This is a genomic window from Streptomyces sp. NPDC041796, assembly GCF_055590785.1.
The window spans coordinates 51,534-94,241 of sequence record NZ_JBVJAH010000025.1; the positions used below are offsets into that span (position 1 = coordinate 51,534).

Below are 42,708 nucleotides of genomic sequence, written 5' to 3' on the forward strand. Positions count from 1 at the left end.
CCAACAAAAACAACCCCCCCAAACACCCCCCCCACACCCCCCCCCCCCCCGCCCCCCCCCCCCCCCCCCCCCCCCCCCCCCCCGCGGCTTTGTCGTGTGCGCCCGCCCCTCGCGGGTCGCCCGGAGGGTGAACGATTCAGCGGGTCAGCGGCGGCCGAGGGCCCTCGTCGTCGTACGCGCCCGACTGCCGGGACGTTTCGTCGCGGATGACCTCACCCTGCACGACCTTGCCGTCGGGACGGTGAATACGAGCCTGCTGAAACGCGTCGCCCAGGGAACCGTAACCGGGCACGGCCGCCCGCACACGGCGCTCCAGGGCGCTCTCGGCGTACCGCCCGGCCATGGCGCGCACCCCCGGGATCAGGAGCAGCAGGCCCGCCACGTCGGAGATCAGGCCCGGCAGCATCAGCAGGAGCCCGCCGAGCATCAAAAAGCCGTTTCCGGTGCTCGCCCGGTCCGGGCCGAGGGGGGACCCCGGCGCGGCGCCCTGTTGCTGCTGAAGGGTCTCGGTGAGCGTACGGAAGGCCCTGCGCCCCGCCCGCTTGATCACCGCGGCACCGAGCACGGCACCCCCGACGAGCAGGAGGAGCACGGTGAGTCCGCCGGCCGCCCCGGCCACTAGGGTCAGCAGCCAGATCTCGAGCACCAGCCAGGCGGCCAGGCCGAGCGGCACGAGGGTGCGGGCGCGTGAGCGCGGTGTGCGGGCGGGAGGGGGCGGTGGACCGGTCATCATGCCCCCAGTGTGCCCGGGAGCGCGCCAGGACGGCGTAAAGGGCCGCTCAGGAACGGCCGGAAGCTCCGGCTCCGCCCGCGTCGCCACCGCCGGGCGGCGGCGTGGGAACGGACGGGCGGCGGCCGAGGAGGCGGCCGGCGCGGGAACCGACACCCCAGGCGGTCACCCGCCACAGCGCCTCGACGACGATGTCCCGGCTCATCTTGGAATCACCGAGCTCCCGCTCGACGAAGGTGATGGGCACCTCGACGACGTGGTACCCGGTGGCCACCGCGCGGCGGGCCAGGTCGACCTGGAAGCAGTAGCCCTGGGAGGCGACCTCGTCGAGGCCCAGCCCCTCCAGGGTCTCCTTGCGGAAGGCGCGGAAGCCGCCGGTGACGTCCCGGATGGGCACGTCGAGCAGCAGGCGCGAGTAGGTGCTGCCACCGCGCGAGAGGAACTCGCGGGACTTGGGCCAGTTCACGACCCGGCCGCCCGGGACCCAGCGGGAGCCGAGGACGAGGTCCGCGCCCTTGAGGGCGGTCAGCAGCCGGGGCAGTTCCTCGGGCTGGTGGGAGCCGTCGGCGTCCATCTCGACGAGGACGCCGTAGTCGCGCTCGATGCCCCAGCGGAAGCCCGCCAGGTAGGCGGCTCCGAGCCCTTCCTTGCCCTTGCGGTGCAGGACGTGGACGTGATCGTCCTCGGCGGCCAGTTCGTCGGCCAGCTTGCCGGTGCCGTCGGGGCTGTTGTCGTCGGCGACCAGGACGTCGACGTCGGGCACGGCGGCGCGCACCCGGGACACGATCGGCTTGATGTTCTCGGCCTCGTTGTAGGTCGGGATGATCACCAAGGCTCTGCCGAGCGGGCCGTAGCGCCTCTGGCCACCGTCGTTCACTGCTGCCCCTTACGTCCGTACACGGATCACCACCATAGCGAGCCCCGGGCGGGACCGGTCGCGGCGGCGGTACGGAAAGCGTCCGGACCGGGCCGAACGGCACACGGACCGGTCCGGCCGGCACGGGGAAAGGATCATGGATCGGCAGGCGGGGGCAGGCGGAACGGCGTGGCGCGAGTGGGGGCCCGACGTCCTTCGGGCCGACCTGGGGCCCGCTGGCTGCGGGTCGACCGAGAGCCGTTGTCTACTGAACGTCCGGGCCCCACCCGGTTCGCACCTCCCCGAGCTCCGCGGAGCAGGGGGGACCTCCCATCGGCAAAAACCTTCCCTCGCCCCCGAGGCGCGGGCGCTGAACCTGGCTCCCAGTGGTGGTGCGCCGGTGCGGCGCACCACCCCATGACCCAGCGGCGTTCGACGACTGCGTGAAGGTCGACCGGTCGGACGTCCTGTGGTGGACCCGGCCGAACCTACCGGCCGTCGACCGCTCGCTGTCAACAGTCGTTCGACCTGCGGCGATTGACAGAAACAGCAGGTCAGAGGGGAAGATCCCCAGGTCGTGGGCGACCGGTCCGGAACGGTGACGGGGGCGCGGAATGGCCTTACGTCACTCGTTCGGTCGTACGAAGACCGTGCGTCCGGAGACGACGGTCCGCAGGCAGACCGGCAGGTCGACGCCGGGGGTGAGGTCCGGCAGGCCCGGCGTGCCGGAGCGCGGGTCGGTGGACCAGCGCGCGACCCGGTCGTCGGGCGCCTGGACGACCAGTTCCTCGGCGCGCCAGACCGCGTAGTCGGCGGGCGCCCCCGGTACGAGGATCCCGGCGTCGTCCCGCCCGGTGGCCCGCCAGCCGCCCCGGGTGTGGGCCGTGAAGCCCGCCCGTACCGAGATGCGGTGCTCGGGGGTGCGGTGGAAGGCGGCGGCCCGCACGGTGCCCCAGGGGTCCAGCGGGGTGACGGGGCTGTCGGAGCCGAACGCCAGGGGCACACCGGCGCGCAGCAGGGCCGCGTACGGGTTGAGCGTGCGCGCCCGCTCGGCGCCCAGACGTCGCGCGTACATGCCGTCCTCACCGCCCCAGGCGGCGTCGAAGGCGGGCTGTACGGAGGCGGTGAGTCCGAGCTCGGCGAAGGCGGCGATGGTCTCGGGGGTGAGCATCTCGGCGTGCTCGACGCGGTGGCGGGCGGCACGCACGCGTGCCAGGCCGACCGTCTCGGCGGCCGCCCGTACGCCCTCGACGACCGCGCCGACCGCGGCGTCCCCGATGGCGTGGAAGCCCGCCTGGAGCCCGGCCTCGGTGCAGGCGGTGACGTGGGCGGCGACGGCGGCCGCGTCCAGGTGGGCGGTACCGGTGTGGCCCGCGTCGGCGTACGGCTCGTGCAGGCATGCGGTGTGGGAGCCGAGGGAACCGTCGACGAAGAGGTCGCCGGCCGCCCCGATCGCGCCCAGTTCGCGGATCCGCCGGGCGTCCTTCTCGCCGGACACGGCCTCGGCCCAGTAGCCGGTGACCCGGGGGCCGGGTTCCTCGGCCGCCAGCGCCAGCAGGGCGGTGAAGTCGTCCTCGTCGGAGATTTCGGGGCCCGCGCACTCGTGGACCGTGCCGATGCCGAGGGAGGCCGCGCGGCGCAGTGCGGCGCGCTGGGCCTCGGCGCGCTGGCCGGGCGTGACGGCGGCGTGGGCGGCGGCCCGGACGGCGTGGTGGGCGGCGGCGGTGAGCGGCTGGTCCGGGTGGTATCCGGGGAGGCCGGTGACTCCGGGGACCAGGTCCAGGAGGGCGGTGGTGACGACGGCGGAGTGGACGTCGACCCGAGGCAGGTAGAGCGGGCGGCCGCCGGTGGCCTCGTCGAGTTCGGCACGGGACGGGGGGCGCTGTTCGGGCCAGCGGGCGGCGTCCCAGCCGTGCCCGAGGAGGACCTGGTCGGTGGGGCGGGCGGCGGTGTGTGCCCGTACGCGGTCCAGGGCTTCGGCGAGCGTACGGGCGCCCGACAGGTCGAGGCCGGTGAGGGCGAGTCCGGTGGCCGTGGTGTGGACGTGCGCGTCGGTGAAGGCGGGGGTCACCAGGGCGCCTTCGAGGCCGATCACCTCGTCCACGCCGGAGGCGAAGGCGTCGGCCGCGCCCTCGGATCCCACCCAGGCGACATGGCCGCGCTCGACGACCATCGCGGTGGCGAAGGGGTCGGCGGGGCTGTGGACGTCTCCACCGCGCAGGAGCACGGTGCGGTGTTCGCTCTCGGTCATGGTGACCAGCCTAGATACGGGACTACACGCGCGGTGGCCGGGCCTCGTAGGGAGTGGACAGGACGACCGTCGTCCGGGTGGAGACGCCGGACTGCGAGCGGATCCGCGTCAGCAGGTGTTCCAGTTCCAGCGGGGTCGCCACCCGTACCTTGAGGATGTAGTTCTCGTCACCGGCGACGCTGTGGCAGGCCTCGATCTCGGCGATGTCGGCGAGCCGGTCGGCGATGTCGTCGGGGGCGCTGGGGTCGAACGGTTTCACCGAGATGAACGCGGTCAGCGGCAGGCCGACCGCCTCCGGGTCGACGACGGCGGCATAGCCGCGGATGACTCCGCGCTGCTCGAGGCGTCGGACGCGCTGATGCACCGCCGAAGTGGACAGGCCCGTGGCCTTGCCCAGGTCGGTGTAGCTCATGCGCCCGTCCTTGACGAGCAACTCGACGATCTGACGATCCAGCTCCTCCATGCGGTCAACCTATTGCCCCTGGCGCCTCGGGGCACAGTCGGAGGCACGTCGGAGGGGCACCTGCGGGCGGCATGTGACGAAGACCACAGGATTATGACAGGTGTGCTCCGTGACCGGATGGTTATTCGCACGGGCGGAAGGGAATTGCTTGCTGTGGTCGAGGCCGCAAGAGCCTGGTCGGCCCACCCGAGGGGGAGATTCTCCATGCAGGAGCCTGTTGATTCGGTCGCATCCCACGAGGACGACGAACTCGACGCATACGACACTTTCGAGATGGTCCGGGTGATCTGCCCGGACTGTTCTCAGCCCATCGCGCTGCTCGCGGACGAGGACGTGCTGCCGGAGCACGCCCTGTGCCCCACGCCGTGGAACCCGTTCGTGCTGACGGTGTGCACCGGCACCGGGCGGGCGGCGTCGGACGCACGCCCCGCCGACGAGTCGCTGGAGCTTCAGGAGCAGGACACCGCCCTGCTGCTGACCCTCCCGCAGGGGCTCGACTGGCGCACCCAGCCCTTCTCGCACGTGGGCGGCCCCGGCTCGCGGCCCATCAAGGTGCCGCGCCCGGAACACCGCCGGATGCCGCAGATGCGGCGCGCCGCCTGACGTCACGTCAGACACGCTGGTTCCCGTAGCGGTCCTGCACCATCCCCGTCGACATGGCGTGGTGCAGGATCAGGCCGTCCGGGTCCTTGGAACCTCCACTTCGCCGAGTACGCCTGGCCGTAGGCCGCGCGGAGCATCACGATGGCCCGGCGCAGGGTGCCCACCGGTGGAGGGCCGGGCGTCACAGGGGGCCGGCCGAGAGGCCGTGGCAGTCGCCGGCCAGGGCGTCGGAGGCGCGGACGGCGCGCGGTCGGTCTCCGGTGCGGAGCGTGACGTGGGCGCCGATGACACCGGTGCGGGGATGGACACCGAGGCCGGCGATCAGCAGGGCCCGGCCCTGGTGGTCAGAAACGTGGAAGAGGCAGCGATCGCAGGCGTTGCGGCCGCCGCCGACGTGGTGCTTCATCGACACCGGTGCGTGGTGGACGGGGCACTCGTCGAGCGCGATCGGACGGTCGTCGGACACGGACGACCACCGGTGACAGCAAAGGAATTTGACGGTACGTCAGTTGCCGTGGGGTGGCCGGACACGCGCCGCCTCCGGGGACACGCCGGACACGCCGGACAGGGGGGAACTGGCGGTCGAATCCGGAAGGGGGTGACCAGGCGGGGCCGCTCGGCGTTGGCCGGGCATGACCTCGCTGTACTCGACGTACCCGACGAGCGGCTACGGCGTGAGCCGCATGGTCCCGGGCTCGGCAGAATCGGTTCCGCAGCCCGTCGACCCGCCCATCTACCGGGCGCTGGTCCGCCACTGGGCCGGCAGCGGCCGGACCGTGCCGGGCCGCCGCGACCAGGAGTGGACCCGGCTCACGGCGGCACCGGCGTGGACGCTCCCCGGGGAGATCAGCGGGTCTCCGGTCCCAGGAGGTGACGGGCGATGACCATCCGCTGGATCTGGTTGGTGCCCTCGACGATCTGCAGCACCTTCGCCTCGCGCATGTAGCGCTCGACCGGGAAGTCGGCGGTGTAGCCGTAGCCGCCGAGCACCTGCACCGCGTCGGTGGTCACCTTCATCGCCGCGTCCGTGCAGAACAGCTTGGCCATGGCCGCCTCCCGGGAGAAGGGGAGGCCGGCGTCGCGCAGCCGGGCCGCGGCCAGGTACAGGGCACGCCCCGCCTCTATCCGGGTGGCCATGTCGGCCAGCATGAAGCGCAGCCCCTGGAAGTCGGCGATGGGGCGGCCGAACTGCTGCCGCCCGGTGGCGTAGGTGACGGCTTCGTCGAGGGCGGCCTGGGCGACGCCGATGGCGCAGGCGGCGATGCCGAGGCGGCCGGAGTCCAGCGCGGAGAGGGCGATGGCGAAGCCCTGGCCCTCGTCGCCGATACGGCGCGTGTCGGGGACGCGTACGCCGTCGAAGTGCAGCTGGGCGGTGGGCGAGCCCTTCATGCCCATCTTCTTCTCGGGCGCGGCGGCGGAGAGCCCCTCGGCGTCGCCGGGCACCAGGAAGGCGGTGATGCCACGCGGGCCTTCGACGCCCGTGCGGGCCAGCACGGTGTAGAAGTCGGCGACGCCGCCGTGGGTGATCCACGCCTTGGTGCCGGTGATGACCCAGTCGTCACCCTCGCGGACCGCCTTGGTGCGCAGCGAGGCGGCGTCGGATCCGGACGAGGGCTCCGACAGGCAGTACGCGCCGAGGAGCCCGCCGCCCAGCATGGCGGGCAGGTGCTCGGTCTGCTGCTCCTTGGTGCCGTAACCGGCCAGGGCGTGGCAGGCGAGGGAATGGACGCTGACACCGAGGCCCACGGTGAGGCGGGCCGCGGCGAGCTCCTCCAGTACCTGGAGGTAGACCTCGTACGGCTGGTCGCCGCCGCCGAAGCCGGAGTCGTACGGCAGGCCGAGCAGGCCGGATTCGGAGAGCAGTGAGAACACCTCGCGCGGGAAGTGTCCGGAATCCTCCTCCTCCGCCGCGCGCGGAGCGATCTCCCGCTGGACGATGTCGCGCACCAGGGCGATGAGGTCCCTGGATTCCTCGGTGGGCAGCTGTCGTTCCACCGGCTGCGGGGCGCGGTCGGGCATGGGGGCGCTCTCCTCCCTGTCGGGCGCTGCGGCGGGCGCGCGCGAAAGGGTTGGGCGGCGCCGCCGGGTCTCACTGCTTCGCCGATGCTGCCTTCCCGGATCACGGAACCGGCTGACCAGCGGCTGTGGCGGGTTGAGTATGCCCGATCGAGGGGCTTCCGTCACCGGGGGGCCGATGATCTTTCCGTCACCCCGGACCGACGGGCCCCGGGTACGCACGATCGACCGCATACCGTGATCACACTCGCCGCTCACCGGTCGCCGCCACATCCCGCAGCGGTGCACCACACGTACGTGCCATCCGGGAGCGCGGAGCTCGTCAAGCCGGTCGGGCGAGGAGGCACACCGCGCGGGTCACAGCAGGCCGACGCGCGTGACCAGCATCGCGAAGACGACGACGAGCACCCAGCCCAGGGCGTGCTCCAGCAGCTCAGGGCCGTCGTCCTTCGGCCCTCCGGTACGGGCACGCGGGGCGGCGACGGCGGCGGCGTTCGTGGTCATGGTGGTTTCTCACTCTTTCGACCGATCGGGACGTCCCCACAGTGCCAGCGCGGACGGCCCGCCGGGGAGAGACGTTCATCACGCCCCGGTGACCGTCCGCACCGCTCGGCGGCCGCTCAGCGGATGCCGACCGCCGCCAGGGCCCGGCGTTGCGCGGTCGTGGGATGCGCGGGCCAGTACAGGTAACAGACGCCACCCGTGCCCGAGACCACTTTCCCGGTGGCGTTGTAGCGCTTGGTGCGCAGCCAGATGTTCTCCCACTCACGGCGCCGGTAGACCCGGCGTACGGCCTCGTTGCTCGGGGAGGCCGGGTCGTTGGCGATCACGTCGCCCTGGTCGGTGAACCCGATCACGGTCATCAGGTGGCCCGCCGTGCCGTAGCCGGCGCCCGTCAGCTCCTCCGCGCGGAACGACTGCGACGTGATGGCCGGGATCCCCGCCCGGATCAGGCTCTCCAGCTCCGTCAGCGACCGCAGCCGGGTGACGACCGCGCTCATGTCGTCGTACGTGGCGGCGTAGGCGGCGTTGAAGGGCCAGTTGCCGCAGCCGTCGTACTGGTAGTCGAAGGTGAAGCGGGCGGCGTGGCACACCTGGGGGTCGGCGTAGGCCGGGTTCACCCAGGCCAGGTCCTCCGCGGTCGGCTTGCGGCCCCAGTACTCGATGATCATCTGGGAGGAGGTGGGGCTGCACCAGGCCTCGCCGCCGTTGTCGTACTCCGGGTACTGCCCGATGTGGGTGTTCTGCGAATAGCGCGGGACCACCAGCTCGCGGGCGAGGCCCGGCGGGGAGGCGGGCACGGTGAAGCGGTCCGGGATGTCCGACGCCATGGCACCCACCCGCCACACGGTCGGCGTGAGCCGGGTGCCGGGTTTCCGGTGGAGAGTAAGCCGCAGCCGGTACGAGCTCAGCCGCAGCCCGCTCGCCGGGTCGTCGATCGCGAAGGTGTCGGTCCAGACCGTGCTCCGGCCGTCCTTCTGGTCGTCGACCGAGGTGCGCCGGATGTCGCCGTCTCCGGCCGCCCAGCGGCCCATCACGTACCAGGGCGTCCGGGAGCCGTCGGTGTAACGGCCCCCCAGCTCGACCGCGATCCAGGTCCCGGCCGGGGTGTCGGCGTTCCAGGAGGCGATGACCTCGGTCGCCGGGACGGTCGAGGTGTGCTCGGGCGAGGTCCAGGTCGCGTACTCCCACGTGGCCTTGGTGCCGGTGTGCGGATCCGTGTAGTCGGTGTGCCCGGCGGGGGTACCGATCACCAGCGCGGGGCGGCGGGAGAGAGCGGGGCGGGCACCGGCGCAGGTGCCGGAGAGCCAGTCGGTGTACGAGGTCCAGAAGCGGTTGTCGACGAGGCCGGACGACGCTCGCCGGTGGGAGGCGGAGCGGGATCCGGGGCGGGGTTCGGGGCGGGCGTCCAGGGCCGAGGCGGGCGCCGAGGAGGCCGCGGCGGTGCCGACAGCGGCGAGCGCGGCCGCCAGCAGGGCTCTGCGGCCGGCGGACGGCGCTCCGGGCGGCGGGGAACTGGTCATGGCGAGACCCCCGGTCGGTCGGGTGGTACGACAGGTGGGCTCACTATCCCGGTTCCGGTGGCGGGTGGGCCAGCCATTCGGCACGCGTCGCGCCACCAATATTGGTCTCCACCTGTGGCTTTGTAGGGTGGTCGGCATGGACGACCTCCACCGCCCCGCCGCCGCGCTGCGCGCGCTGCCGCCCTCGTGCGGCCCCGTCCGGCTGGTCGCGGTCGACGGCCACGCCGGTTCGGGCAAGTCCACCTTCGCCGGCCGGCTGGCGGCGGCACTCGGCGGGGCCCCGGTGCTCCATCTCGACGACATCGCCACGCACGAGGAACTGTTCGCCTGGACGGACCGGCTCCGGGCCGAGGTACTCGAACCGCTGGCCCGTGGCGAAGTCGCGCAGCTTCACCCGTACGACTGGAATCTCCGCCGCTTCGGCACGCCCCGGCCGCTCCCCCCGGCCCCGGTCGTCCTGATCGAGGGTGTGGGCGCCGGGCGCCGGGCGCTGCGGCCCTACCTCGCCCGGCTGCTGTGGATGGAGCGGGGTGCCGAGGAGTCGTGGAAACGCGGACGTCACCGGGACGGACCGGCGCAGTACGCGTTCTGGGACGGGTGGACGGCGGCGGAGGTCCGCCACTTCGCGGCCGACCCCTCCCGGCCCTTCGCCGACGTCCTGGTACGCGAGTGTCCCGTGGGATACGAGTGGCTTCCCGGACCTGCTGCGACAGCAGCTGCGAACCAGATCGTCACGGATCGTGACCGGCTTTCGCCACCGTACTGAGCAGTCGGAAATCAGCCTGGAGAGTGCCCCAACTTCGCTTGACCGACGGGCGGTACAGGTCTTACGTTCTCAATGTGCGGCTTTCCGGAGCCGTCGCAGACGCGAAGCCCCCGGTTGTTCCCCCGTGATCGGGGGCTTCGTTCTGCCCTCGTCTCCCCTTTCGGCGCCGTTCGAGCACCCGACGCTCACCGTCGGTCACCGTCCCCGGAACGCTCACGGAGCTCCCCACGCCTTCGATCGCGCCCTTAAGCGCACACTCCCCGTGCAGGTACGATGCCTCTCGGTGCGGTCAAATCCCGTTCATGAGAGGGCGATTGGGAACGCTTCCGGCGGGCGGCCGCCCGGCGGACCGGTACGGGGACACGGTTTGTGGGGGACCCGATGGACATCGGCACGCAGGGCACGCACGCCCCGGCCGACCTGGCCTGGCTGCGTGGCGTGGACGCCTACACCATGGGTGCGTATCCGCAGGCGGAGGAGGAGTTCCGGGCGGCGGTGCGGATCGATCCCGGCATGGCCGACGGCTGGCTGGGACTGCACGCGTTACGCGTCGACACCACCACCGCGCTGCTGCGGATGTACCGCAACCGGGAACGCTTCGGTGAACAGCGCTCGCGCCACCGGCGCACACTGAACTCCTGGTACTGGCTCGGCTGGTGGGTCCAGCCCGTACTGGAATCCCCCCGCGACCTGCTGCTCGCGCACGCCTCCCACTGGCTGGACGGCCGCCACGTGCCGGAGCTGGACCGGGCACTGGCCGGGCTGCCGCCCGTCGACGCCGACCCCCAGGTGCGCTTCCTGCACGCCTGCCGGGCCTACCTGGTCAAGGACTGGGACCAGCTGGTGCGCCACACCGAGCCGCTGGTGAACGATCCGCTGCTGGGCATCGAAGCCGGGCTGTTCGGTGGCATGGCCCGCGTCCGCCTGGAGATGTACGGCCAGGCCGAGCCGCTGCTGGCCGCCGCCCTGATGCGGTGCCGCAGCGAGCAGCCGCAGCGCAAGGAGCTGCGCTACTGGCTGGCCCGCGCCCGCGAGGGCACCGGCCGCAGCGCCTCGGCCCTGCCCCTCTACCGGGCCGTGCACCGGATCGACCCGGCCTTCATGGACACCGCGGCACGGCTCGCCGCGATCGCCGAGTACGACGGCTTCGACGGCTGCGACGATCCGGCCGACCTGGCCGCCGTGTCGCTGGCCGGGCTCGGCCAGGACGCGGTGGACCTCCCCGACGTGCCGGACGTTCCGCCCGGCGACGTACTGCGCGTCGGCGACGCTCAGCAGCCGCCACCGGGGCAGCCGACGGGCCAGCCGCCCGCTCAGCCACCGGCTCCCGCCCATGGCCTGCGGGAGCAGGCACCCGTCCCCGGCCGGCCGCGTCCGCCGGTGTTCCCCGCCCGCCCCACCGACCCGGCGCTGCTGGCCGACGCGCTCGCCGAGCTGGAGCGCATGGTGGGCCTGGAGCCGGTGAAACGGCAGGTCAAGGCCCTTTCGGCACAGCTGGAGATGGCGCGGCTGCGGGCCGGGCAAGGCCTTCCGGTCCAACCGCCGAAACGTCACTTTGTCTTCTCCGGCCCCTCCGGAACCGGGAAGACCACGGTCGCCCGGATCCTCGGCCGGGTCTTCTACGCCCTCGGCCTGCTCGGCGGCGACCATCTCGTGGAGGCCCAACGGTCGGACCTCGTGGGCGAGTTCCTCGGCCAGACCGCCGTCAAGGCCAACGAGCTGATCGACTCGGCGCTCGGCGGGGTCCTGTTCGTGGACGAGGCGTACTCCCTGTCCAACTCCGGCTACAGCAAGGGTGACGCGTACGGCGACGAGGCGCTTCAGGTGCTGCTCAAGCGCGCCGAGGACAACCGCGACCACCTGGTGGTCATCCTCGCCGGCTACCCCGAGGGCATGGACCGGCTGCTCGCCGCCAACCCCGGCCTGTCCTCCCGCTTCACCACACGGGTCGACTTCCCCTCGTACCGGCCGCTCGAGCTCACCGCGATCGGCGAGGTGCTGGCCGCGGCCAACGACGACGTCTGGGACGAGGAGGCCCTCGACGAGCTGCGCTCGATCAGCGCGCACGTCGTCGAGCAGGGGTGGATCGACGAGCTGGGCAACGGCCGGTTCCTGCGCACCCTGTACGAGAAGTCGTGCGCGTACCGCGATCTGCGGCTGTCCGGCTACACCGTGACGCCCACCCGCGAGGACCTGGCCACGCTGCGCCTGCCGGACCTCATGCAGGCGTACGGCGAGGTGCTCTCCGGCCGGGGCCCCACGCACCGGGGCCCCCAGGACCCGCCGGGCGCCCCCGGCGCGCCGGGCCCGACGGGCTACTGACCGGCGAATCCGCCCGGGCAGGGCGGGCGGGCCCCGGCGGAGGCGCCCGCCCCTGGGCGTCGTCGTCCGCTCGCCCCGGGCGTCGGCCATGCACCGCGCCCGGGGCGCCGGCGGCGGGTGCCGCCGGTCGGCTCAGGCCGTGAGCAGCCCTTGGGCGGGGTCCGCGTCGGCGCTCGGCGCCGGTTCCGGGGACGGGCCGTCGGCCCGGGCGCCCTGGGAGGCCTGGGTGGGACCGGCGCCCGAGGACGGGGCCGGGGTACCCGGCGCGACCACCGGCACCGGGGGCGTCGCCGAGCGGTGGGCGGGGTCGCGGACCTCGCCGACCAGCATTTCCAGGACGTCCTCGAGGGCGACCAGGCCCAGGATGCGCCCCGACGCGTCGGCCACCTGCGCGAGGTGCGTCGCGGCGCGGCGCATCACGGTCAGGGCGTCGTCGAGCGGCAGCTCGGCCCGCAGCGTGGCCATCGGGCGCCAGATGTGCTGCGGGACCGCCCGGTCGGGGTCCTCCAGGTCCAGCACGTCCTTGACGTGCACGAACCCCATGAAGACGCCGCCCCCGCCCTCCGCGCACACCGGGAAGCGGGAGTACCCGGTGCGGACGGTGAGCTCCTCGACCTCGGCCGGGGTGACCGACGGCGGGACCGTCACCAGGGACGTACGCGGGATGAGGACGTCGGAGACCGGGCGGCTGCCCAGCTCCAGGGCGTCCTCCAGCCGTTCCTGTTCGGCGGGTGCGAGCAGTCCGGCCTGCCGGGAGTCCTCGACGAGCCGGCCGAGCTCGGTGCTGGTGAACACGGCCTCGACCTCGTCCTTGGGCTCGACCCCGAACGCCCTGAGGACGAGCCGGGAGCACGCCCCGAGCGCCGCCGTTACCGGCCGGCACAGCCGGGCGAAGCCGACCAGGCCGGGGCTGAGCCACAGCGCGGTCTTCTCCGGCGCCGCCATGGCCAGGTTCTTCGGGAGCATCTCGCCGATGACGAGGTGCAGGAAGACCACCACGGCGAGCGCGATCACGTACCCCAGCGGATGGATCAGCCCCTCGGGCAGGTGCACGGCGTGGAAGACCGGCTCCAGCAGGTGCGCCACGGTGGGTTCGGCGACAGCGCCGAGGGTCAGCGAGCAGACGGTGATGCCGAACTGCGCGGCGGCCATCATCTGCGGCAGGTTCTCCAGGCCGTACAGGACCTGCCGGGCCCGCTTGGAGCCGGGGCCGAGCGGCTCGATCTGGCTGCGGCGTACGGAGACGAGGGCGAACTCGGCACCCACGAAGAAGCCGTTCGCGAGCACGAGGAGGCCCGCGAAGAGGAGTTGGAGGGCGCTCATCGGGTGGCCTCCGCCAGGACGCCGGCATCGGCGGTGCGGACGAGGCGGACGCGCTCGGCGCGGTAGCGGTCCACTTGGCGCACGGAGAGGTGCCAGCCGGGCAGTTCGGCCCGGTCGCCGGGGGCCGGGATGCGGCCGAGCAGGTCGGCGACGAGCCCGGCGACGGTCTCGTACGGCCCGTCGGGGACTTCGAGGCCTATCCGCTTCAGGGTGTGGACGCGGCAGCTCCCGTCGGCCTCCCACGCGGGATTGCCGTCCTCGGCGGCGACGGCCGCCAGTTCGGGCAGGTCGTCGCCCTCGGCGTCGTGCTCGTCGCGGACCTCGCCGACGAGTTCCTCGACGATGTCCTCCAGGGTGACGACCCCGGCGGTGCCGCCGTACTCGTCGACGACGACGGCGATCGGCTGCTCGCTGCGCAGCCGCTCCAGGAGTGCCTGGGCGGGCAGCGTCTCCGGGACGAGCAGCGGCGGGACGGCGACCCGGCCCACCGGCGTGCGCAACCGCTCGGGCGCGGGGACGGCGAGCGCGTCCTTGAGGTGGACCATGCCGACGATCTCGTCGATGCGCTCCCGGTAGACGGGGAAGCGCGAAAGCCCGGTGGCCCGGGTGAGGTTGACGACGTCCGCCGCGGTGGCGTCGGTCCGCAGCGCGTTGACCTTCACCCGGGGGGTCATCACGTGCTGCGCGGTCAGCCCGCCCAGCGACAGGGTCCGTACGAAGAGGTCGGCCGTGTCCTGTTCGAGGGCACCGGCCCGCGCCGAGTGGCGGGCCAGGGAGACGAGCTCGCCGGGTGTCCGGGCGGAGGCGAGTTCCTCGGTGGGCTCGACGCCCAGCAGCCGCACGAGCCGGTTGGCGGCGGCGTTGAGCAGGGTGATGACCGGCCGGAAGGCGGACGAGAAGAGGGTTTGCGGCCGGGCGACGAACCGCGCGACCTGCAGGGGCCGGGAGACGGCCCAGTTCTTGGGGACCAGTTCGCCGATCACCATCTGGACGGCGGACGCGCCCAGCATGCCGATGGCCACCGCGACGCCGGGGACGGCCCCTTGGGGCAGTCCGGTCGCGGTGAGGGGCCCGTCGAGGAGCTGTGCGAGCGCCGGTTCGGCGAGCATGCCGACGACCAGCGAGGTGATGGTGATGCCCAGCTGGGTGCCGGACAACTGGAACGACAGCTCCCGCAGGGCCTCGACGACGGTGCGGGCCCGCCGGTCGCCCTCGGCGGCGGCGCGTTCGGCGTCCGCCCTCTCCACGGTGACGAGGCCGAACTCGGCCGCCACGAAGAAGCCGTTGGCGAGGATCAGGAGGAATGCCGCGGCGAGCAGCAGGAGGGGGATGGTCATGCCGCCGCCTCCTCGGAGGGGGCGGCGCAGGTACTACCGGACGATCCGTCCATTGCTGGAGGGAATCACTCCTCGGGTCGCTGGGGCCTCGCCGGCCTGGTGGTGCGTGTGCTGCCGTGTGCGCGAGGCGGTGGCGCGCTCGGCGCCACCGCCATAAGAGTAATCACGCCTGCGCCCGGTGGGGCAGAGGGTCGGCGCCCATACGGGCGACACGCCGGTCCTGGGGCGGTGCTTCGTCAGTCGGCGTCGCTGCTGGTGCCGCGGGTCTCCGCGAGCGCGCGGAGCGCCCGCGCGTCACGGATGGCCTGCTGCTTGCCGATGCCGGGCTGGATCCCGAGGGCGGGCATGCTGGTGCCGTCGCTGAGGTCGAGGAAGACCCACGGGTCGCCCTCGCGCAGGTTCACCTGGAGGATCTCGGCCCAGGCCAGTCGGCGTGTCCGGGTGAGGTTGACGACCGTGACGCCCTCGTCGTCGGCGACGACCTTGGGACGGCTCAGGAGCGCCAGGACGCCGAAGAAGAGCGCCGCGACGAAGATGAAGCTCACCCGCTCCCCCGGCCCGAGCTTCTCCAGCATCAGGGCGACGGCCGTGATGGTCGCGAACATCGCCGTGCCGACGATCAGCAGGACGGCCCGGGTCCGGGTCGGCCGGAAGGTGACCGGGAGGGAGGGGGCGTGGGGGTCGGACATGTGGCGTACCGGTTCTGGCTCGGGCCTCGGGCCGCGGGTGGGGGGTGTGGGGCGGGGAGGGGCCTCAGAGACGGCAGGCGTGGATCTCGGTCGTGAGGATCGCGCGTGCGCCCAGGGCGTAGAGGTCGTCCATGATCCGCTGTGCCTCCCTGGCGGGGACCATGGCGCGGACGGCGACCCATCCCTCGTTGTGCAGCGGCGAGACCGTCGGGGACTCCAGGCCGGGGGTGAGGGCGACGGCCTGCTCCAGGTGCTCGGCGCGGCAGTCGTAGTCCATCATCACGTACGAGCGAGCCACCAGGACGCCCTGGAGGCGGCGCAGGAACTGCTGCACCTTGGGGTCGTCGGTGGGGGCGCCGGTGCGGCGGATGACGACGGCCTCGGACTTGAGGATCGGCTCGCCGATGACCTCCAGGCCCGCGTTGCGCAGGGAGGTGCCGGTCTCCACGACGTCGGCGATGATCTGGGCGACACCGAGCTCGATCGCGGTCTCGACGGCGCCGTCGAGGTGGACGACGGAGGCGTCGATGCCCTGGTCGGCGAGGTGCTTGGCGACGATGCCCTCGTAGGAGGTGGCGATCGTCATGCCGCCGAAGTCGGCGGGGCCGCTCGCGGTGCCGGGCTTGGTGGCGTACCGGAAGGTGGAGCGGGCGAAGCCGAGCTGGAGGATCTCCTCGGCGTTGGCGCCGGAGTCCAGCAGCAGGTCGCGGCCGGTGATGCCGATGTCGAGCTTGCCGGAGCTGACGTAGATGGCGATGTCGCGGGGGCGGAGGTAGAAGAACTCGACCTCGTTCTCCGGGTCGACCATCACCAGTTCCTTGGACTCCTTGCGCTGCTGGTAGCCGGCCTCATGGAGCATCGCCGACGCAGGTCCGGACAGTGAACCCTTGTTGGGGACGGCGATGCGCAGCATGGGGTGGGCTTCCTAACTGTGTAAAGGAGTTCTCTGGGAAGAGGTGGGCTCAGAGGTGGGCGTAGACGTCGTCGAGCGAGATCCCGCGGGCGACCATCATCACCTGGACGTGGTACAGGAGCTGCGAGATCTCCTCGGCGGCGGCTTCCTTGCCCTCGTACTCGGCGGCCATCCAGACCTCGGCGGCCTCTTCGACGACCTTCTTGCCGATGGCATGGACACCCTTGTCCACCAGCTCGGCGGTGCGGGAGGTGGCGGGGTCGCCGGTCTTGGCCTTGAGCTCCAGCTCGGCGAAGAGCTCTTCGAAGGTTTTGTTCGCCATGATGGTCCTAAGAGTACGGGGTGCCCGGCACGCACTCAGCGCCAGGGTTCGCTGACCGTGCGCAGTGTGGTCGCGGTGGAGACGGCGGCGGTGACCGCCTCGTGCCCCTTGTCCTCGTTCGAACCCTCCAGGCCCGCCCGGTCCAGGGCCTGCTCCTCGGTGTCGCAGGTGAGGACGCCGAAGCCGACGGGGACGCCGGTGTCGACGGAGACCTGGACGAGGCCCTGGGTGACGCCCTGGCACACGTACTCGAAGTGGGGCGTGCCGCCCCGGATGACGACTCCGAGCGCGACGATCGCGTCGTAGCCGCGGCCGGCGAGGACCTTGGCGACGACCGGGAGCTCGAAGCTGCCGGGGACCCGGAGCAGGGTCGGCTCGTCGATGCCGAGCTCGTGCAGGGCGCGCAGGGCGCCGTTGACGAGACCGTCCATGATCTTCTCGTGCCACTGTGCCGCGATCACGGCGACCCGGAGGTCGCCGCAGTTCTTCACGCTCAGTTCGGGTGCGCCCTTGCCGCTCACGTGGGTGTCTCCTTGCTGGTGGTTCTGGCTGTCTTACTGGTTGTTGCAGGGCGACGCGCCGGCGGCGGCGTCGAGCCAGGGCAGGTCGTGGCCCATCCGGTCGCGCTTGGTGCGCAGGTACCGGAGGTTGTGCTCGCCCGCCTGGACGGGCATGGGCTCGCGGCCGTTGACGGTCAGCCCGTACCGGACGAGGGCGTCGACCTTGTCGGGGTTGTTGGTCATCAGCCGCAGGCTGCGTACGCCGAGGTCGGCGAGCATCTGGGCGCCGGCGGCGTAGTCGCGGGCGTCGGCGGGCAGGCCGAGCTCCAGGTTGGCGTCGAGGGTGTCGTGGCCGCGCTCCTGGAGTTCGTAGGCGCGCAGCTTGGACAGCAGCCCGATGCCGCGTCCCTCGTGGCCGCGGAGGTAGACGACAACGCCTCGGCCCGCCTCGGTGATGCGTTCCATGGACGCCTGGAGCTGGGGGCCGCAGTCGCACCGCAGCGAGTGGAAGATGTCGCCGGTCAGGCACTCGGAGTGGACCCGGACGAGGACGTCCTCGCCGTCGCCGATGTCGCCGTGGACGAGCGCGATGTGTTCGACGCCGTCGACGGTGGAGCGGTAGCCGTACGCGGTGTACTCGCCGTGTGCGGTCGGGAGTCGCACCTCGGCCTCGCGGCGGACGGTCGGCTCGTTGCCGCGGCGGTAGGCGATGAGGTCCTCGATCGAGATGATCGTCAGGCCGTGCTTGCGGGCGAAGGGGACCAGCTCGGGCAGGCGGAGCATCACGCCGTCCTCGCCGGCGATCTCCACGATCGCGCCGGCCGGGCGGAGACCGGCGAGCCGGGCGAGGTCGACGGCGGCCTCGGTGTGGCCGTTGCGCACGAGGACGCCGCCGGGCTGGGCGCGCAGCGGGAAGACGTGACCGGGGCGGACGAAGTCGCCCGGCTCCGCCGTGCCGCCCGCCAGCAGCTGGAGGGTGGTGGCGCGGTCGGCGGCGGAGATGCCGGTGGTGACGCCGTGGGCGGGGGCGGCGTCGACGGAGACGGTGAAGGCCGTCTTCATCGACTCGGTGTTGTCGCCGACCATCTGCGGGAGCTGGAGGCGGTCCAGTTCGTCCCCCTCCATGGGGGCGCAGATCAGGCCGCGGCACTCGCTCATCATGAAGGCGACGATCTCGGGTGTGGCCTTCTCGGCGGCGATGACGAGGTCGCCCTCGTTCTCGCGGTCCTCGTCGTCGACGACCACGACGGGGCGTCCGGCGGCGATGTCGCGGATGGCCTGCTCGACGGGGTCGAGGGCGAGGTCCATGGCGTCCCACACGGTCAGCGCTGTCATGCCGGTGTTCCTTCCAGAGCCGGAGTGCGCGTCCGGAGCCACCAGTCGCGCATGCCCCACAGAACGAGGGCGAAGTAGATCACGTACACCAGGCCGGAGAAGGCCAGGCCGCTGTTGAAGGCGAGCGGGACGCCGACGAGGTCCACGAGGAGCCAGGCGAACCAGAACTCGACCAGGCCACGGGCCTGGGCGACCATCGCGACGAGTGTCCCGACGAAGATGTAGGCGTCGGCCCACGGGCTCCAGGACAGCGACGGGTAGAGGGTGAACAGGCCGCCGACGGCGAGGGTGCCGAGCACCGCGCCGGCGAGGAGCAGTCCGCGCTCCTTCCAGGAGGCGAACCGGACGGCGATGGTGCCGTCCTGGGCCTGCTGCCTGCCGCGGGACCACTGGTGCCAGCCCCAGGCGGCGACGCCGATCACCAGGAGCTGCTTGCCGACGCCGCCACTGAGCTGGGCGGAGGCGTAGGCGGCGATCAGGATGACGCCGGACAGCAGCTGGGCGGGCCAGGTGAGGATGGAGCGCCGCCAGCCGAGGGCGAGGGCGATCAGACCGATCGTGTTGCCGATCATGTCGGACCACAGGATGTGCTGGTCGAAGGCGGTGAAGGCCTCGGAGTTGAGCCAGTTCACTGCGTGTTCCCCCCGTACGTGGTGCCGACGAGCCGCTCGACGTACTTGGCGATGACGTCGACCTCGAGGTTGACCGGGTCGCCGGGCTCCTTGATGCCGAGCGTGGTCAGCGCGAGGGTGGTCGGGATGAGGCTGATGGTGAAGTGGTCGGTGCCCGCGTCGACGACGGTGAGGCTGACGCCGTCCACCGTGATGGAGCCCTTTTCGACCACGTACCGGCGCAGGGATTCCGGGAGGGAGATCTTGACGATCTCCCAGTTCTCGGAGGGCGTGCGCGCGAGGATGGTGCCGGTGCCGTCGACGTGGCCTTGGACGATGTGGCCGCCGAGCCGGTCGCCGACCGCCATGGGGCGCTCCAGGTTGACCCGGGAGCCGGGTCCGAGGGCGCCGAGGCTGGAGCGGTTCAGCGTCTCCGCCATCACGTCGGCGGTGAACTCGCCGTCGGCGGTCTCCACGACGGTGAGGCAGACGCCGTTGACGGCGATCGAGTCGCCGTGCTTGGCGTCCTCGGTGACGAGGGGGCCGCGCAGGCGGAAGCGGGAGGAGTCGCCGAGGTTCTCGACGGCGGTGACCTCGCCCAGCTCTTCGACGATTCCGGTGAACACGCTCAGCGCTCCTTGGGTGCGACGGGGGATGCGGCGGTGGGTGCGACGGTGGCGGTGATACGAAGATCGGGGCCGATGCGCACGGTCTCGGTGACGTCGAGCCGCAGCGCTTCGGTGAGGGTGGTGATCCCGGCGCCGTCGAGGGCGGCGGGGCCCGCGCCGAGGAGGACCGGGGCGAGATAGCCGACGATCTTGTCGACGGCTCCCGCGGCGACGAACGATCCGGCGAGGACCGGGCCGCCTTCGAGGAGTACGGAGCGGACACCGCGCTCGTGCAGGGCGGCGAGCAGGGCGGGGACGGACAGGCCCTTGCCCGCCCTCGGCAGGCGTACGACGTCGGGCAGGTCCGTCTCGGCGTCCTCGGCGACCGCGACGAGGGTGGGCGCGGCGTCGTCCAGGACGCGGGCGCCGGGCCTGACGGCGGTGGCCTCGGTGTCGACGACGACCCGCAGCGGCTGGACGACGCCCTCGATGCCGCGGACGGCGAGGTGGGGGTCGTCGGCGCGGGCGGTGCCGGAGCCGACGATCACTGCGTCGGCCTCGGCGCGCAGCCGGTGGACGTCGGCGCGGGACTCGGGCGAGCTGATCCAGCGGCTGGTGCCGTCCTGGGCGGCGATGCGGCCGTCGAGGGTGGCGGCGTACTTCCACAGGACGTAGGGACGGCCGAGGCGGACGGCGGTGAGCCAGGCGGCGTTGCCGGCCTCGGCCTCGGCCGCGAGGAGCCCGGCGGTGACCTCGACGCCGGCCGCGCGGAGGGTGTCGGCGCCGCCGGTGGCCTGCGGGTCGGGGTCGCCGACCGCGTAGACGACGCGGGCGATCCCGGCCTCGATGAGGGCCTGGGCACAGGGGCCGGTGCGGCCGGTGTGGTTGCAGGGCTCCAGGGTGACGTACGCGGTGCCGCCGCGGGCGAGAACCCCGGCCTGGCGGAGGGCGTTGACCTCGGCGTGGGGACCTCCGGCGCGCTCGTGCCAGCCGGCGCCGACCTCGTGTCCGGAGGCGTCGCGGATGACGCATCCGACGACCGGGTTGGGGCTGGTGGAGCCGAGTCCGCGGGCGGCGAGCTCGACGGCTCGGCGCATGGCGGCGACGTCGGCCGCGTCCGCCGTGCCGGTCGGGTCCACTGCGGTGGCCACCGGGTCCTCCTGCCTCTTCGGGCGCGGACTCCGGGGCCTGTCGATGACGACAGAGAGCGGGAAGAACACCGTCGCACGGGGGACGCGAGGCCGGGCCACGCGGTCGCCGGACGTCGGCGACCAGCGGACGTACGGCCGGTCGCCCCGAGGAAGGGGTCACCCGCCGCGCACTGCCTCCCATCCGGACTTTCACCGTCGGTCCAGGAATTTCACCTGGTCAACCGGCCACTGGATGCGGCCGGGTCGCGGACTGTAACCGCCGGTTCGGAATTACACCGACCCCGGAGTGCGCTGCTGCTGATACAGGGCCAGTGTGCCACGCCCGGTCGTCACCCATGCGGGCGAAGGCTGTGTCCTGCCTCACAGCCCGACCGAACCTCCCAACTGGTCCAGACCTATTGACCGGCTGGTCTAGTCCTCTTAATGTCTGCGTCACCTCCATGGAGACGGCCCGCCGGGTGTGCGCACGCCAGGGCCCAACACGACCCATCCCCTTGCCTGTTGTGTGCCCCTCAGCCTCCCCGGGAGGAACCGACCGTGCTGTCCCCCACACACAGACGAGCCACGCTGCTCGCGTCCGGCGCCGCCGCCGCCGGTCTGCTGCTCGGCTCGCTCTCCGGTGGCGTCTCGCACGCCGCCACCGACCACGAAAGCTGTCGCCCCGACGGCCTGTACAAGACCTCCGGCGTCGACGTCCCCTACTGCTCGGTCTACGACACCGAGGGCCGGGAGAAGATGGGCGCCGACCACCAGCGCCGCGTCATCGGCTACTTCACCGGCTGGCGCACCGGCAAGGACGGCACACCCGCCTACCTCGCCTCGAACATCCCGTGGGACAAGGTCACCCACATCAACTACGCCTTCGGCCACATCGACTCCGGCAACAAGCTGTCCGTCGGCGCCGACGGCCCGAACAACGCCGCGACCGGCATGACCTGGCCGGGCGTCGCGGGCGCCGAGATGGACCCCTCGTACGGCTACAAGGGGCATTTCAACCTGCTGAACAAATTCAAGAAGCAGCACCCCGACGTCAAGACGCTGATCTCGGTGGGCGGCTGGGCCGAGACCGGCGGGTACTTCGACGACACCGGCAAGCGCGTCGACTCCGGCGGCTTCTACTCGATGGCCACCAACGCCGACGGCTCGGTCAACCAGGCGGGGATCGACACCTTCGCCGACTCGGCGGTCGCCTTCATCAAGATGTACGGGTTCAACGGGGTCGACATCGACTACGAGTACCCGACGTCCATGAAGGACGCGGGCAACCCCCTCGACTACCCGGTCTCCAACGCCCGCCGCGCGGGGCTCGTCAAGGGCTACGCGGCGCTGATGAAGTCCCTGCGCGAGAAGCTGGACCGGGCCGGCGCGGCCGACGGCAAGCACTACCTGCTGACCGTCGCGGCCCCCTCCTCCGGCTACCTGCTGCGCGGCATGGAGACCTTCCAGGTCCAGAAGTACCTGGACTACGTCAACATCATGTCCTACGACCTGCACGGCGCCTGGAACGAGTACGTCGGCCCGAACGCCTCGCTCTTCGACGACGGCAAGGACGCGGAGCTGGCGGCGGCGAACGTCTACGGCAGCCAGCAGTACGGCGGCATCGGCTACCTCAACACCGACTGGGCGTACCACTACTTCCGCGGCTCCATGCCGGCGGGCCGCATCAACATCGGCCTCCCCTACTACACCCGCGGTCACAAGAACGTGCAGGGCGGTACGGACGGCCTGTGGGGCAAGGCCGCCGCGACCACCTGCCCGGCCGGGTCCGGCCTGACCAAGTGCGGTGACGGCGCGGTCGGCATCGACAACCTGTGGCACGACAAGGACGACAACGGCAAGGAGTCGCCGGCCGGCTCCAACCCGATGTGGCACGCCAAGAACCTGGAGAAGGGCGTCCTCGGCGACTACCTGCCGAAGTACGGCTTCGGCGCGGACACCCGGCTGACCGGCACCTACGCCCGCCGCTACGACTCCACGCTGGTCGCGCCGTGGCTGTGGAACGCCGAGAAGAAGGTCTTCCTGTCGACCGAGGACGAGCAGTCGGTGGCCCGCAAGGCCGAATACGTGGTCGACAAGGGCATCGGCGGCACGATGGTCTGGGAGCTGGCCGGTGACTACGGCTGGAACGCGGCCAAGGGCCAGTACGAGCCCGGCTCCACGCTGACCTCGCTGATGTACGACAAGTTCAAGGCGGCCACGCCGTACGGCGCGAAGGTCTCGAACAAGGCGCTGCCCACCAAGGCGGTGAACATCGGGGTCGAGTTCGGCGAGTTCAAGCTCGGCGACTCCAACTACCCGATCACCCCCAAGGTGAAGATCACGAACAACACGAGGACCACGCTGCCGGGCGGTACGGAGTTCCAGTTCGACTACTCCACGGCTGCCCCGGGCAACGCCTCGGACCAGTCCGGTTTCGGCACCAAGGTGATCAGCAGCGACCACACCGGCAGCAACGTCGGCGGGCTGAAGGGTGACTTCCACCGTGTCTCGCTGAAGCTGCCCGCGTGGCAGACGCTGGCGCCCGGCGCGTCGGTGGAGCTGTCGTTCAACTACTACCTGCCGGTGTCCACCCCGTGGAACTGGACAATCGACATCGCCGGCACGAAGTACGCCCTCGCCGGTGACCTGGCACGGGGCACGACGGTGGTGGAGCCGGGCACGGACCCGACCCCGTCGCCGGACCCGACGAACCCGACGCCCACCCCCGGCGCCTGCACCGCGCCCGCGTGGAGCTCGGCCACCGAGTACGGCTCCGGCGCCACGGTGTCCCACAAGGCCCGCACCTGGAAGGCGAAGTGGTGGACGAAGGGCGAGGAGCCCGGCACCACCGGCCAATGGGGTGTCTGGCAGGACCTCGGCGCCTGCTGACCCGGTGACGGGACGGGCCCCGGCGGCGGAGATACGGCCCTTGCCGCCGCCGGGGCCCTTCGGCATGCCCGGGCGCCGACCGCGGTGGGCGGCGGGGCGTAGCGGCTCGGGGCGGGGCGGGGCGTAGCGGCTCGGGGCGGGGCGGGGCGTAGCGGCTCGGGGCGGGGCGGGGCGGGGCGGGGCACAGGTGCGAACCGGGCCGCGGGGGTCAGGGGGCCGCCGGGGCGAACAGCTCGTCCTGGGCCGCGTCGCGGACCGTCAGCAGCGCGCCGCGCAGGACCGCCGCGCCGCCCAGGGCGCTCGCCCGTACCTCGGTGCGCAGCGGGGACAGCGCGTCCAGCCGGGTCTCGACGCGGGCCGCGAGTTCGGCGCCTCCCGCGTGGCCGACCTCGCCGCCCAGCACCACGCAGCCGGGGTCCAGTACGGCGCCGACGGCCGCCGCCCCGAGGGCCAGCCGGTCGGCGAGGGCGTCCAGGAAGTCCTCCGCCCCGGCGGCCAGCGCCTTCCGTACGGCCACCGCGCCGGGCGGCCCGCCGCCCCGCTCGTCACCGGCCTCGATGCCGTGGTCGGCCGCCAGTGAGCGGATCGCCGACGAGCCCGCCAGCGCGTGGAAGCCGCCCTCGCAGCCGGTGGCCGAGGGCAGCGCGCCCGTCCCCGGCACGGGCAGGAACCCGATCTCACCGGCGCCGCCCGACGCCCCGCGCCGCAGCCTGCCGTCCAGCAGGACGGCCGCGCCGACGCCGTGGCCGAGCCACAGCAGGACGAACGTGTCACGGTCCCGCGCGGCTCCCTCACGCTGCTCGGCCACGGCCGCGAGGTTGGTCTCGTTCTCGACGAGGACGGTCGCGGGCAGCCGTTCCTGCAGGACGGTGACGAGCCGCCGGTGCCAGGCCGGGAGCCCTGTCGAGTCGCGCAGCTCGCCCGTGGCCGGGTCGATCAGGCCGGGCGCCCCGATGCCGACGCTGTGCAGCCGCCGTACGCCGGCCTCGGCCACCGTCCGCTCCAGCAGCGCCACCGCGCGCTCCACGGCCGGCTCGTCGGTGTGGCCCTCCATGGGCAGGGAGGCGTCGGCGAGCGTGGCGCCCAGCAGGTCGGTGACGACCACGGAGACGCTGGTGGTGCGGACGTCGAGGGCGGCGAGGTGGGCGCGGTCGGCGACGATCCCGTACAGCCGGGCGTTGGGTCCGCGCCGTTCCGCGCCCGCCTCCCCGACGACCTGGACGAGGCCGGAGCCCTGGAGCCGTTCGACGAGGTCGGCGACGGTGGGACGGGAGAGCCCGGTCAGGGTCTTGAGCTGGCCTGCCGTCAACGGGCCCTGGTCCTGGAGGAGTCGCAGGGCGAGCCGGTCGTTGATGGCCCGTGCGGTGCTGGGCGATGCGGGCATGCCGTGATCCTCTCAGAACTCGTCATACCACCTTATTATCAGGCAAGGTTCCTGATAATTTACCGCCCGGAAACGACGTACGAACGGGGAGGGCCCGTGGCGCAGGACAGGGTGTTCGGCAGGGAGCGGCTGAGGCGGGCGCGGTTCGCCGTGGCCGCCGTCTTCTGCGTCCACGGCGCCGTGACCGGCAGCTTCGCCACCCGTATCCCCTGGATCCAGGACCACGCGGGTGTCAGCGCGGGGCAGTTGGGCCTCGCTCTCGCCTTCCCGGCGCTGGGCGCCTCGGCGGCGATGCCGCTGGCGGGCGCGATCAGTCACCGCTTCGGCGCCCGGGCCGCGCTGCGCGGGCTGCTCGCACTCTGGACGCTGTCGCTGGTCCTGCCCGCCCTCGCCCCCGACGTCTACACCCTGTGCGGCGCGCTCTTCGTCTACGGGGCCACCGCCGGCATGTCCGACGTGGCCATGAACGCCCTGGGAGTCGAGGTCGAGAACCGGCTCGACAAGTCGATCATGTCCAGCCTGCACGGCATGTGGAGCGTCGGGGCGCTGATCGGCTCGGCGACCGGCACGCTCGCCGCGCACCTGGGCACCGACGCCCGGCTCCACCACCTGATCGCCGCGCTCGTACTCACGGCCCTGGGCCTGATCTTCTGCCAGGGCGTGCTGGACCTGCGCAGCGCCCCGGACGAGGAGCCACCGCCGCGCTTCGCGCTGCCACCGAAGTCGGCCCTGGTGATCGGCGCCATCGGGTTCTGCGGGGTGTTCGCGGAGGGCGCGAGCCTGGACTGGTCGGCGGTCTACCTGCGGGACGAGCTGGGTACCTCGGCGGGCCTCGCGGCCGCGTCGACCACCGCGTTCGCCCTGACCATGGCGGTGGCGAGGCTCGTGGGCGACCGGGTCGTGGACCGGTTCGGCGCCGTGCGGACCGTACGCGTCGGGGGCGTCGCGGCAACGGCGGGCGGCGTCCTGGTGGTCGTCGCGCCGCACCCGGCGGTCGCGATGACGGGCTTCGGGCTGCTCGGACTGGGCGTGGCCGTGGTCGTACCCCTCGCCTTCGCGGCGGCCGGGCGCAGCGGGCCGAACCCGAGCCAGGCCATCGCGGGCGTCGCCACCATCACGTACACCTCGGGCCTCATCGCCCCGTCGGCGATCGGCGGGGTGGCCGACGCGACGTCGTTGACCGTGTCGTTCGGACTGGTCACCCTGCTGGCCTTCGGCCTGGTCCTCGGCGCGGGGGTGCTGCGCACGGGGGACCGGACGGCCCGTACGGCGAAGGGCGCGGCGACGGCCGAGAAGAGCCCCCGCTGAGCCGGGCCGGCGGGCAGCGGCGCTCGGGCCGGCGGCAGCGTGGGGGGGCAAGCGGCCGCCGCTCCCCCGGGACCCGGCACGGCGGCGGACGGGGCCGCGACAGTGGGCGGATGCGCGTCGGCATGCTCGGACCCCTGCTGCTCGACGCCGGGACGGGCCACGACGGGTCGGTCGTCCGAGCCTCCGACGGGCCACTGGCGGACCGCGCACAGCGCACTGGCAGGTACGACTGGCCGATTACCATGGCGCCTGGTCTTTTTCGGCCGCTCCCGGCCGGGACCCGGCCGCGCGGCCGTCCCGAACCGGAGAAGTGGAGTCATCCCCCATGAACCTCGGCGTGCGCTGGACCCTGCACGGCGACGGACGGACACCCGCTCCCGGAGCCGTGGTCCGCCCCGACGAGCGGCTGTCCTGGCCCCGGACGGCCGGACTCGGCGCGCAGCACGTGGTGGCCATGTTCGGCGCGTCGTTCGTGGCGCCCGTGCTGATGGGGCTCGACCCCAACCTGGCAATCATGATGTCCGGCGTCGCGACGGTGATCTTCCTGCTCGCCACGCGTGGCAAGGTCCCCAGCTACCTGGGCTGCTCGCTCTCGTTCGTGGGCGTGGCGGCGGCCATCAGGGCGAGCGGCGGGGACAGCGCCACCGTCACCGGAGCGGTCCTGGTGGTCGGGGCCGTGCTGTTCCTCGCGGGGCTCGCGGTGCGGCGGTTCGGCGCGCGGATCATCCACGCGGCGATGCCGCCGATCGTGACGGGCGCCGTCGTCATGCTGATCGGCTTCAACCTGGCGCCGGTGACGGCGTCGACGTACTGGCCGCAGGATCAGTGGACCGCGCTGCTGGTGATGCTGTTCACCGGGCTCGCCGTCGTCTGCCTGCGCGGCTTCTGGTCACGGGTGGCGATCTTCCTGGGGCTGGTCTTCGGGTACGCCCTCTCCTGGGTGCTCGACCTGGTCTTCGGCAAGATCCACTCCCCGCTCGGCGGCGCCGAGGCGGTCGACCACTGGCGCCTGGACCTGTCCGGGGTCGCGAAGGCCGACTGGATCGGGCTGCCGTCCTTCCACGCCCCGGCCTTCGAGTGGTCCGCGATCCTCGTCGCCCTGCCGGTCGTCATCGCGCTGGTCGCGGAGAACGCCGGACACGTCAAGGCCGTCGGCGAGATGACCGGCGACCCGGTCGACGACAAGCTGGGCACGGCCATCGCCGCCGACGGTGCCGCGTCCGTCCTGTCCACCGCCGTGGGCGGTCCGCCGAACACCACGTACTCCGAGAACATCGGCGTCATGGCCGCCACCCGCGTCTACTCGACGGCCGCCTACTGGGCCGCCGCCGGCTTCGCGCTCCTGTTCGGCCTGTGCCCCAAGTTCGGCGCGGTCGTCGCCGCCATCCCCGGCGGTGTGCTCGGCGGCATCACCGTCATCCTGTACGGCATGATCGGTCTGCTGGGCGCGCAGATCTGGATCAACGCCAAGGTCGACCTGCGCAATCCGCTCAACCTCGTCCCCGCCGCGGCGGGCATCATCATCGGCGTCGGCGGTGTGAGCCTGAAGATCACCGACGACTTCGAGCTGGGCGGCATCGCGCTCGGCACGATCGTCGTCATCACCGGCTACCACGTCCTGCGTGCCTTCGCCCCCGCCCACCTCAAGGAGCAGGAGCCCCTGCTGGACGCGGGCACCAGCTCCTACGAGGGCGGCGAGGACGGCGACGCTCAGCCGGTCGCCAAGTCGTAGGCGTAGTCGGCGGAGAACTCCCCGGCCGCGCCCGAGCAGCCGTCCGACTCGCCCGGGAGCTTGATCCACAGATAGGCGTCGATCCTGGACTCACCGGTCCGGGTCGTCGGCGTCCGGCCGAGCGCCCGGCCCGGCGGGTCGCACCACTCGCCGGGCGCCGGGGCCCCATTGCCGTTGCGGCTGGTGTCGATGACGGCGCCCAGGTGGGACGGTCCGCCGAGCTCGGCGAGCACGCGCCGGGCGTAGCCGGCCTCGTCGGCGGTGCCGTGGAAGTTGGACACGTTGGTGAAGATGCCGTCGCTGCTGGTCGCGGCGCCCGCCTCGCGCAGGGCTCCGGCCATCTTCGCCGCCGAGTGCCAGCCGGAGTGGCCCGCGTCGAAGTAGACCTTGGCCTGCGGATTGGCGGCCCTGAGCGCCTTGCCGGCCCGGGCCAGCGAGGCGTACCGGGCGGCCCGCTGACCGGAGGAGAGGCAGTCGGCGAGCGCGATGGAGTCGGGCTCCAGGACGACGATGACCGGCCCGCTGCCGAGCCCGTCGGCGAAGTTCCGTATCCATCCGTCGTACGCGGCCAGGTCCGGCGCCCCGCCCTGTGAGGCGCCTCCGCAGTCCCGGTCGGGGATCGCGTACGGCACGAGGACCGGCACCCGGCCCGCGGCGGCCGCGCCGGAGGTCACGGCGCGGACCCGGCCGGTGATGGCGCCCGGGTCGTACTCGGCGAACCAGACGGCGGCCGGCTGGTCGGCGATCCGCGACTGGATGACCGACCGGCGCGGATCGCCGGGGTTGGCGCGCACCCAGTCGAGCACCTGGGACTGCGGGTGGCGGTAGAGGTCGGCCGACACGGTCCGGGGTGAGGGCGCCTTGGGCGCCTTCCGCTTCTGCACCGAGGGCTTCGGGGCGGGCGGGGCGGACGGCTTCGCCGTGGTGCGCGAGGGCGACGGTGACGGTGAGGCCGGCGCCGACGCCGTGGCCGTGGGGCTGGGCCGCGCCGGCAGCGGCACGTACAGCGCGCTGCTGGACACCTCGGGCCGTGGCCGGGCCGTGTCGTTCTCCTCGCCGCCGGTGGCGGCCAGCAGCCCGCTGACGGTTCCGACGGCGACGACCGCCGACGCGGCGGCCGCCATGGCCTGGCGGCGCGCCGTGCGCCGCCGTTCGACCTGCCGGTCGCGTTCCTTCCGGCGCTGTGCGCGCACGCCTGACACCGTTGAGTTCCCCTCCCCCAGGGTGCTCGCCCGGGCGGATCCTTCCCCCGTTTCGGGGAAGCCCGGCGCGATGACACCACCGAGAGCCTACCTACTGGGACGCTGCCCCCATGGCGCAGATCGAGCAGTTCTCGTCGGCCCCGTCGGCGGTCGGCCCCGTGGTGACGCGGATGCGCGCGTTCCGCGCGCTGTGGCCGGCGACGGACGGGGTGGCGGTCTTCAACCGGGTCTACCTCACCGTCACGGAGGAGATCGAAGGGCGCATCGACGCGGGTGAGTTCGCCGACCGGCGTGCCGCCACCACGCTGGACGTCCGCTTCGCGGAGCGCTATCTCGCGGCCGTCGACGCGGTCGCCGCGGGCGGGCGGCCGCCGGCGTGCTGGCGTCCGCTGTTCCAGTACCGGCGCCATCCCGGCGTACGGCCGCTGCAGTTCGCGCTGGCGGGCATCAACGCGCACATCGGGCACGATCTGGCGCTGGCCGTGGTGGACGCCTGTCGTACGCTCGGCTGCGAACCGGCCGACCTGGAGGGGGAGTTCGACCGGGTGGGCGACATCCTCACGTTGCTGGAGGAGCGCATCCGCGAGGAGCTGATGCCGGGCCCGGACCTGCTGGAGGTCGCCGATCCCCTGACGCACCTGCTGGGGTGCTGGAGCCTGGAACGGGCCAGGGACGGGGCGTGGCTCGCGGCCCGGTCCCTGTGGCAGCTCCACCGGCTGGGCGGGCTGCCGGAGCTGGCCGAGGAGTTCACCGAACGCCTCGACCGCTCCGTGGGGCTGGTGGGGCGGATGCTGCTGACGCCGCTCACACCGTGCGGCGACTGACGGCTCGCACGGTGGGCCCGCCCCCTCCCCCGAGGACCGTCAGTCCTCCGGCAGTTCGACCGGGGCGATCTCGTCGTAGACGTCGCCCGGGCCGGGGTTGGTGGCGTCGGTCGCGCCGCCGAAGTGGTGCATGACACCCCACACGGCGTTCAGCGCGGTCTGCACGGCGCCTTCGGCCCAGCCCGCCGTCCAGGAGATGTCGTCGCCCGCGAGGAAGATGCCCCGCTTGTCCTCGGGCAGCCGGTCCTGCATGAAGTGGGTGAACAGCCGCCGCTGGTAGCGGTAGTGGCCCGGCAGGTTGGCCTTGAACGCGCCCATGAAGTAGGGCTCGTTCTCCCAGGACACGGTCACCGGGTTGCCGATGATGTGCTTGCGGATGTCGACCTTCGGGTAGATCTCGCCGAGCGACTTGAGCATGACCTCCATGCGCTCGTTGGCGGAGAGCGGGAGCCACTTCAGGCTGTCGTCGCACCACGTGTATGACAGGCAGATGACTGCCGGCTTGTCCGGGCCGTCGTCCAGCAGGTAGGTGCCGCGGGTCATCCGGTCGGTGAGCGTCATCGACATCACGTCACGGCCGGTCTCCTCGTCCTTGTCCAGCCAGAAGGGCCGGTCGACCGGGACGAACAGCTTGGACGACTCCATGTAGTGGGTGCGCTCCATCGCCGTCCAGTGGTCGATGGGGAACAGCGAGTCGTCGCAGGCGATCTTGGAGAGCAGCATCCAGGACTGGGCGGTGAAGATCGCCGCCTGGTACGTGCGGATGTCGCCGTTCGCGTCGGTGACCGTGATGCGGTTGCCGGCGGTGCGGTGCAGGCGCGTCACGGCGGGCTTGGGGTCGCCCTCGTGCAGCGACTTCAGCGACGTGCCGAGCGGCCAGTGGACGATCTTCTCCGGCTCGCGCTCCCACAGGCGCAGCGGCAGCTGCTGGGAGCCGCCGACGATGCCGCGGTGGTGGTCGTCGGCCTCGGTGTAGACGACGCGGAGGATCTCCAGGATGGAGTTGGGGAAGTCGGTGTCCCAGCCGCCCGTGCCGAAGCCCACCTGGCCGAAGATCTCGCGGTGCCGGAAGGACTTGAACGCCTCGGACTCGCACAGGAAGCCGTAGAAGGTCTGGTTGTCCAGCTTCTCGACGAGCTTGGCCCAGATCTCGCGGATGCGCGGGACGTCGCGCTCACGCATGGCGCGGTTCATGTCGGAGAAGTCCGCGCCCTCCTCCAGGCACTCGTTCCACGCCTTGGCCACGTCGCGGTAGACCTGCGGCAGGTCGTCGATGGTCTCCGCGTAGTGCGACTCGCCCTTGAGGTCGACGACGGTCGACGGGGTCGACTCGGCGAGGGGGTTGGGGAACGGGCGGGTCTCCAGGCCGACGAGGTCGATGTAGTGCTGGAGGGCGGTCGAGGAGGGCGGGAAGCGCATGGCGCCCATCTCGGCGGTCAGGCCGTCGGTGCCGGTGCCCTCGAAGCCGACGGTGCGCAGCCGGCCGCCGATCTGGTCGGCCTCGTACACGACGGGCTTGAGACCCATCTTCATCAGCTCGTACGCGGCCACGATGCCGGACAGGCCGCCGCCGATGACGGCGACCTCGGTGCCGTGCTCGGTCGCGGGTATCTGCCCGAGCCCGGCCGGGTGGGCCAGGTAGTCGTCGTACGCGTACGGGAAATCCGGACCGAACATGGTGATCGGCGGCTGCGCGTCGGTGTGCTGGACGGCGGTGGGCACCGTGGACGTCATGGGGTACGGACTCCTTGCGGGGAAAGCTGGGGAGGGGCGGAAGCTCAGACGAGGGAGGTGTAGAGGCCGGGGCGGCGGTCGCGGAGGTACGGGTTCGCCTCGCGCGAGGCGGTCAGGAACTCCGGGTCGACGTCGCCGACGACCAGTTCCTCGCCGCGCCCGGCGCGGGCGCGGGCGGTGCCGTCGGGGCCTGCCAGGGCGGACAGGCCGACGAACTCGAATTCGCCCTCGGGGCCGGTCCGGTTGGCGTACGCGACGTAGAGCTGGTTCTCGAAGGCCCGCACCGGGACGACGGACTCGGCGACGACCTCGGCGGGGTGCATCAGGGCGGTGGGCACCAGGAGGAGCTGGGTACCGGCCAGGCCGTGCGCCCGGACGTTCTCGGGGAACTCCACGTCGTAGCAGATCATCAGGCCGACTCGCAGTCCGCCGAGCTCCGCCTGGACGACCGGCCGGTCGCCGGGCGTGAACGAGTCGGTCTCGAAGCCGCCGTAGAGGTGGGTCTTGCGGTAGCTCAGGAGCCGGGTACCGTCCGGGCCGATCAGCTGTGCGGAGTTGTACACCCGGTCGCCGTCGCGTTCGGGGTAGCCGTACGCGATGCCGAGGCCGTGGCGCTCGGCGATGTCGGCGACGGCGTCGGCCGAGTCGCCGTCGGCGGGCTCCGCCAGCCGGCCCACCTCGTCGCCGATCGCGTAGCCGGTCAGGAACATCTCGGGGGCGACCAGCAGGCCGGCGCCGGTGGCGGCGGCGCGGGCGGCGGCCTCGTCGAGGACCTTGAGGTTGGCGGCGACGTCACCGGGCTGTCCGGAGCTCTGGAGCAGGGCGGTGCGCAGCGGCGGCATCGGCAGACCTCTGTCGGGTGCGTGACGGGGTGGGGAGGGCGTCGAGAAGACGTTCAAAACGGTACGGTCCGGTGTTCTTCCGGGACAAGGCGTGACCGTTGCGGACCGGTGAGTGATCCGTTGCGCGGATGCCTGTCCCGGCGGCGATTCGTTGCGTGCCCGTGCGACCGGGGTCGTACGGGACCCTCCGCCGCCCGGCGGAAGCGGGTGACGACCTCGGCGCGATGTGGCCGGGAGGGCCCGCGCGGAACAGTGGTGGGCGTCCGATCACCAGCAGAAAGGGCTCCCACCATGAGCCGTCGTATGAAGATCGCCGCCGCGGGCGCGGCCCTGCTGTTCACCGCCGGGGCCGCCGGCTCCGCCGTCGCCTCCGGGGACGGGGCGGGCGCCGGGCCGCGGGAGGCGGCCGCGCTCACCGGCACGGCGAAGCTGTACCGCCCGGCCGGCGACGACATCACGTTCACCTTCGACGCGCACCTGGCGGCGGAGGACAACATGAATCCGGAGGCGGCGACCGGCACGTTCAGCTTCCGGCACGTCTTCCCGGACGGCACGTCCGGCTGGGCGAAGGCCCGGGTGGACTGCCTGGTGACGGGCGGCAAGGTGGCGGTCGTGACCGGTGTCGTCACCGACTCCGACACCCCGTTCAAGGGCAAGCGCGTGGGGATCTCCGTGCACGACCGGGGCGGGCACGACCGGCTGGGCTACAGCTGGATCGGCAGCGAGCCGGAGGAGACCAGGAAGCTGCCGAAGTGCATGAGCGCCGCGCCCTTCGAGAAGGTCGAGCACGGCAGCGGTGACTTCCGGGTGCTGCCCTGGCAGCCGGAGTACCCGGCGAACTGACTAGGCCGGCGAACCGGACGAGAAGCGCCGCAGCAGCGGCGAGAGCACCAGCACCGACTTGGTGCGCTCCACGAACGGCTCGCCCGCGATCCGCTCCAGCACGCGCTCGAAGTGGCGCATGTCGGAGGCGAAGACCTGGACGATCGCGTCCGCGTCACCGGTGACGGTGGACGCGGCCGCGACCTCCGGGTACCGCTCGAGACCGCGCTGAATGGTCTCGGGCGAGGTGTTGCCGCGTGCGTAGATCTCGATGAAGCCCTCGGTCTCCCAGCCGAGCGCCGCCGGGTCCACCCGGACGGTGAAGCCCGTGATGGCCCCTTCGGCCCGCAGCCGGTCCACGCGCCGCTTGACGGCGGGCGCGGACAGGCCGACGAGCGAGCCGATGTCGGCGTAGGAACGGCGGGCATCCTCGGCGAGGGCGTGGACGATGCGTTCGTCGAGATCGTTCAGTCGCACTACGGGTGGGTCACTTCTCTGCTGTGGCCAATCGGGAGCGGCGCATGCCGTACACGAAGTAGACCACGAGACCCACGGCCATCCAGACACCGAAGTAGAGCCAGGTGATCATGTCGAGGCTGTACATGCTGTAGCCGCAGAACAGGAAGCCCAGGACGGGGAAGACCGGGCCGAACGGCACCTTGAAGCTGCGCTGGAGCTCCGGCTTGGTGTAGCGCAGTACGACGACCGCGATGTTGACCAGCGCGAACGCGAACAGCGTGCCGATGCTGGTGGCGTTGACGAGCTCGCCCAGCGGGACGGCCGCGGCGAGGACGCCGCAGAACAGCGAGACGAGCACGGTGTTGGCGCGCGGCGTGCCGGTCTTGGGGTTGACCTTGCCGAAGACCTTGGGCACCAGGCCGTCGCGGGACATCGCGAACAGGATGCGGGTCTGGCCGTAGAGCACGGTGAGGACGACGCTGGCGATGGAGATGACCGCGCCGGCGGCGAGCAGGGTGCCCCAGAAGCTCTGGCCGGTGACGTCGTTCATGATCGCGGCAAGGGAGGCCTCGGAGCCCTCGAACTTCTTCCAGTCCCAGGCGCCCACGGCGACGGCCGCGACCAGCACGTACAGGGCGGTGACGATGACCAGCGAGAGCATGATCGCCCTCGGCAGGTCGCGCTTGGGGTCCTTGGCCTCCTCACCGGCGGTGGAGGCGGCGTCGAAGCCGATGTACGAGAAGAAGAGGATGGCGCCCGCGGCGGCGACGCTGCCGGTGCCCAGCGGCATGAAGTCGGAGTAGTTGCCGGACTTGAAGCCCATGAAGCCGATGGCGCAGAAGAGCACGAGCGCGGCGATCTTGACGAACACCATGATCGTGTTGGCGCGGGCCGATTCCTTGGCGCCGCCGAGCAGGAAGAGCATCGCGAGGACGACGACGATCAGGGCGGGCAGGTTGAACACGCCGCCCTCACCGGGCGGCGCGGTGAGCGTCGCGGGGAGGGTCACGCCGATGGTGCCGTCGAGGAGCTGGTTGAGGTAGTCGCCCCAGCCGACCGCCACGGCGGCGACGGACACGCCGTACTCCAGGAGCAGGCACCAGCCGCACACCCAGGCGACGAGTTCGCCCATCGTTGCGTACGCGTACGAGTACGAGGAGCCGGCCACGGGGATCGTGCCGGCCAGCTCGGCGTAGGACAGGGCCGAGAAGAGCGCCGTGAGCCCCGCGAAGACGAAGGCGAGCGTGACGGCCGGGCCGGCCAGCGGGACGGCTTCGCCGAGGACGACGAAGATGCCGGTGCCGAGCGTGGCACCGATGCTGATCATGGTCAGCTGCCACATGGAGAGTGAGCGGCGGAGCGAGCCGCCCTCACCCTGGCCACCCTCTGCGACCAGCACGTCCACCGGCTTGCGGCGGGTGAGGGCGGAGAACCTTGACGCCTTGGGGGCGGTCGGCTCGGTGGCGGGAGGGGCTGTGCCTTGGTCCAGCACTGCGGAGGCTCCTTCGTCGCTGCGGGTCGGGGGAGGGCGACCTGCGGCGGTTCGTGGACGTGTCGGGACAGTCCACGGGGGAAGGGAAACCGCCGAGCAGGCGGTCACCGCCACTCCTGGTACGGGGCACGAGCCTAAAGGGCGCGCTTCGCGCTCGTAATGCATCGTTGTTGCGCATCCACGAATGATCATTGCGCGCTTGGGGCACAGACGGGGAAACATTGCGCCCCGCCGCACGAATCGACACATTGGGGGTCCGGGGCAGGCATTTCACCGACCGGAGGAGACCCGTATGACCTGGCAGGATCCGGTGCCCTTTCTGCGCGGTACGGCCTGGCTCGACGACCGCGGCCGGGCGGTGCGCGCCGACCCGGCGCACCTGGCGCGGCTGCCGTGGGAGACCGCCCAGCGGGCCGCGCTGCCCATCGGCGTACGCCTGGAGTTCACGGCCTCGCCGGGCACGCGCGCCGTCCGGATCCGCTACCGCACGGCCGTACCGGAGGGTTCCGGGGAACTGCGGGAACTGGCGCACTGCTTCGCGCTCTGGGAGGGCGACACCTGCGTCCACGAGGTGTTCGGCCACCCCGAGGAGGAGACGGACGTCACCATTCCCCTCCCGGGCGGGCCGGGGCCGTTCACCGTCCACCCACCCGAGAGCCGGGCGCCCGAGATCCTGGGGGTGCGGGCCGTGGGCGGCGTCCTCTCCCCCGCTCCGCCGCGGCCCCGCTGGCTCGTCCACGGCGACTCGATCACGGAGGGCTGGTGGTCCACCCGACCCGCCCACGCCTGGCCCGCCGTCGCCGGGCGTGCCCTCGGGGTGGACACGGTCAACCTCGGGTACGCGGGGTCCGCCCGCGGTGAGCTGTCCACCGCCCAGCAGCTGGCCGCCCTCCCCGCCGGCCTCCTCACCCTCGCGTTCGGCACGAACTGCTGGTCCGGGGTGCCCCACTCCGCTCCGCTGCTGTACGAGACGACTCGTGCCTTCATCACCCTCGTACGCCGGGGGCACCCGGACACCCCCTTGCTGCTGCTCTCGCCGCTGCTGCGTCCCGAGGCCGAGTCCACGGCCAACGCCCTGGGCGCGACTCTGGCCGAGCTGCGCACCGCCATGGAGGAGGCCGTCCGGGACCTGATCGCGGCCGGTGACGGACGGCTGTCGCTGCTGCCCGGCCGCGACCTGCTCGGGCCCGGGCACCTCGCGGACGGCCTGCACCCGGACGACACCGGCCACGCACGGGTCGCCGCCGCCGTCACGGCGGCGGTCCGGGACGAGTCGTGGCTCAGGGGTCGGGCGTTGTCCCGGACTTGAGCCGTCTCGTCACGTACGTGAGCGGCCGTGTCTTGGACGGAAGGGGCCTTGTCCCGGACGGAAGGGGCCTTGTCCCGGACCTGAGGGGAATGACGCGGCGAAGGCGGGGTAGGGGCGCCTCGGTCGGTGACATCGCTTTTCCGGTTCCCGGCTCCCACGATCCGGGTTCCCGCCCAGAAGGAGGTTCTGTCGTGCTGATGCCGCACCCGTCGATGCTGCGCACCCTTGTGGCCAGGTATGAGGAACTGGCCGCCACCGGTGCCGATTCGGCGGACCCGAGGATCAGGCGTCATCGGGAGGACACCGCGTACACGCTCTGCGTGTCCACCGGTACGCGTGACATACGCGACGCGCTGCGCGTGGCCAGAGGGGTGATCGCGGCGGCCGGTGAACCGTCGGCCGTCTCGACGACGTCGGCCTCGGTTTGAGCGGACGGAGAGGGCGGCGACCGGCACTTTCCGGTCGCCGCCCTCACGTCGGCACGGCGGAGTCACTTTTCTTCCCGGCGCCCCCGGTCATTACGATCGAACCGCCGTTGAACATGAGAGACAGGCCGGGCGGTCAATTCATCGATGTTTCCGGCGCCTTGCCGCGGAAACCCGCCCGTCCCGTTTCCGATTGCGAGAGGTGCTTGTGAACACCAGCGAATCGAGCGTGCGGGACCGCCTCTGTGAGGCCCTGCGGGAGCGCGAGGAGGAGATCGCGGACCAGTGGGTCCGGCTCCAGCTGGAGCAGGCGGTGCTCAGTACCGACATGAGTGAGCACGAGGTGCGCGAGGAAGCCGACCTGCTGATCTCCGCCCTCGCCGCGGGCCTGGCCAGCGACGTACCGGTGGAACGCCTGGTGGCGTCGCGCAACGAACTGCGCCAGACGGTGATAGAGCTGTCGCTGCGCCGCGCCCGGGCGGGCGCCTCGCCGACCGCCACGTCGATGGCCGTGCTCTCGCTCAAGGAAGCGCTGCTGTCCGCCGTGCAGCACACCACCCGCGACTCGGCCGAGCTGTTCTCCGCCGCCATCCTGGTCAACCGGCTGCTGGACGCCGCCGGGGTGCTCTCGTTCGAGACGTACGTGGAGGGCCGCGAGGAGATCATCCAGCGGCAGAGCCGCCAGCTGCTGGAGGTCTCCACACCGGTGGTCCGCCTGTGGCGGCACGTCCTCGCCGTACCTCTGATCGGCACGCTGGACACGGCACGTACGCAGGTGGTGATGGAGAGCCTGCTGCAGGCGATCCAGGACAACGAGGCACAGGTCGCCATCATCGACATCACCGGTGTGCCGGCCGTCGACACCGCGGTCGCCCAGCATCTGATGCACACCGTCAACGCGGTGCGGCTGATGGGCGCCGACTGCGTCATCAGCGGGATCCGGCCGCCCATCGCGCAGACCATCGCACAGTTGGGCATCGATCTGTCGACCATCCTGACCCGCGCGACGCTGGCCGACGCCCTGGCCGCCGCAATCCGGCTGACCGACCAGCCCGCGGTCGGTCAGGACGCCGTCGGCCAGGACGCCGGCACCGCCCGGCCGGTGACCGCGTGACGGCCGCTCGCGCCACCGGCGTACCGATCCTGCGGCTCGGCGACGTACTGATCACCGGGCTGCTCAACGAGCTGGACGACCAGTCGGCGGTGGCCTTCACCGACGAACTCACCGAGCGGATCGCCGGCGACGGCGCCCGGGGCGTCCTGATCGACATCTCCCGGCTGGAGATCATCGACTCGTTCGTGGCGCGCACCCTGATGGAGCTGACCACCATGGCCCGACTCCTCGGCGCCCGGGTCATCGTGGCCGGGATGCGGCCCGCGGTCGCCATCACCCTGGTCGAGCTGGGGCTGCAGCTGACCGGCGTCGAAACCGCCCTCAACGCGGAGCAGGGCCTGACCGCGCTCGGCTGGCACCGCCTGCCCCAACCCACGGGGGAGGTCCGACGTGACGCTCCACGGTGAACGGGTGGCGACACCGGGCTCCGAGCTGATCGCCCAGCGCTCCCCCTCGGCCGGTTCCACGGTCGGTTCCCCTGTCGGTTCTTCGGCCGGTTCCCCGGTCGGATCCACTGTCGGTTCTTCGGCCGGTTCCACCGTCGCGCCCGGCCGGTCAGGCGACAGGTCAGGCGCACCGTCCGGCACGTCCGGCGGCGACTCCGCCGACCACGAGGCACCCACCGGGCGCCATGGTGCGGGGTCGCGCTACAACGTCAACTCGGAGGAGGACCTGCTGACGGTACGTCACGCCGTACGGGCCGCCACGGTGGAGGCCGGTTTCGGTCTCGTCGACCAGACCAGGATCGTCACCGCCGCCAGTGAGCTCGCCCGCAACGCGTACGTCCACGGGGGCGGCGGCTCGCTGGAGATCGAGATACTGACGCGGTCCGGGCGCAAGGGCCTGCGGCTGACGGTCCGCGACGACGGCCCGGGCATCCACGACCTCGACGAGGCGCTCACCGACGGGTTCACCACCGGCTCGGGGCTCGGTCACGGATTGGGCGGCGCACGCCGGCTGATGCACGAGTTCGACGTCCACAGCGGGCCCGGTGAAGGGACCACGGTGGTCGTAGCGCGCTGGAACGACCGCTGATGGGTGCACCGATGTCCGTCACCGCCCACATCCGGGTGGACCACTACAGCGCCGTCCAGCTTGCGGCCACCACCGCCCGCCGGACGGCGCTGGACCAGGGGCTCGCGGGCGCCCTGCCGGACCAGGCGGCCGTGCTCGCCAGCGAGTTGGCCGGCAATGTCGCCAAGCACGCCCAGAACGGCTCGCTGTACATTCAGCCGCTGCCCCTGCGCACCGGCGTGGAGATCCTCGCCGTCGACCGGGGCCCGGGCATGGCCGACCTGGAACGGTGCCTCACCGACGGGTACACCACCAGCAGGACGCTCGGCTCCGGACTCGGCGCGGTACGCAGGATCGCGGACGAGTTCACCGTGCGTACGAGGGAGGGCGCGGGCACCGTCGTCTCCGCCCGCCTGGGCGTACCGGGCGCGAGTCCCGCCGACGGGACGGGCGGCGTGGGGGCGGTGCGCGTACCCGCCGACGGGGAGAGCCTCTGCGGGGACTCCTGGGGCCTCGCGGTCACCGGGGACGTGCGTACCGCTCTCGTCGTGGACGGGCTGGGCCACGGCCGGCTCGCCGCCGAGGCGGCCGAGCTGGCCGTGCGCGCCTTCCACCGCGACCCCGGTCGGCCGCTGCCCCAGCTGCTGCACACCATGCACCGTGCCCTGCGGCGCAGCCGAGGAGCGGCGGTCGGGCTGCTGCGACTGTCGGACCAGGGCATCGAGCAGTGCTCGGTGGGCAATGTGCGCACCCTGCTGCTGGGGCACGACGGTGTCCGCCGGCGCTTCGGGGGCCAGCCCGGGGTCGTCGGCTGGAACATGCCCGAGCCCCGGGTGCAGCGGGTCCCCGCGGAACCGGACGCCATCGCCCTGCTGCACAGTGACGGCATCGACGCCCGCTGGACGCACACCCTGACCCCGTTCCTCACCGGGCTGCCCGCACCGCTGCTCGCCGGTGCCCTCGTCCACGAACACCGGCGCAGCCGGGACGACGCGACCGTCCTCACCCTCGGCCCGGCGCGGAGAGAGCCATGAAACCGCAGATCACGACCCTGCACTCGCTGGCCGGGCTGCGCAGCGCCCTGCGCCGCCTCGCCCACCGTGCGGGCCTGCCCGTCGAGCTGCGCTACCGGCTCGCGCTGTCGGCGACCCGGGTGGCCGGCCCCGAGCTCGCGGCCGGCCGGCCGGTGCTGCTGGAGACGGTGCCGCCACAGCCGGCCGAGCCGTCGGAGGAACGGTCCGAGGGCCCGTCGGACGACCGGCCGGACGGTCCGGCCGAGGGGCGGCTCGTCGTCCGGCTGCACCTGCCGCACGCGCCGCGCCGTCCGTCGCTGGAAGGGCTCCCGCTGCCCGCGGAGCGGCTGCCCGGCACGGCCGCCGTGTGGCGCGTCCCCGTGCCCCTGCCGTCCGCCACGGAACCGTGCAGGGACGATCCGCCGGGTCTGGTCGAGCTGCTGGAGGAGGAGCTGAGCGCGGCCGTCGACCGGGTGGACGCGCTCGCCGAGGACCACCAGCGGCTCAAGCACGAACTGGCCGAGACGAACAGCGGCGTGCTGGCCCTGTACGTCCAGCTGGAAGAACGCGACGAACAGCTGCGCCAGGCGCACGGGCGGATACTGCGCCAGCTGGAGGACGCCCTGCGCCCGCCGCCGGTACGGGTGGCCGGCCTGGAGATGGCGGTCCACTACGAACCGGCGGAGAAGCACGCCCCGACGGGCGGCGACCTGTACGACTGGTTCGTCCTGCCGGACGGCACCGTGCACATCACGGTGGTGGACGCCCTGGGCCACGGACTGACCAGTACGCGCAGCGCGCTCAACGTCACCCACGCGGTCCGCACCCTCGCCCTGGAAGGCCACCCCCTGGAGTCGATCGTCGCCAGGACCGACGAGGTCCTCGCGACCTTCGACCACGAGCTCATGGCGACCGTGCAGCTCGTCCGGCTCGATCCGGCCACCGGGGAGCTCGTGCTGGCGAACGGCAGTCATCCGCCGGCCCTCCTCGTGCGGGAGGACGGCGAGTCGTCCCTGCTGGAGGTACGCGGGCGGGGCATCGGCTTCCCGCTGCCCGGCAGCGAGCGCCTGCTGCGCGACCGCCTCGACCCCGGCGACCTGCTGGTGCTCTACACGGACGGGCTGACCGAGAGCCGCCGCGACCCGCGCGAGGGCGAGCAGCGGCTCGCCACGGCGGCCCGGCGCCACCGCCACCGCCCGATAGAGGAAGTCCCGGCGGCCATCGCGGACGAGATGCACACGGTGATCCTCCACCCGGACGACACCGTCGCCCTCACGGTACGGCGGGTGGGAGGCTGATCCTCGCCGGGTCCGTGGTTAACGCACGAGGTCTGGGTATGCGAGCGGTGATGAATGAAGGAGCCGCTCGTGGTTGTCATGATTTCGCCGTACGCCGACTGCGCCTCGGCCCGTGATACGGCCGCGCGTTTCGTGGCCGAACACTGCCCGTGGGCGGACCTGGACGCAGTGCAGCTGGTCGTCAGCGAGCTGACGGCCAACGCCCTGCGCCACACCGACGGCTGGTGGCGATTGCGGCTGTGCGCCGACCGGGGGGAGCTGGCCGTGGAGCTGGACGACTCCAGCCGGACCGTCCCCGAGGCGCGTGCGCCGGACTTCACGGGCGGTGGCGGCGGTTTCGGCTGGCCCATGGTGCAGAGCCTGGCCGGACGTGTGGAGGTCCGCCCCACCTCGACGGGCAAGACGGTGCGCGCGGTCTGGTCCCACGCCCCGGAAGCGGCCTGACCGGCCTCTGCCGACCGGCACCACTGAACCGAAGCCGGCCGGCGGGGACCGTACAGTCCGGTCCCGCCCACCAGAAGTGCGCCGATGCCGAAGAGGGCGCCGCCGCACCGACCGGGCCGGACGCGCCCGGCCCGGGACGCGTCGCACATCCGCCGTCCAGCCGACCGCATGTCTACGGGCCCCGGCCGGGCCTGTCACCGTCGACGGCCGCCCGCTCCCCGTGCCGTTTCAGAGCCCCCGCCCGCCGGGCCGAGAAACACCCCGAAGCGCGTTCGCCGACCGGGCGGCGCCCCCGGCGTCCGCCCACCCGGGGCCTGGATGGAGCCCCGGGTGACCCGTCGCCCGGGACCTGGATGGAGCCCCGGGTGATCCGTCCCCCGGTACACGCACAGAGCCCCAGACGGCCCGTCGCCCGGGACACCGACGGCAGCGCCCCAGACGGCTCGTCGCCCGGGACGTGACGAAGCCCCGGGCGAACCGTCGCCGGGACGCCGACGCCTCACCGGCACCGGGGGGGGGGGGGGGGGGGGGGGGGGGGGGGGGGGGGGGGGGGGGGGGGGGGGGGGGGGGGGGGGGGGGGGGGGGGGGGGGGGGGGGGGGGGGG

The 42,708-nt window shown here is 72.5% G+C and carries 40 protein-coding genes, 1 pseudogene and 1 riboswitch; of the genes and pseudogenes, 17 read left to right on the forward strand and 24 right to left on the reverse strand.

Annotated features, from left to right (window positions below; genetic code table 11):
• Window positions 1-136 precede the first annotated feature (136 nt).
• The 4 genes from fxsA to ACZ6C1_RS33865 all read right to left on the reverse strand — a co-directional run bounded on the left by fxsA (window position 137) and on the right by ACZ6C1_RS33865 (window position 4,300).
• On the reverse strand, window positions 137-730 hold the full coding sequence (gene fxsA, locus ACZ6C1_RS33850) for an FxsA family membrane protein (RefSeq protein WP_469246412.1): 594 nt from the start codon (window positions 728-730) through the stop codon (window positions 137-139).
• Window positions 731-779: 49 nt separating this feature from the next.
• Window positions 780-1,607, reverse strand: coding sequence for a polyprenol monophosphomannose synthase (locus ACZ6C1_RS33855; RefSeq protein WP_469246352.1), 828 nt, complete (start codon window positions 1,605-1,607; stop codon window positions 780-782).
• Between the two features lie 604 nt (window positions 1,608-2,211).
• Window positions 2,212-3,837 (reverse strand): amidohydrolase, encoded by a 1,626-nt coding sequence (locus ACZ6C1_RS33860; protein WP_469246354.1) that lies wholly within the window; start codon window positions 3,835-3,837, stop codon window positions 2,212-2,214.
• A 22-nt stretch (window positions 3,838-3,859) separates the two neighbouring features.
• Window positions 3,860-4,300: an Lrp/AsnC family transcriptional regulator gene (locus ACZ6C1_RS33865; RefSeq protein ID WP_126887834.1), complete on the reverse strand. Its 441-nt coding sequence runs from the start codon at window positions 4,298-4,300 to the stop codon at window positions 3,860-3,862.
• 204 nt (window positions 4,301-4,504) lie between these two features.
• Here ACZ6C1_RS33865 and ACZ6C1_RS33870 point away from each other — a divergent pair, with 204 nt between their 5' ends.
• The gene (locus tag ACZ6C1_RS33870; RefSeq protein ID WP_469246356.1) at window positions 4,505-4,903 is read left to right on the forward strand and encodes a hypothetical protein; all 399 of its coding nucleotides are present in this window, start codon (window positions 4,505-4,507) and stop codon (window positions 4,901-4,903) included.
• A 184-nt stretch (window positions 4,904-5,087) separates the two neighbouring features.
• Here the strand turns inward: ACZ6C1_RS33870 and ACZ6C1_RS33875 are convergent.
• Window positions 5,088-5,309 (reverse strand): annotated as a pseudogene (locus ACZ6C1_RS33875) (hypothetical protein); the annotation flags it as partial.
• A 226-nt stretch (window positions 5,310-5,535) separates the two neighbouring features.
• Here ACZ6C1_RS33875 and ACZ6C1_RS33880 point away from each other — a divergent pair.
• Window positions 5,536-5,787, forward strand: a complete 252-nt coding sequence (locus ACZ6C1_RS33880) for a hypothetical protein (RefSeq protein WP_469246358.1) — start codon at window positions 5,536-5,538, stop codon at window positions 5,785-5,787.
• On the opposite strand, the gene ACZ6C1_RS33885 is transcribed toward ACZ6C1_RS33880, so the two are convergent.
• The 3 genes from ACZ6C1_RS33885 to ACZ6C1_RS33895 form a co-directional block, all read right to left on the reverse strand.
• On the reverse strand, window positions 5,750-6,922 hold the full coding sequence (locus ACZ6C1_RS33885) for an acyl-CoA dehydrogenase family protein (RefSeq protein ID WP_469246360.1): 1,173 nt from the start codon (window positions 6,920-6,922) through the stop codon (window positions 5,750-5,752). The genes ACZ6C1_RS33880 and ACZ6C1_RS33885 overlap by 38 nt on opposite strands.
• A gap of 354 nt (window positions 6,923-7,276) precedes the next feature.
• Window positions 7,277-7,423: an SCO1431 family membrane protein gene (locus tag ACZ6C1_RS33890; protein ID WP_469246362.1), complete on the reverse strand. Its 147-nt coding sequence runs from the start codon at window positions 7,421-7,423 to the stop codon at window positions 7,277-7,279.
• A 116-nt stretch (window positions 7,424-7,539) separates the two neighbouring features.
• Window positions 7,540-8,943 carry a peptidase C39 family protein gene (locus ACZ6C1_RS33895; RefSeq protein ID WP_469246364.1) on the reverse strand — a complete coding sequence of 468 codons (1,404 nt, stop codon included), beginning with the start codon at window positions 8,941-8,943 and terminating at the stop codon, window positions 7,540-7,542.
• Window positions 8,944-9,079: 136 nt separating this feature from the next.
• On the opposite strand from ACZ6C1_RS33895, the gene ACZ6C1_RS33900 reads away from it, so the two are divergent.
• Window positions 9,080-9,709: a uridine kinase family protein gene (locus tag ACZ6C1_RS33900; RefSeq protein ID WP_469246366.1), complete on the forward strand. Its 630-nt coding sequence runs from the start codon at window positions 9,080-9,082 to the stop codon at window positions 9,707-9,709.
• Between the two features lie 381 nt (window positions 9,710-10,090).
• Entirely contained in the window at window positions 10,091-12,031 is a 1,941-nt protein-coding gene (locus ACZ6C1_RS33905; protein WP_469246367.1) for an AAA family ATPase, read from the forward strand.
• Between the two features lie 132 nt (window positions 12,032-12,163).
• Here ACZ6C1_RS33905 and ACZ6C1_RS33910 read toward each other — a convergent pair whose 3' ends face one another.
• The 10 genes from ACZ6C1_RS33910 to ribD all read right to left on the reverse strand — a co-directional run bounded on the left by ACZ6C1_RS33910 (window position 12,164) and on the right by ribD (window position 20,766).
• Window positions 12,164-13,354, reverse strand: a complete 1,191-nt coding sequence (locus tag ACZ6C1_RS33910) for a hemolysin family protein (protein WP_469246369.1) — start codon at window positions 13,352-13,354, stop codon at window positions 12,164-12,166.
• Entirely contained in the window at window positions 13,351-14,691 is a 1,341-nt protein-coding gene (locus ACZ6C1_RS33915) for a hemolysin family protein (RefSeq protein ID WP_469246370.1), read from the reverse strand. The genes ACZ6C1_RS33910 and ACZ6C1_RS33915 overlap by 4 nt, the downstream gene beginning before the upstream one ends.
• 236 nt (window positions 14,692-14,927) lie before the next feature.
• Window positions 14,928-15,380 carry a PH domain-containing protein gene (locus ACZ6C1_RS33920; RefSeq protein ID WP_469246372.1) on the reverse strand — a complete coding sequence of 151 codons (453 nt, stop codon included), beginning with the start codon at window positions 15,378-15,380 and terminating at the stop codon, window positions 14,928-14,930.
• 64 nt (window positions 15,381-15,444) lie between these two features.
• Window positions 15,445-16,293 carry an ATP phosphoribosyltransferase gene (hisG, locus tag ACZ6C1_RS33925; protein WP_469246374.1) on the reverse strand — a complete coding sequence of 283 codons (849 nt, stop codon included), beginning with the start codon at window positions 16,291-16,293 and terminating at the stop codon, window positions 15,445-15,447.
• Window positions 16,294-16,342: 49 nt separating this feature from the next.
• On the reverse strand, window positions 16,343-16,615 hold the full coding sequence (locus ACZ6C1_RS33930; RefSeq protein WP_031078175.1) for a phosphoribosyl-ATP diphosphatase: 273 nt from the start codon (window positions 16,613-16,615) through the stop codon (window positions 16,343-16,345).
• 35 nt (window positions 16,616-16,650) lie between these two features.
• Entirely contained in the window at window positions 16,651-17,136 is a 486-nt protein-coding gene (gene ribH / locus ACZ6C1_RS33935; protein WP_064067073.1) for a 6,7-dimethyl-8-ribityllumazine synthase, read from the reverse strand.
• A 33-nt stretch (window positions 17,137-17,169) separates the two neighbouring features.
• Entirely contained in the window at window positions 17,170-18,450 is a 1,281-nt protein-coding gene (locus tag ACZ6C1_RS33940; RefSeq protein ID WP_469246376.1) for a bifunctional 3,4-dihydroxy-2-butanone-4-phosphate synthase/GTP cyclohydrolase II, read from the reverse strand.
• Window positions 18,447-19,082, reverse strand: a complete 636-nt coding sequence (locus ACZ6C1_RS33945) for a nicotinamide mononucleotide transporter family protein (RefSeq protein WP_469246378.1) — start codon at window positions 19,080-19,082, stop codon at window positions 18,447-18,449. Before ACZ6C1_RS33945 ends, ACZ6C1_RS33940 begins: the two co-directional genes overlap by 4 nt.
• Window positions 19,079-19,687 (reverse strand): riboflavin synthase, encoded by a 609-nt coding sequence (locus tag ACZ6C1_RS33950; protein ID WP_469246380.1) that lies wholly within the window; start codon window positions 19,685-19,687, stop codon window positions 19,079-19,081. Before ACZ6C1_RS33950 ends, ACZ6C1_RS33945 begins: the two co-directional genes overlap by 4 nt.
• Window positions 19,688-19,689: 2 nt before the next feature.
• Window positions 19,690-20,766, reverse strand: a complete 1,077-nt coding sequence (gene ribD, locus ACZ6C1_RS33955; protein WP_469246414.1) for a bifunctional diaminohydroxyphosphoribosylaminopyrimidine deaminase/5-amino-6-(5-phosphoribosylamino)uracil reductase RibD — start codon at window positions 20,764-20,766, stop codon at window positions 19,690-19,692.
• A 217-nt stretch (window positions 20,767-20,983) separates the two neighbouring features.
• A riboswitch (FMN riboswitch) is annotated at window positions 20,984-21,114 on the reverse strand.
• Window positions 21,115-21,357: 243 nt separating this feature from the next.
• Between ribD and ACZ6C1_RS33960 the strand changes: the two genes are divergently transcribed.
• Window positions 21,358-23,688, forward strand: a complete 2,331-nt coding sequence (locus tag ACZ6C1_RS33960; RefSeq protein ID WP_469246381.1) for a chitinase C-terminal domain-containing protein — start codon at window positions 21,358-21,360, stop codon at window positions 23,686-23,688.
• 208 nt (window positions 23,689-23,896) lie between these two features.
• Here the strand turns inward: ACZ6C1_RS33960 and ACZ6C1_RS33965 are convergent, their stop codons facing one another.
• Window positions 23,897-25,072 (reverse strand): ROK family transcriptional regulator, encoded by a 1,176-nt coding sequence (locus ACZ6C1_RS33965; RefSeq protein ID WP_469246382.1) that lies wholly within the window; start codon window positions 25,070-25,072, stop codon window positions 23,897-23,899.
• Window positions 25,073-25,168: 96 nt separating this feature from the next.
• Between ACZ6C1_RS33965 and ACZ6C1_RS33970 the strand changes: the two genes are divergently transcribed.
• Window positions 25,169-26,380 carry an MFS transporter gene (locus tag ACZ6C1_RS33970; RefSeq protein WP_469246383.1) on the forward strand — a complete coding sequence of 404 codons (1,212 nt, stop codon included), beginning with the start codon at window positions 25,169-25,171 and terminating at the stop codon, window positions 26,378-26,380.
• A gap of 325 nt (window positions 26,381-26,705) precedes the next feature.
• Window positions 26,706-28,112: a uracil-xanthine permease family protein gene (locus ACZ6C1_RS33975; RefSeq protein WP_469246385.1), complete on the forward strand. Its 1,407-nt coding sequence runs from the start codon at window positions 26,706-26,708 to the stop codon at window positions 28,110-28,112.
• On the opposite strand, the gene ACZ6C1_RS33980 is transcribed toward ACZ6C1_RS33975, so the two are convergent.
• Entirely contained in the window at window positions 28,091-29,314 is a 1,224-nt protein-coding gene (locus ACZ6C1_RS33980; protein ID WP_469246387.1) for a glycoside hydrolase family 6 protein, read from the reverse strand. The two genes, ACZ6C1_RS33975 and ACZ6C1_RS33980, sit on opposite strands and share 22 nt — an antisense overlap.
• Before the next feature lie 110 nt (window positions 29,315-29,424).
• Between ACZ6C1_RS33980 and ACZ6C1_RS33985 the strand changes: the two genes are divergently transcribed.
• A complete protein-coding gene (locus ACZ6C1_RS33985) occupies window positions 29,425-30,138 on the forward strand; it encodes a DUF5995 family protein (RefSeq protein ID WP_469246389.1) in 714 nt (237 codons plus the stop codon).
• Window positions 30,139-30,177: 39 nt separating this feature from the next.
• Here the strand turns inward: ACZ6C1_RS33985 and ACZ6C1_RS33990 are convergent, their stop codons facing one another.
• Entirely contained in the window at window positions 30,178-31,872 is a 1,695-nt protein-coding gene (locus ACZ6C1_RS33990; protein WP_469246392.1) for a flavin monoamine oxidase family protein, read from the reverse strand.
• Window positions 31,873-31,916: 44 nt separating this feature from the next.
• A complete protein-coding gene (locus tag ACZ6C1_RS33995; RefSeq protein WP_469246393.1) occupies window positions 31,917-32,714 on the reverse strand; it encodes a carbon-nitrogen hydrolase family protein in 798 nt (265 codons plus the stop codon).
• Between the two features lie 291 nt (window positions 32,715-33,005).
• Between ACZ6C1_RS33995 and ACZ6C1_RS34000 the strand changes: the two genes are divergently transcribed.
• The gene (locus ACZ6C1_RS34000; RefSeq protein WP_469246395.1) at window positions 33,006-33,557 is read left to right on the forward strand and encodes a hypothetical protein; all 552 of its coding nucleotides are present in this window, start codon (window positions 33,006-33,008) and stop codon (window positions 33,555-33,557) included.
• Here the strand turns inward: ACZ6C1_RS34000 and ACZ6C1_RS34005 are convergent, their stop codons facing one another.
• Both ACZ6C1_RS34005 and ACZ6C1_RS34010 read right to left on the reverse strand, forming a co-directional pair.
• Window positions 33,558-34,013 (reverse strand): Lrp/AsnC family transcriptional regulator, encoded by a 456-nt coding sequence (locus ACZ6C1_RS34005; RefSeq protein WP_064067061.1) that lies wholly within the window; start codon window positions 34,011-34,013, stop codon window positions 33,558-33,560.
• Between the two features lie 10 nt (window positions 34,014-34,023).
• Window positions 34,024-35,487 carry an amino acid permease gene (locus ACZ6C1_RS34010; RefSeq protein ID WP_469246398.1) on the reverse strand — a complete coding sequence of 488 codons (1,464 nt, stop codon included), beginning with the start codon at window positions 35,485-35,487 and terminating at the stop codon, window positions 34,024-34,026.
• Between the two features lie 292 nt (window positions 35,488-35,779).
• On the opposite strand from ACZ6C1_RS34010, the gene ACZ6C1_RS34015 reads away from it, so the two are divergent.
• The 8 genes from ACZ6C1_RS34015 (at window position 35,780) to ACZ6C1_RS34050 (ending at window position 42,104) form a co-directional block, all read left to right on the forward strand.
• Complete coding sequence (locus ACZ6C1_RS34015) at window positions 35,780-36,796, forward strand: GDSL-type esterase/lipase family protein (RefSeq protein WP_469246399.1); 1,017 nt, start codon at window positions 35,780-35,782, stop codon at window positions 36,794-36,796.
• A 197-nt stretch (window positions 36,797-36,993) separates the two neighbouring features.
• The gene (locus ACZ6C1_RS34020) at window positions 36,994-37,224 is read left to right on the forward strand and encodes a DUF5133 domain-containing protein (protein WP_469246417.1); all 231 of its coding nucleotides are present in this window, start codon (window positions 36,994-36,996) and stop codon (window positions 37,222-37,224) included.
• Window positions 37,225-37,429: 205 nt separating this feature from the next.
• Window positions 37,430-38,335: an STAS domain-containing protein gene (locus tag ACZ6C1_RS34025; protein WP_469246401.1), complete on the forward strand. Its 906-nt coding sequence runs from the start codon at window positions 37,430-37,432 to the stop codon at window positions 38,333-38,335.
• Window positions 38,332-38,742 (forward strand): STAS domain-containing protein, encoded by a 411-nt coding sequence (locus ACZ6C1_RS34030; protein WP_469246404.1) that lies wholly within the window; start codon window positions 38,332-38,334, stop codon window positions 38,740-38,742. Before ACZ6C1_RS34025 ends, ACZ6C1_RS34030 begins: the two co-directional genes overlap by 4 nt.
• Before the next feature lie 265 nt (window positions 38,743-39,007).
• Window positions 39,008-39,370 carry an anti-sigma regulatory factor gene (locus tag ACZ6C1_RS34035; RefSeq protein WP_469246418.1) on the forward strand — a complete coding sequence of 121 codons (363 nt, stop codon included), beginning with the start codon at window positions 39,008-39,010 and terminating at the stop codon, window positions 39,368-39,370.
• Window positions 39,370-40,383 (forward strand): ATP-binding protein, encoded by a 1,014-nt coding sequence (locus tag ACZ6C1_RS34040; RefSeq protein WP_469246406.1) that lies wholly within the window; start codon window positions 39,370-39,372, stop codon window positions 40,381-40,383. The genes ACZ6C1_RS34035 and ACZ6C1_RS34040 overlap by 1 nt, the downstream gene beginning before the upstream one ends.
• On the forward strand, window positions 40,380-41,660 hold the full coding sequence (locus ACZ6C1_RS34045; protein ID WP_469246408.1) for a PP2C family protein-serine/threonine phosphatase: 1,281 nt from the start codon (window positions 40,380-40,382) through the stop codon (window positions 41,658-41,660). Before ACZ6C1_RS34040 ends, ACZ6C1_RS34045 begins: the two co-directional genes overlap by 4 nt.
• A gap of 78 nt (window positions 41,661-41,738) precedes the next feature.
• Window positions 41,739-42,104: an ATP-binding protein gene (locus tag ACZ6C1_RS34050; protein WP_469246419.1), complete on the forward strand. Its 366-nt coding sequence runs from the start codon at window positions 41,739-41,741 to the stop codon at window positions 42,102-42,104.
• Window positions 42,105-42,708: the final 604 nt, after the last annotated feature.

Coding starts and splice junctions, on each gene's coding strand:
- fxsA (WP_469246412.1), bottom strand. CDS start 730: ATGACCGGTCCACCGCCCCCTCCCGCCCGCACACCGCGCTCACGCGCC.
- ACZ6C1_RS33860 (WP_469246354.1), bottom strand. CDS start 3,837: ATGACCGAGAGCGAACACCGCACCGTGCTCCTGCGCGGTGGAGACGTC.
- ACZ6C1_RS33865 (WP_126887834.1), bottom strand. CDS start 4,300: ATGGAGGAGCTGGATCGTCAGATCGTCGAGTTGCTCGTCAAGGACGGG.
- ACZ6C1_RS33870 (WP_469246356.1), top strand. CDS start 4,505: ATGCAGGAGCCTGTTGATTCGGTCGCATCCCACGAGGACGACGAACTC.
- ACZ6C1_RS33880 (WP_469246358.1), top strand. CDS start 5,536: ATGACCTCGCTGTACTCGACGTACCCGACGAGCGGCTACGGCGTGAGC.
- ACZ6C1_RS33885 (WP_469246360.1), bottom strand. CDS start 6,922: ATGCCCGACCGCGCCCCGCAGCCGGTGGAACGACAGCTGCCCACCGAG.
- ACZ6C1_RS33890 (WP_469246362.1), bottom strand. CDS start 7,423: ATGACCACGAACGCCGCCGCCGTCGCCGCCCCGCGTGCCCGTACCGGA.
- ACZ6C1_RS33895 (WP_469246364.1), bottom strand. CDS start 8,943: ATGACCAGTTCCCCGCCGCCCGGAGCGCCGTCCGCCGGCCGCAGAGCC.
- ACZ6C1_RS33900 (WP_469246366.1), top strand. CDS start 9,080: ATGGACGACCTCCACCGCCCCGCCGCCGCGCTGCGCGCGCTGCCGCCC.
- ACZ6C1_RS33905 (WP_469246367.1), top strand. CDS start 10,091: ATGGACATCGGCACGCAGGGCACGCACGCCCCGGCCGACCTGGCCTGG.
- ACZ6C1_RS33910 (WP_469246369.1), bottom strand. CDS start 13,354: ATGAGCGCCCTCCAACTCCTCTTCGCGGGCCTCCTCGTGCTCGCGAAC.
- ACZ6C1_RS33915 (WP_469246370.1), bottom strand. CDS start 14,691: ATGACCATCCCCCTCCTGCTGCTCGCCGCGGCATTCCTCCTGATCCTC.
- ACZ6C1_RS33920 (WP_469246372.1), bottom strand. CDS start 15,380: ATGTCCGACCCCCACGCCCCCTCCCTCCCGGTCACCTTCCGGCCGACC.
- hisG (WP_469246374.1), bottom strand. CDS start 16,293: ATGCTGCGCATCGCCGTCCCCAACAAGGGTTCACTGTCCGGACCTGCG.
- ACZ6C1_RS33930 (WP_031078175.1), bottom strand. CDS start 16,615: ATGGCGAACAAAACCTTCGAAGAGCTCTTCGCCGAGCTGGAGCTCAAG.
- ACZ6C1_RS33940 (WP_469246376.1), bottom strand. CDS start 18,450: ATGACAGCGCTGACCGTGTGGGACGCCATGGACCTCGCCCTCGACCCC.
- ribD (WP_469246414.1), bottom strand. CDS start 20,766: ATGCGCCGAGCCGTCGAGCTCGCCGCCCGCGGACTCGGCTCCACCAGC.
- ACZ6C1_RS33965 (WP_469246382.1), bottom strand. CDS start 25,072: ATGCCCGCATCGCCCAGCACCGCACGGGCCATCAACGACCGGCTCGCC.
- ACZ6C1_RS33975 (WP_469246385.1), top strand. CDS start 26,706: ATGAACCTCGGCGTGCGCTGGACCCTGCACGGCGACGGACGGACACCC.
- ACZ6C1_RS33985 (WP_469246389.1), top strand. CDS start 29,425: ATGGCGCAGATCGAGCAGTTCTCGTCGGCCCCGTCGGCGGTCGGCCCC.
- ACZ6C1_RS33990 (WP_469246392.1), bottom strand. CDS start 31,872: ATGACGTCCACGGTGCCCACCGCCGTCCAGCACACCGACGCGCAGCCG.
- ACZ6C1_RS33995 (WP_469246393.1), bottom strand. CDS start 32,714: ATGCCGCCGCTGCGCACCGCCCTGCTCCAGAGCTCCGGACAGCCCGGT.
- ACZ6C1_RS34000 (WP_469246395.1), top strand. CDS start 33,006: ATGAGCCGTCGTATGAAGATCGCCGCCGCGGGCGCGGCCCTGCTGTTC.
- ACZ6C1_RS34015 (WP_469246399.1), top strand. CDS start 35,780: ATGACCTGGCAGGATCCGGTGCCCTTTCTGCGCGGTACGGCCTGGCTC.
- ACZ6C1_RS34020 (WP_469246417.1), top strand. CDS start 36,994: ATGCCGCACCCGTCGATGCTGCGCACCCTTGTGGCCAGGTATGAGGAA.
- ACZ6C1_RS34040 (WP_469246406.1), top strand. CDS start 39,370: ATGGGTGCACCGATGTCCGTCACCGCCCACATCCGGGTGGACCACTAC.
- ACZ6C1_RS34045 (WP_469246408.1), top strand. CDS start 40,380: ATGAAACCGCAGATCACGACCCTGCACTCGCTGGCCGGGCTGCGCAGC.
- ACZ6C1_RS34050 (WP_469246419.1), top strand. CDS start 41,739: ATGATTTCGCCGTACGCCGACTGCGCCTCGGCCCGTGATACGGCCGCG.